Source organism: Carnobacterium mobile DSM 4848, from assembly GCF_000744825.1.
In the GTDB taxonomy this organism is placed as follows: domain Bacteria; phylum Bacillota; class Bacilli; order Lactobacillales; family Carnobacteriaceae; genus Carnobacterium_A; species Carnobacterium_A mobile.
The window spans coordinates 1597501-1655171 of record NZ_JQMR01000001.1; the positions used below are offsets into that span (position 1 = coordinate 1597501).

The 57671-nt window shown below is 37.9% G+C and carries 52 protein-coding genes and 1 other annotated feature (2 of these 53 only partly in view); of the genes, 10 read left to right on the forward strand and 42 right to left on the reverse strand.

The features are described 5' to 3' along the window. The 8 genes from lysS to BR87_RS07645 all read right to left on the reverse strand — a co-directional run. Window positions 1–102: the 5' portion of a lysine--tRNA ligase gene (gene lysS, locus BR87_RS07610; protein WP_035030567.1), read on the reverse strand. Its footprint begins 1410 nt before the window's first position; 102 of the gene's 1512 nt are visible here — the first part of the coding sequence; its start codon is at window positions 100–102; its stop codon lies beyond the left edge, outside the window. A gap of 344 nt (window positions 103–446) precedes the next feature. Further along, a complete protein-coding gene (gene cysK, locus BR87_RS07615) occupies window positions 447–1379 on the reverse strand; it encodes a cysteine synthase A (protein ID WP_035030570.1) in 933 nt (310 codons plus the stop codon). A 462-nt stretch (window positions 1380–1841) separates the two neighbouring features. Beyond that, window positions 1842–2723, reverse strand: a complete 882-nt coding sequence (hslO, locus tag BR87_RS07620) for an Hsp33 family molecular chaperone HslO (RefSeq protein WP_035030573.1) — start codon at window positions 2721–2723, stop codon at window positions 1842–1844. A 155-nt stretch (window positions 2724–2878) separates the two neighbouring features. Then, window positions 2879–4999, reverse strand: coding sequence for an ATP-dependent zinc metalloprotease FtsH (ftsH, locus tag BR87_RS07625; protein ID WP_035030575.1), 2121 nt, complete (start codon window positions 4997–4999; stop codon window positions 2879–2881). Between the two features lie 108 nt (window positions 5000–5107). Then, on the reverse strand, window positions 5108–5647 hold the full coding sequence (hpt, locus tag BR87_RS07630; RefSeq protein WP_192988399.1) for a hypoxanthine phosphoribosyltransferase: 540 nt from the start codon (window positions 5645–5647) through the stop codon (window positions 5108–5110). 15 nt (window positions 5648–5662) lie between these two features. After that, on the reverse strand, window positions 5663–7072 hold the full coding sequence (gene tilS / locus BR87_RS07635; RefSeq protein WP_035030581.1) for a tRNA lysidine(34) synthetase TilS: 1410 nt from the start codon (window positions 7070–7072) through the stop codon (window positions 5663–5665). Between the two features lie 197 nt (window positions 7073–7269). Further along, window positions 7270–7755 carry a S1 domain-containing RNA-binding protein gene (locus BR87_RS07640; protein WP_035030585.1) on the reverse strand — a complete coding sequence of 162 codons (486 nt, stop codon included), beginning with the start codon at window positions 7753–7755 and terminating at the stop codon, window positions 7270–7272. Window positions 7756–7903: 148 nt separating this feature from the next. Continuing rightward, a complete protein-coding gene (locus tag BR87_RS07645; protein ID WP_035030588.1) occupies window positions 7904–8335 on the reverse strand; it encodes an FtsB family cell division protein in 432 nt (143 codons plus the stop codon). A 499-nt stretch (window positions 8336–8834) separates the two neighbouring features. Between BR87_RS07645 and BR87_RS07650 the strand changes: the two genes are divergently transcribed. Continuing rightward, window positions 8835–10373, forward strand: a complete 1539-nt coding sequence (locus BR87_RS07650) for an ATP-binding cassette domain-containing protein (protein WP_035030591.1) — start codon at window positions 8835–8837, stop codon at window positions 10371–10373. Between the two features lie 391 nt (window positions 10374–10764). Here BR87_RS07650 and BR87_RS07655 read toward each other — a convergent pair. The 4 genes from BR87_RS07655 to BR87_RS07675 all read right to left on the reverse strand — a co-directional run bounded on the left by BR87_RS07655 (window position 10765) and on the right by BR87_RS07675 (window position 15257). Next, window positions 10765–11927, reverse strand: a protein-coding gene (locus BR87_RS07655) for an IS3 family transposase (protein WP_156959095.1) whose coding sequence is annotated in 2 segments (ribosomal slippage) — window positions 10765–11651 and window positions 11651–11927 — 1164 coding nt in all. Because the reading frame shifts where the segments join, the coding sequence is not laid out codon by codon here. A 161-nt stretch (window positions 11928–12088) separates the two neighbouring features. After that, window positions 12089–13777, reverse strand: a complete 1689-nt coding sequence (locus tag BR87_RS07665; RefSeq protein WP_035030600.1) for an FAD-dependent oxidoreductase — start codon at window positions 13775–13777, stop codon at window positions 12089–12091. A 33-nt stretch (window positions 13778–13810) separates the two neighbouring features. Then, complete coding sequence (gene arsB, locus BR87_RS07670; protein ID WP_244877045.1) at window positions 13811–14887, reverse strand: ACR3 family arsenite efflux transporter; 1077 nt, start codon at window positions 14885–14887, stop codon at window positions 13811–13813. Between the two features lie 25 nt (window positions 14888–14912). Then, on the reverse strand, window positions 14913–15257 hold the full coding sequence (locus BR87_RS07675; RefSeq protein WP_211249976.1) for an ArsR/SmtB family transcription factor: 345 nt from the start codon (window positions 15255–15257) through the stop codon (window positions 14913–14915). A gap of 986 nt (window positions 15258–16243) precedes the next feature. Here BR87_RS07675 and BR87_RS07680 point away from each other — a divergent pair. Beyond that, window positions 16244–16543 (forward strand): hypothetical protein, encoded by a 300-nt coding sequence (locus BR87_RS07680; protein ID WP_035030602.1) that lies wholly within the window; start codon window positions 16244–16246, stop codon window positions 16541–16543. Window positions 16544–16700: 157 nt separating this feature from the next. Here the strand turns inward: BR87_RS07680 and BR87_RS07685 are convergent, their stop codons facing one another. From BR87_RS07685 to BR87_RS07695, 3 genes are all read right to left on the reverse strand, one after another. Beyond that, on the reverse strand, window positions 16701–17102 hold the full coding sequence (locus BR87_RS07685) for a hypothetical protein (RefSeq protein WP_035030605.1): 402 nt from the start codon (window positions 17100–17102) through the stop codon (window positions 16701–16703). A gap of 120 nt (window positions 17103–17222) precedes the next feature. Next, window positions 17223–17480 (reverse strand): hypothetical protein, encoded by a 258-nt coding sequence (locus BR87_RS07690; protein WP_035030608.1) that lies wholly within the window; start codon window positions 17478–17480, stop codon window positions 17223–17225. Window positions 17481–18005: 525 nt separating this feature from the next. Next, window positions 18006–18197 (reverse strand): hypothetical protein, encoded by a 192-nt coding sequence (locus tag BR87_RS07695; RefSeq protein WP_035030611.1) that lies wholly within the window; start codon window positions 18195–18197, stop codon window positions 18006–18008. 1154 nt (window positions 18198–19351) lie between these two features. Between BR87_RS07695 and BR87_RS07710 the strand changes: the two genes are divergently transcribed. Next, a complete protein-coding gene (locus tag BR87_RS07710) occupies window positions 19352–19615 on the forward strand; it encodes a hypothetical protein (protein ID WP_035030618.1) in 264 nt (87 codons plus the stop codon). Window positions 19616–20117: 502 nt separating this feature from the next. Here the strand turns inward: BR87_RS07710 and BR87_RS07715 are convergent. The 5 genes from BR87_RS07715 to pth all read right to left on the reverse strand — a co-directional run bounded on the left by BR87_RS07715 (window position 20118) and on the right by pth (window position 27273). Beyond that, window positions 20118–20387, reverse strand: a complete 270-nt coding sequence (locus BR87_RS07715) for an RNA-binding S4 domain-containing protein (protein WP_035030621.1) — start codon at window positions 20385–20387, stop codon at window positions 20118–20120. Further along, window positions 20384–21439, reverse strand: a complete 1056-nt coding sequence (locus BR87_RS07720; protein ID WP_035030624.1) for a MazG nucleotide pyrophosphohydrolase domain-containing protein — start codon at window positions 21437–21439, stop codon at window positions 20384–20386. Before BR87_RS07720 ends, BR87_RS07715 begins: the two co-directional genes overlap by 4 nt. 10 nt (window positions 21440–21449) lie before the next feature. Further along, complete coding sequence (locus BR87_RS07725) at window positions 21450–23036, reverse strand: putative polysaccharide biosynthesis protein (RefSeq protein ID WP_035030627.1); 1587 nt, start codon at window positions 23034–23036, stop codon at window positions 21450–21452. Between the two features lie 55 nt (window positions 23037–23091). Further along, window positions 23092–26616, reverse strand: a complete 3525-nt coding sequence (gene mfd, locus BR87_RS07730) for a transcription-repair coupling factor (protein ID WP_035030629.1) — start codon at window positions 26614–26616, stop codon at window positions 23092–23094. Between the two features lie 90 nt (window positions 26617–26706). Next, on the reverse strand, window positions 26707–27273 hold the full coding sequence (gene pth, locus BR87_RS07735) for an aminoacyl-tRNA hydrolase (RefSeq protein ID WP_035030631.1): 567 nt from the start codon (window positions 27271–27273) through the stop codon (window positions 26707–26709). 416 nt (window positions 27274–27689) lie between these two features. Between pth and BR87_RS07740 the strand changes: the two genes are divergently transcribed. Then, the gene (locus BR87_RS07740) at window positions 27690–28664 is read left to right on the forward strand and encodes an L-lactate dehydrogenase (RefSeq protein WP_035030633.1); all 975 of its coding nucleotides are present in this window, start codon (window positions 27690–27692) and stop codon (window positions 28662–28664) included. Window positions 28665–28740: 76 nt separating this feature from the next. On the opposite strand, the gene BR87_RS07745 is transcribed toward BR87_RS07740, so the two are convergent. The 5 genes from BR87_RS07745 to glmU form a co-directional block, all read right to left on the reverse strand. Further along, entirely contained in the window at window positions 28741–30078 is a 1338-nt protein-coding gene (locus BR87_RS07745) for a M20 family metallopeptidase (RefSeq protein WP_035030635.1), read from the reverse strand. 32 nt (window positions 30079–30110) lie between these two features. Continuing rightward, window positions 30111–31754, reverse strand: coding sequence for a peptide ABC transporter substrate-binding protein (locus BR87_RS07750; RefSeq protein ID WP_035030637.1), 1644 nt, complete (start codon window positions 31752–31754; stop codon window positions 30111–30113). A 593-nt stretch (window positions 31755–32347) separates the two neighbouring features. Then, a complete protein-coding gene (locus tag BR87_RS07755; protein ID WP_035030640.1) occupies window positions 32348–32779 on the reverse strand; it encodes a NusG domain II-containing protein in 432 nt (143 codons plus the stop codon). Between the two features lie 178 nt (window positions 32780–32957). Then, window positions 32958–33938: a ribose-phosphate diphosphokinase gene (locus BR87_RS07760; protein ID WP_035030643.1), complete on the reverse strand. Its 981-nt coding sequence runs from the start codon at window positions 33936–33938 to the stop codon at window positions 32958–32960. A gap of 116 nt (window positions 33939–34054) precedes the next feature. Continuing rightward, on the reverse strand, window positions 34055–35422 hold the full coding sequence (gene glmU, locus BR87_RS07765) for a bifunctional UDP-N-acetylglucosamine diphosphorylase/glucosamine-1-phosphate N-acetyltransferase GlmU (RefSeq protein WP_035030646.1): 1368 nt from the start codon (window positions 35420–35422) through the stop codon (window positions 34055–34057). Window positions 35423–35717: 295 nt separating this feature from the next. Here glmU and BR87_RS07770 point away from each other — a divergent pair, with 295 nt between their 5' ends. Beyond that, window positions 35718–36221, forward strand: coding sequence for a cupin domain-containing protein (locus tag BR87_RS07770; protein ID WP_035030649.1), 504 nt, complete (start codon window positions 35718–35720; stop codon window positions 36219–36221). Between the two features lie 87 nt (window positions 36222–36308). Here BR87_RS07770 and purR read toward each other — a convergent pair whose 3' ends face one another. The 9 genes from purR to metG all read right to left on the reverse strand — a co-directional run bounded on the left by purR (window position 36309) and on the right by metG (window position 44873). Continuing rightward, window positions 36309–37136, reverse strand: coding sequence for a pur operon repressor (gene purR / locus BR87_RS07775; protein WP_035030652.1), 828 nt, complete (start codon window positions 37134–37136; stop codon window positions 36309–36311). 190 nt (window positions 37137–37326) lie between these two features. Continuing rightward, a complete protein-coding gene (locus BR87_RS07780; protein WP_035030655.1) occupies window positions 37327–38160 on the reverse strand; it encodes a metal ABC transporter permease in 834 nt (277 codons plus the stop codon). Then, window positions 38106–38813: a metal ABC transporter ATP-binding protein gene (locus BR87_RS07785; RefSeq protein ID WP_035030658.1), complete on the reverse strand. Its 708-nt coding sequence runs from the start codon at window positions 38811–38813 to the stop codon at window positions 38106–38108. Before BR87_RS07785 ends, BR87_RS07780 begins: the two co-directional genes overlap by 55 nt. Before the next feature lie 297 nt (window positions 38814–39110). Beyond that, complete coding sequence (gene ispE / locus BR87_RS07790) at window positions 39111–39968, reverse strand: 4-(cytidine 5'-diphospho)-2-C-methyl-D-erythritol kinase (RefSeq protein WP_035030662.1); 858 nt, start codon at window positions 39966–39968, stop codon at window positions 39111–39113. 177 nt (window positions 39969–40145) lie between these two features. Further along, window positions 40146–40403 (reverse strand): Veg family protein, encoded by a 258-nt coding sequence (locus tag BR87_RS07795; RefSeq protein WP_035030665.1) that lies wholly within the window; start codon window positions 40401–40403, stop codon window positions 40146–40148. 164 nt (window positions 40404–40567) lie between these two features. Further along, the gene (rsmA, locus tag BR87_RS07800; protein WP_035030667.1) at window positions 40568–41455 is read right to left on the reverse strand and encodes a 16S rRNA (adenine(1518)-N(6)/adenine(1519)-N(6))-dimethyltransferase RsmA; all 888 of its coding nucleotides are present in this window, start codon (window positions 41453–41455) and stop codon (window positions 40568–40570) included. Next, entirely contained in the window at window positions 41442–42008 is a 567-nt protein-coding gene (rnmV, locus tag BR87_RS07805; protein ID WP_035030670.1) for a ribonuclease M5, read from the reverse strand. The genes rsmA and rnmV overlap by 14 nt, the downstream gene beginning before the upstream one ends. Then, on the reverse strand, window positions 41996–42775 hold the full coding sequence (locus BR87_RS07810) for a TatD family hydrolase (RefSeq protein ID WP_035030673.1): 780 nt from the start codon (window positions 42773–42775) through the stop codon (window positions 41996–41998). The genes rnmV and BR87_RS07810 overlap by 13 nt, the downstream gene beginning before the upstream one ends. Window positions 42776–42854: 79 nt before the next feature. Continuing rightward, a complete protein-coding gene (gene metG / locus BR87_RS07815) occupies window positions 42855–44873 on the reverse strand; it encodes a methionine--tRNA ligase (protein ID WP_035032985.1) in 2019 nt (672 codons plus the stop codon). Between the two features lie 487 nt (window positions 44874–45360). Here metG and BR87_RS07820 point away from each other — a divergent pair, with 487 nt between their 5' ends. After that, window positions 45361–46209 carry a DUF72 domain-containing protein gene (locus BR87_RS07820; RefSeq protein WP_035030676.1) on the forward strand — a complete coding sequence of 283 codons (849 nt, stop codon included), beginning with the start codon at window positions 45361–45363 and terminating at the stop codon, window positions 46207–46209. A gap of 418 nt (window positions 46210–46627) precedes the next feature. On the opposite strand, the gene BR87_RS07825 is transcribed toward BR87_RS07820, so the two are convergent. Continuing rightward, a complete protein-coding gene (locus tag BR87_RS07825) occupies window positions 46628–47620 on the reverse strand; it encodes an LLM class flavin-dependent oxidoreductase (protein WP_035030679.1) in 993 nt (330 codons plus the stop codon). Between the two features lie 180 nt (window positions 47621–47800). On the opposite strand from BR87_RS07825, the gene BR87_RS07830 reads away from it, so the two are divergent. From BR87_RS07830 to BR87_RS07845, 4 genes are all read left to right on the forward strand, one after another. Next, complete coding sequence (locus BR87_RS07830; protein ID WP_035030682.1) at window positions 47801–48328, forward strand: VOC family protein; 528 nt, start codon at window positions 47801–47803, stop codon at window positions 48326–48328. A gap of 468 nt (window positions 48329–48796) precedes the next feature. Continuing rightward, window positions 48797–49015, forward strand: a binding site (T-box leader). Between the two features lie 72 nt (window positions 49016–49087). Continuing rightward, entirely contained in the window at window positions 49088–50353 is a 1266-nt protein-coding gene (gene tyrS, locus BR87_RS07835; RefSeq protein ID WP_035030685.1) for a tyrosine--tRNA ligase, read from the forward strand. A gap of 103 nt (window positions 50354–50456) precedes the next feature. After that, complete coding sequence (locus BR87_RS07840; protein WP_051929738.1) at window positions 50457–50990, forward strand: GNAT family N-acetyltransferase; 534 nt, start codon at window positions 50457–50459, stop codon at window positions 50988–50990. Between the two features lie 394 nt (window positions 50991–51384). Beyond that, entirely contained in the window at window positions 51385–52845 is a 1461-nt protein-coding gene (locus tag BR87_RS07845; RefSeq protein WP_035030687.1) for an amidase, read from the forward strand. Between the two features lie 69 nt (window positions 52846–52914). On the opposite strand, the gene BR87_RS07850 is transcribed toward BR87_RS07845, so the two are convergent. The 7 genes from BR87_RS07850 to BR87_RS07880 form a co-directional block, all read right to left on the reverse strand. Continuing rightward, window positions 52915–53250, reverse strand: a complete 336-nt coding sequence (locus BR87_RS07850; protein WP_035030689.1) for a DUF6054 family protein — start codon at window positions 53248–53250, stop codon at window positions 52915–52917. A 38-nt stretch (window positions 53251–53288) separates the two neighbouring features. Next, entirely contained in the window at window positions 53289–54473 is a 1185-nt protein-coding gene (locus tag BR87_RS07855; protein ID WP_035030691.1) for an amidohydrolase, read from the reverse strand. Window positions 54474–54750: 277 nt separating this feature from the next. Continuing rightward, window positions 54751–55296, reverse strand: coding sequence for a citrate lyase holo-[acyl-carrier protein] synthase (gene citX, locus BR87_RS07860; protein ID WP_035030693.1), 546 nt, complete (start codon window positions 55294–55296; stop codon window positions 54751–54753). 30 nt (window positions 55297–55326) lie between these two features. After that, on the reverse strand, window positions 55327–56457 hold the full coding sequence (locus tag BR87_RS07865; protein ID WP_035030695.1) for a sodium ion-translocating decarboxylase subunit beta: 1131 nt from the start codon (window positions 56455–56457) through the stop codon (window positions 55327–55329). Between the two features lie 22 nt (window positions 56458–56479). Then, complete coding sequence (locus tag BR87_RS07870) at window positions 56480–56848, reverse strand: biotin/lipoyl-containing protein (protein ID WP_035030697.1); 369 nt, start codon at window positions 56846–56848, stop codon at window positions 56480–56482. Window positions 56849–56862: 14 nt separating this feature from the next. Next, a complete protein-coding gene (locus BR87_RS07875) occupies window positions 56863–57153 on the reverse strand; it encodes an OadG family transporter subunit (protein ID WP_035030700.1) in 291 nt (96 codons plus the stop codon). Between the two features lie 11 nt (window positions 57154–57164). Next, window positions 57165–57671: the end of an oxaloacetate decarboxylase subunit alpha gene (locus BR87_RS07880; RefSeq protein ID WP_035030703.1), read on the reverse strand. 891 nt of this gene lie beyond the right edge of the window; the window shows 507 of its 1398 coding nt (coding positions 892–1398); its start codon lies off the right edge, out of view; the stop codon is at window positions 57165–57167.

The window sequence follows — 57671 nt, forward strand, 5'->3', positions numbered from 1 at the left end:
AATACCGCGTTCACGCAAATGCTCCATTTTTTCTCGGCGTACTTGTAACTGATCATTCATTTCTTCATGGTTTTCTACTTCATGTGTATCTTCGCGACTCATATCTTCCGCTCCATTCTTTACTAGTTTCGGTTGTACACCTGTCTTCTTTAATAATGCCAAGAGCACGCAAAAAAAGCAAGGAAATTAGAGAAGTTCTTAGTCTTTCGCCTTCTCTAACTTACTTTCTTGCTTTTTCAACAACTTAAGCTTCATGCACTTTAACTTTTTAGCTTCAGATTCTGCTGTCTCCACAACAAAACGATTCAGTAAATCAACGACAAATTTATACGATCCATTTTATCATAATTTATCATTCAGTAAAAGCATTTGATGAAAAAGCAAGTGGTTTTTTAGGAGACGCTAAAAAAACTGGACGCACAGGTCCAGCTTCTTAGTTTATTTAATTAGTCATCGCTTGGAAATAATGCAGTTGATAGGTAACGTTCTCCGTTATCAGGAGCAACCGTCACAACTTTTTTTCCGGCACCTAATTTAACGGCAACTTCAATTGCACCTTTAATCGCTGCTCCTGAAGAAATTCCTACTAACAAACCTTCTTTTGCAGCAACTTTCCGTGCCATTTCCATAGCGTCTTCACTAGATACTTGCAGCACTTCATCATATAGCAGTGTATCCAACACTTGCGGCACAAATCCTGTTCCAATTCCTTGAATTTTGTGCGGGCTAGGAACACCTCCGCTTAACACAGGGGATTCAGCAGGTTCCAGCGCATAAATTTTCGTTGTTGGGTCAGCTTCTTTTAACACTTGCCCTGCTCCGGTCAACGTTCCACCGGTTCCAACTGCTGAAACAAAAGCATCTGGCGCTACTCCGTTGAATGCATCCAGTATTTCTGGACCAGTGGTAGCTGCATGTACTGCTGGGTTAGCTAAATTTTCAAATTGCATAGGCATAAAATGGCCGGGTTGTGCGGCTATTTCTGTAGCCTTCTCAATCGACGCTTTGATACCGTCTGCTCCTGGCGTCAATACCAATTCCGCACCATATGCTTTTAATAACTTGCGCCGCTCTATGCTCATTGTATCCGGCATCACTAAAATAGCTTTGTAACCTTTAGCGGCAGCGATCATCGCCAATCCTACACCTGTATTTCCGCTTGTCGGTTCAACAATCACATCTCCTGCTTTTAGTTTACCTTCTTGTTCTGCTACTTCAATCATATTTAACGCTATCCGGTCTTTGACACTGCCACCGATATTAGCAGATTCTAGTTTCACATAAACATCTGCTGCACCAGCCGGCACTACTTTATTAGATAATTTGATCAGCGGTGTTTCTCCAATTAATTCTGTAATACTATTGACTACTTTACCCATATATAAACCCCCTAGAAGTTTTATCTGACAAGTTAATTCTAGTGTTTATCGCTTTCGATAGCAAGCGTTAACCTCTTCCTTTTTGTAATTAAGAAAGAACAAAGCTCACTGCTTTGTCCAAATCATTCAACCTATTTCTTTGGTTGCTAATTAGACTTAATGTTTATGGCATTTGTGGAACTAGCTGAAAAGCTAATTATCAGCATCATTTGTCCGCTAGACGACTTCTAGCTAACGGTTTCACCTCTTTTTTCTACCTTTTGTCTGTTAGGATTTCTGCCAAATTTGCAGATAGTCCAAGCATTGACCCAATTCCCACACTCAACAAGTTTCTACATATATAGGAAGATTCCTTTCTGTACAAGCAGGATCTGTTTGATATAAAAAAATACGTATCTTCATCTTATATAATGAAGATACGTATTTTCTAATTAATTTAAATTCTTAATTTATTGATCATATTTAGTTGGTAGCGTCTGCTTTTAATGCTTCTAAATCTGCTACGTCATAATGATAGTGATTTCCACAAAAATGACAACTTGCTTCTGCTCCTTGGTCTTCTATGATCATGTCGTCTATTTCTTTTGTCCCTAAAGCAATGATCGCCCGTGAAAAACGTTCTTTAGAGCAGTCACATTTGAACGTAATCGGTAATTGCTCTAAAACTTTCGCATTATCTTTACCCATTAAACGTTCTAAGATATCTTCAGGAGTAGCGCCTTCTTCCATTAATTGAGAAATCATCGGGATAGTAGCTAACCGATTTTCCAATGCTGTAATGGTTTCATCTGTTGCGCCCGGCATAACTTGAATCATAAATCCTCCTGCTGCTTTAATGGAATCGTCTGTATCAACTAAGACACTTAACCCGATTGCAGAAGGTGTTTGTTCAGAATTCGCCATATAGTATGTGAAATCTTCTCCCAGTTCTCCGCTGACTAAAGGAACTTGTCCAGAGAAAGCTTCTTTCATACCTAAATCTTTCGTAACCGTCAATGAGCCTTCTGTTCCTACAGCTCCACGAACATCTAGTTTTCCAAATTTGTTTAACGGCAAACTTATTTTCGGATTAGCAATATATCCTTTTACTTCCCCTTTTCCGTTACTGTCCACGATAATATGTCCAGCAGGTCCGTTTCCTTCAACTTTTACTGTCATTTTTTCCTCGCCTTTAAGCGTAGCTCCCAACAGTAAAGCTCCGATCATTGTTCGGCCTAGTGCTGCCGAAGCGGCACTCCATGTTTCATGTCTGCGTTGTGCTTCTGCAACCGTTTGGGTAGCGTCAACAACATAAACTCTCACTTGACCATCATAGCCCAAGCTTTTCAATAAATAATCTGACATTTTTTTATCTCCTTTAATAGTGGTTTTCATTACTGCAACTTTAAAGTAATTTAGCGTTAAAGTAAAGAACGCTCATTTATGCAGTAATTTTTCAGTACAAAAGAGGGACACACACAAGGTGTAATCCCTCTTTTACTTTTTTATTTGCTTAAGAATTAGCGATTTTCATCTTGATTTTCATCTTTTAATTCTTTTTTTACTTCTTCCACAAGTTTTTCTGCATCTTCTTGTGTTTCATGCTTTTTAGCTTCTTCTTGGGCTTTTTCTTTCTTTAAATGCTCAGCTTCTTTAGCTTCTCTTGCACGTTTAGCTTCTTCAAATGATGCACCTTCTGTTTCACGAGGGTAGTCAGTATTTGAAGCCTCTCCCGTTACAGGCATTTCACCCGTTTCGAATAAGCTCTTAATGGTTTTTTCATCTAGTGTTTCTAGTTCCAGTAATTTATCAGCAATCAATTTATGCTGTTCTCTGTGTTCTTCTAAAATATGACGTGCTTCATCGTGAGCTTCCACAATAATACGGCGTACTTCTTGGTCGATTTCAAAAGCAATTTGTTCAGAATAAGCTTTTGTTTGACCATAATCACGGCCAACAAATACTTGGCTATTGCCTTCGTATTGAACCGGACCTAATTTTTCACTCATTCCGTATTCAGTAACCATACTTCTAGCTAACGCTGTTGCTTGTTGGAAGTCATTGCTGGCTCCTGAAGATTGTGAGTCAAAAATCATTTCTTCTGCTACACGCCCTCCCAGCAGTCCTACAATTTGTTCAAACATTTCTTTTTTAGTCATTAAGAAGCGGTCTTCTTTTGGAAGCATAATAGCATAACCGCCCGCACGTCCACGAGGAACAATCGTAACTTTGTGAACTACTCGCGCATCGCTTAAGACCATTCCCACAATCGTGTGACCTGCCTCATGATAAGCGACCATTGCGCGTTCCACTTTGCTGATTACTCGATTTTTCTTAGCCGGACCTGCAATTACACGGTCTTGGGCTTCGTCTAAGTCAAGTGCATCGATGGTTTTCTTATTACGACGAGCTGCCACTAAAGCTGCTTCGTTTAATAAGTTTTCCAAATCAGCCCCAGAAAATCCTGGTGTTTGAGTTGCGACTACTTTTAAGTCAACATCTTTGCTGATTGGTTTGTTTTTAGCGTGTACTTTCAAGATGGCTTCACGGCCTTTGACGTCTGGACGACCTACAAGAATTTGACGGTCAAAACGTCCTGGACGAAGCAACGCTGGGTCTAATACGTCTGAACGGTTAGTTGCCGCAATGACAATGACGCCTTCATTTCCGGTAAAACCATCCAGTTCAACTAGTAATTGGTTTAAAGTTTGTTCACGTTCATCATGTCCGCCGCCCATGCCTGCGCCACGTTGACGACCAACAGCATCGATTTCATCAATAAAGATAATAGACGGAGCAGCTTTTTTCGCGTTTTCAAATAAATCACGTACTCGGCTTGCACCGACCCCAACGAACATTTCAACAAAGTCAGATCCTGAGATCGAGAAGAACGGAACTCCTGCTTCACCGGCTACAGCTTTAGCAAGTAACGTTTTACCTGTACCTGGAGGTCCTTCTAATAGAACACCTGCTGGGATGCGTGCACCTAATTCAGCAAAACGTCTTGGGTCCTTCAGGAATTCAACAACTTCTACCAGTTCTTCTTTTTCTTCATCTGCACCTGCAACGTCAGAAAAACGAACTTTGTTTGCTTTATTATCTGCTTCTTTGGCTTTTGATTTGCCAAAGTTCATTACGCCACGGCCGCCTTGTCCGCCTCCGCCTTGTCCACTTTGACCCATCATCATATAGATGAAAAAGACAAAAATAACTAACGGCAACACAGAAACTAAGAGCGTTACCCAAATTCCAGAAGATTCTTCTGGCAGTGGGGCCATTTCAATTTTATTTTCTTTAGCAAGAGCGTCAATTTCACTAACGGTCGAATCGTTTTGTAAAACTGCGGATGTAAATTTAGTACTGGTTGTTTCAGTTGAACCAAAAATATTAATACTTGAATCAGAACCTTTTTTCAAAGGTTGAGCTTTACGGTATTCTCCGGTAATTTTATAAACTCCCGCGTTGGGTTGGATCGTAAATTTTTTAACTTGATTGGCTTCTAATTGTGAGACGAATTCACTAGCTGGTATTTCAGTACTTTGTTCACCGGATGAGCCGCCTGTTGCCCAAGTCACTATTCCGATAATTCCTAGAAATACGATTGCATAGAAGAAACCGTTTTTTAAGAGTCCTTTTTTCATTGTCGCCCTCCTTCTACAAATAAACATTTATAGTTTTCCTGTTTTTTAGTTTAAACTCATTAAATCTATTTTATCATACCACATTTGACCATCATTGACCATTTATTTCTATTGATAAATTTCGGGTTTTAAGATACCAATATACGGTAAGTTACGGTACCGTTCATCGTAATCTAATCCATAACCGACGACGAATTCATTTGGAACCAAGAACCCGACATAATCAGCTTTCATATCAACAACCCGGCCTTCTGGTTTATCAAGCAAGGTGACAATCTTGACGGATTTCGCTTTACGATAACGGAACATATCCACTAAGTAAGATAAGGTCCGTCCACTGTCGATAATGTCTTCGACAATCAATAAATCTCGCCCCTCAACGTTAGTATCTAAATCTTTCAAGATTTTAACCTCTCCTGATGAAGTAATTCCGCCGCCATAGCTTGAAACATCCATAAAATCCATTTCAAGATAAATATCCATTTCTTTCACTAAATCAGATAAGAAAGGTGTGGCGCCTTTTAGTATGCCTACCACTAATGGATTCTTTTCTTTGTAATCAGCTGATAACTGCTGACCTAATTCGTGCGTTTTTTGAGCCAGTTCCTCTCTGGAAAAAAGCACCTGTTCAATATCATTTTGCATAATTGTATGTTCTCCCTCTCAATACGTTCTCTTTTCTTTTTGGTAGATGAGTATGTATTGTATTTTATCAGTTTCACGTTCAATAGACAATCTAGATTCCTTATATTCTACTAACCAAATGATTTCATTTGTAGAATCGGTTATTACATAGGCTTTATTTCGTTTTTCTATAGGAACTTTTTGATCAATTAAAATGGATTTGACCTTCTTGCTGCCCGTATTCATTCCTTTTAATGTCATTCGGTCTCCCGGTTTGCGGTGTCTGATCGTTAAAGGCAGCTTTACTTCTGCCGGATCCAGCCATATATAGTAATCTTCTGGAAGAACAGGCTGTTCAAAAGTTGCTGCTTCAAACAAACCGATTCGGTCTCCCTTCTCTAAGGCGACCCACTGTCCTGGAAAAAGGTTTTGTTCAAGAAGTGCTGGAGTTACTGAGGATAAAACAGCTTTTTCAAACCGTAACCGGTTATAGTTTCTTTTTGCTTTCCAACCGTCAGGCAAATCTAACTGTCCGTTTGGTTTAGAACCGGTCATTAAACTTATCAGTTCGTTTACTTGCTGTCTAAGGGATTCCATTGGATGGTTGTTATAGAGATCCAATAAGAGGTAGTTCAAAACTTGACGTTGTGTCTCAGCATCAAAAGAAAAAAATGGGGCTATCTCAAGTTCTAGAAAATCTGGTTCCTTTTTTACTACTAGTTGTTCACTTTTTTCTCGTACAACTTGATTGGCTAAAGACAGCACATCGGCTAAATCATTTGAAAATTCTTTGAAATGAGCCAAAACTTGTTCGTTTTCTTTTTTTAATAGTGGAATAACCGTTTGCCGGTAGCGATTGCGGGTATAAGACAAACTAGTATTGGTCTCATCTTCAAAGTAAGTCACTCCATGCGCTTGGCTATACTCATACAAATCGGATTTAGCATAATCTAATAGCGGCCTCACTAATAAACCAGGGCCAAATGAGCGAACATGTTGAATCCCTGTCATGCCTTCCAGTTGCCCTCCGCGGACTAGCCGCATCAGAATGGTTTCCATTTGATCATCTGCATGATGCGCTGTTACCAAGTGAGTGGCTCGATGAATTTCCATCATTTCTTGAAAAAAAGCATAACGAAATGTTCGCGCCGCTGCCTCTACTCCAACTTTTGGGTGCTTCGCTACTTCCCAATCCCGCTGAAAAAAAGGAATGCTTTTTTCTAAACAATAATCCCTTAAAAAAAGTTCTTCTTGTTCAGAAGCTTGACGTAATTTATGGTTGACGTGCACCACGCCAAACCAAGGTCTGACTGGATCGGGCAGCTGCTGAATTAAATCTACGAGCACCATGGAATCTACCCCGCCAGAAACTGCAAGCAACAGCCGGTCCGTCGGCTGCCAATGATGATGTTGCTGACAGCTCTTTAAAAAAGCAGAAAACAATTCCATTTGACTAACTCCTTTAGCAGCTTTTTTGATCACCAAGTTTATTTTTACTTACTTTTTCTATTATAAAGAAAGAAACTTCATTTGTCGGTCATCTTTCCTTAAACTCACACACTTTCTTAATCGCTTTCTTAAATTAACCACCAGAAAGCAGGAAAAACATAAAAAAGGATAAGTTTCCTTATCCTTGGACTTACTTTTTAATTACGTCGTCCACCACGGCCGCCGCGTTTTCCTTCAGTACTTCTTTTTAGCGTCGTTAAACGATCATCACTATCTTTCAAAAAGGATGACATTAATGAATCGAAATCATCTTTTTTAGGCTCTACATTTTTTGATCCACGATTACTTCGTTGATTTTGATAGCCGCCACTACGAGGAGCTCCGCCTTCGCGACGTCCTTGATAGCTGCTAGTTTTTTCTTGAGTATTTGAAGCAGTTTCAATTGGCTTATCTACTGCACGTCTAATAGAAAGACCGATTTTCCCGTCATCTCCAATAGACATCACTTTTACAGTGACAGTTTCCCCAACTTTTAACACATCTTTGATATCTTTGATAAAACTATCGGATACCTCACTAATATGAACTAATCCGGTTTTTCTATCTCCTAGGTCGATGAATGCACCGAAATTTGTAATACCTGATACTGTTCCTGAAACTTTATTTCCCACTTCAATTGACATATAAAATTGTTTCCTCCTTAAAACTTGTAACCTTATTATAGCATGGTATTCGGCTACTTCAAAGAAATTATCATTAATTATTTTTTTCTTTGACAAAAAACACTTTTTTAAGCTTTATAAGGAAATTTTTCTTATGGTTTCAGTATATTTAGTCATCTTTTTCAGTCGTTTCTGCTTTTTCTTTTGTTTTTTCAATCACCTTAGCTGCATTATCTTCTGGCAGACTAAAAATAATCTCATTGTCTTTAGATAAGTAATATTGGCTGCGGGCTAATTTAGCTACGTAATTTTCATCTTCTAAACGTTTGATTTGCATATTTAATTGTTCTTGATTGTTTTCAGTTTTTTTCAAAACCACTTCTGCTTGTTGTCTTTCCTTTTCCATTTTTGAAATGGATTGTGTGCTATTCCATATTCTCAGTGACAATACGATGATAAACAGACTGCCTATCAGCAAGATAACAGAAATTCTTCTGCGCACTTTCCGCTTTTGTTTGCGTTCCCGGTGTGCTTGAAGGGTTTTGGCTTGGGTATAGTCGTTTTTTAATTGTGCAACATTTGTCGGCTCTTTTTTCTTCATAAACGTCCCATCCTTTTGCTACTGCATTTCTAAACCAATTATAGCAAGAAAGCGGATGCGTTGTCTAATACTATTCGGATAAAAACTGGAATACACATATTTTTTTAAGCACTTATTCTTTATTATGTACTAAGTCAGGGGGATATTAATTATATCAACAGCATCTAAATTAATATCTTAATAGTTTGAGAGGACAAAACTTATACTTTGCGTGTGTCATCAATTATTGCTATACTATGCCTACTAAATCGAAAGGTTGTGCCTAAATGTACACTATCTAAAACAATCGTAATTGAAGAAGAAACGGTTTCTGCTTAATTAGCAGGTTTCTTTGCGACGGTTTTTTTAGATACATCATTTAAACAACTTTCGAAACTGAATTGGCATACTGTATAAAAATTGGAGTATGCCGCTCTTCTACCTGTTTATTTGAATTGATCTGACCGTCGCAGAAACTTGCTGGCGGTCAGTTTTATTTTATTAGATAGGAGGAATTTTTATGTTACAAGTGAGAAATTTAACCTTGCACCATTTGACGGATTTGAAAGAAATTATTAAGGGCTTGAGCTTTATAGTCAATCCTGGAGAAAAAGTAGCCATCATTGGCGAAGAAGGAAATGGAAAATCAACATTATTGAAATGGATTATGGGAGATAAAAGCATCGAATCTTACATTCAAGCAGAAGGAGAATTGATCAACCAATTCAGTCGGATGGTTTATTTGCCACAATCCTTACCGCAAAAATATATGGAATTTACAGTCGACCAGTATTTTTTCGGGCAAGAAGACGTTATGGACGTGGATTACCAAAAACTTTATCAATTAGTGGGACAACTTGGATTTGATGCTGATCGGTTAACCAGTTCACAATCATTAGGCAGTCTATCCGGTGGTGAAAAAGTTAAAATTCAGCTGCTAAAAGCCCTCTCGACAGAGCCTGATTTGTTATTGCTGGATGAGCCTTCCAACGACTTGGACCTCGATACAGTCAAATGGCTAGAGCATTTTATCAAGTCTACTCCGTTAACCGTTATGTTTATTTCGCATGACGAAACTTTACTTGCCGCTACAGCGACCAAAGTCATTCAACTTGAACTGTTACAGCACAAGATGATTCCAGTCGCAACTGTATCAAATTTATCTTACAAAGACTACATTGAACAAAAAGAAGCACGCTATGAACACCAATCTCAAGTCGCCAACAAACAGCGTGAAGAACACCAAAAACAAATGGAAAAATACCGGCAAGTTGAAAGCAGTGTACATCATGCTCAAGGAACCATTTCAAGGCAAGACCCAGCTGGTGGAAGATTACTCAAAAAGAAAATGCATGCAGTAAAATCCATGGGCAAACGATTTGAGCGTGAAAAGGAAAACTTTGAAGATATTCCACTAAAAGCAGATGCTATCTTAGTAAAATTCTCAAATACTAAACCACTTCCCTCAAATAAAACTATACTGAATTTAGAAAATAAAAATGTGAAGCTGGAAGATAAAGTTTTAGCCCACTCATTGAACTTGCTTATCAAATCCCCTCAAAAAATAGGCATTATCGGGCAAAATGGGATAGGTAAAAGTACACTCTTGAAACAATTGTGGACACACTTAAGTCAACGTACCGATATTGCAGCTGGATACATGCCGCAACATTATGCCGATTATTTACGGCTTGATGAAACGCCTGTTGAATTCCTTAGTGAAACAGGAGACAGCGAAGAACGCACACAGGTGATGACTTATTTAGGAAGCATGCGTTTTACAATGGATGAAATGCATCATCCCATCCGTTCACTATCAGGCGGGCAGCAAGCCAAATTATTGTTATTGAAAATCGATTTATCCGGACAAAATGTATTGTTGTTGGACGAACCTACACGTAATTTTTCGCCTCTTTCCCAACCGGAATTACGAAAACTGTTTAAAGGTTTCGAAGAATCGATCATAACTGTTTCACATGACAGAATGTTTTTAAAAGAAGTTTGTGACCAAGTGTATGAATTGAAGAAAGACGGCTTAGTCAAAGTAGAACTTGAGTAAAGCTTATAAAAAAATGGATCGCACTAAAAAAGACCCTATTCTCATAGGGTTCTGAATAGATAGTTTTATAGAAAATCGTATTTTTAGAACCTTGCTGCAAGGAACAAGCTTCTTTTCGATAATGTAAAAAAAAGCAGCAACCCTAATTTAAGTGGTTGCTGCTTTTGGTATCCATGTGCTTATCCTACTATTCTCTAATTCCAACATTTATACAACACTTGTGAGTAGTCATCATTGGTAATATTAACTATATGTATAGCATCTGGAATGGCAACAGTTTTTTTGACAAATTTTATAAGGTGCTGAACTTCTTTCCGTATGCTATTCCGATTGTCCTTGACAATGAGCCTCCTCGGATGTGACGATCTTTGGCAGGAGCTAACAGTTAAAGTTAGACTGCCTCGCTAGCGTTAGCACATCCGAGCTCATTATCAAGGATTCGCTGCGCCAATCTCTGGTTACGGTAACCAACCGGTGTCTCGTAGCCAAGTGTACCGTGCAACCGAAGGTGGTTCCACCAATTAACATAGTCAAATAACTCCAAATCCAATTGTTGTAAGGTTTCAAATGTATATTGATAGACAAATTCTACTTTCAACGACTTATAAGTTGATTCAGCTACGGCATTATCAAAAGGACAGCCTTTATGACTCAATGATCGATTGATGTCGAAAGTTGTTAATAATTCATCAATAGCTTGGTTATCAAACTCTTTTCCACGATCAGTATGAAAAATCTCAACCTCTGTCAGAGGTTGTTTGATACGGCTAAATGCTTTTTTTACTAGAACGGCATCTTTATGTTCTCCACAAGAATAGCCGAGAATTTCTCGATTGAACAGATCCAAAATGAAACAGACATAATGCCATTTTTTCCCGACTCGTACATAAGTCAAGTCTGTTACGATCGCTTCTAGTGGGTTGTCTCTTAAGAATTTACGATTCAATACGTTTGTCGTTTTTGCTTCATTGCAAGTAGAACGATGTACTTTAAAATAAGCAACAGTATAGCTCGATTTTAATCCTCTATTTTTCATGATTCGACTAATTTTTCGTCGGCTGATCTGAATGCCTCGTTTTGATAAGGCTTTTTTTATTTTTCTTGAGCCGTAGGCCTTTCGGCTGCGGATACATTCTTCAGCGACCGCTTCTTCAAGTTCTGATTCGTCTTTCTTTGGTTTTGATTGATAATAATCGGACTGACGTGATAGACCTAATATTCTGCACATCGCTGATATAGGGTAAAGATGCTTATTCGCATCGATTACTTGTCTCTTCGTCCGAATATCAGCGCTGCTTGCTTTAAAATATCATTTTCCATTTCTAATTGCTGGTTTCTTTTACGTAGTTCTAACAATTCTTTTTGTTCAGGCGTAAGATTATCTTTTTCTTTGAATGAACCACTCGTTTTAGATTGCTTTACCCATTTGTCAAATGCTGAAGCCGTTAGTTCATATTCTCGAATGATTTCTGCACGTGGCTTTCCAGCTAAGTAAAGATTGACGATTTGTTGCTTGAATTCTTGTGAAAAAGTTCTTCGTGTTCTCTTAGACATAAAAATTCCTCCTGGTATGTTTTCTTTTAGTCTACACACCTTAATTTTTCTGTCTAGTTAATTGTAGCCTATCCATACCTTGATAGACTTCAAAAAAAAACACAGACACAGCGAATCACTTATAAGATTTGCTGCCTCTATGATTTTTGTTTTCTATCACATTAATTGATTTGATTTTGTATATTGTTTAATTTTTGCTCTACCATCTTTAAATAACTTTCGTAATTTTTATTTCCACCAGATAAATTATAAACTGTTTTAAATCCATAATTCAGCAATAAATTTTGTGCCGCATTTCCAGTTACACCTTTATTGCAATAAGTAACTGTTGTTGACTCTTTATTTAACGCTATACTTTTTTCTCTCAAATCAGCTAAAGGGATATGAATTGCTCCTTTGATATGTCCCTTTTCAAAATCTTTTTTGGAGCGCGTATCAATGATTTGCAATGTTTCCCTATTATTTTGGCGTCTCACTAACTCGGCTGGTGTTAATAAGGGGTTGCGTTTTACAGCATTATTTAATGCCATTCCCGTGTAAAGGACAGGATCCTTAGTTGTTGCAAAGGGTGGAGCGTAAGCTAAATCCAGATGGAATAAGTCTTCAGCCGTAGCTTTAAAGGTGATAGCTGTAGCAATTACGTCGATTCGTTTATCTACTCCGCCTTGACCGATAGCTTGTGCGCCTAAAATGCGGCCTGTTTCTTTATCAGCTAACGCTTTAATAGTTAATTCTTTCCCACCGAGGTACTGCGCATGGTCTGGTTTGATATTATATAAAACTTCAACTTCATAGCCTTCAGTTTTAGCCTCTTTTTCCGTTAATCCAGTTTGACCAACTTGTAAATCAAAGATTCTAAAAATTCCTGTCCCTAATATTCCTCGATGCTCTAAGTTTCCACCCGTAATAACATCTCCAGCAATTCTACCCATTTTGTTTGCTGTTGAACCCAAGGGACGATAAATCGGTTTACCTGTGATAATTGAAAAGCTTTCGGCAACATCTCCTACTGCATAAACATTAGGAATATTGGTTTGCATTTTTTTGTTTACAGCAATGGCTCCAGTTTTTCCAATTTCAACTCCAATTTCCTTAGCTAATTCAGTATTTGGAGATACACCTGCAGAAAGTATAATAATATCTGGTTCAATCGTAACCCCATTAGTAGTTACCACTCTTTCTACCGAAGTTTCTCCTTTAATTGTTTTCACGGCATCATTTAAGATAAGGTCAACTCCTTTCTCACGCATCTGTTCTTCTACTCGAAAAGCCATGTCTGCGTCCATAGGTGTCATAACTTGATCTTCTAATTGGACAACCGTTACTTCTAATCCTTTATTGACTAATTGTTCCGTCATTTCTAAACCAATAAACCCAGCACCAATAATCAATGCTCTTTTAGGCTGCTTGACTGAATAAGCCTCAAAATCTCGTGCATCTTGAACAGTACGAACTTGAAACACATTATCGTACTGTTTTTGGTTAAAAGGTGGTGGAGCAACTGGTGTGGCCCCAGTTGCAAATACTAATACATCATAGTTGTCTATTTTCGTTTCTCCAGAAAAAAGTTCCATCACTCTTAATTGTTTGTTGGCATGATCAATTTGGGTCACTTTATGCTCTGTGAAAATTGAAACATTGTATCTTTTTTTAAACCATGCTGCATCTCTAGGAGTTAATTCACTCAATTCTTCAACTTCTCCACCAATTTGATAAGGAATCCCACAAACAGAGTAAGAAATATCTTTTCCTTGATCATAAACGACAATTTCAGCTTCCTCAGTGTTTCTTCTAGCTTTAGCTGCTACAGATGTTCCAGCAGCGACTGAACCAATAATGATTATTTTCATCTTTTTTCCTCTTTTTTTATATTCTATATTTTACTATTCATATCCATCAAACCAATGTTTTGTTTTATTTGAAAACTTGACTAAGAGTAACATGGTAGGAACCTCTATTAAAACACCTACAACAGTTGCCAAAGTTGCTCCAGAATTTAATCCAAATAATGCAATTGAAACGGCTACGGCAAGTTCAAAAAAGTTGCTTGTTCCAACCATGGCTGCTGGTGCTGCAATTGAAAATGGTAATTTACAAGCTTTAGCACCACCATAACCAAGGAAAAAGATGGCAATATTTTGAATAACTAATAGAATAGCAATTAATAATATATGAAATGGATTACTTAAAATTCGCTCCCCTTGAAATGAAAAAATAATAACAAGGGTTAATAATAATCCTATTCGAGTTGTACCATCGAATTTATTCACAAAATCTTTTTCAAAATAGTTAGACCCTTTTTGTTTAACTATATATTTTCTAACAAGAATTCCTAAAACTAGAGGAATGACAATAAATACAAAAATTGAGAGCAAAAGTGTATTGATAGGAACAGATACATTCCCTATTCCCAATAAAAGTGCAACAATTGGAGCGTATAAAAAGAGAACAATAATATCATTTATTGATACTTGTAACAAGGTATACGCTGGATCTCCTTTTGTTAGTTCACTCCACACAAAGACCATTGCAGTACAAGGGGCCGCCCCTAAAAGGATAGCACCAGCAATATACTCATTAGCTAGTTCAGGATTTAAAAACGGTCTGAATACAATTAAAAAGAAAAAAGCAGAAATCGCAAACATAGTAAAAGGTTTAATTAGCCAATTTATTGCTGTAGTTAAAACTAATCCTTTTGGGTTTTTTGTTGCATTAACAATACTGCTAAAATCGATTTTTAGCATCATAGGAAAAATCATTAACCAAATCAATATCGCTGTTGGTATGGATACATTATAATATTCAAATTGACTTAAAAAATCTGGAACCGCTGGTGAAAACTGCCCTAGCAATACACCTGCAATCATAGAAAGGGCAACCCAAAGACTTAAATAACGTTCCCAAAGGCCAATCCCACTTTTTTTCTTAAATACTTCTTCTTGCAATCCTGTTTCTTTCATAACTTTCCTCCATTAAAAATCTTTTTCACTCCAAAATAACAGAAGACGAACTATCCGTCTCATTTTTATTTACTTCTGTTTTGCAGACACATTCATCTGAGTGCGTTAGTAAATGAACTGTTCCTTGAATATATTGTTTTGCGACTTTTTCATTAATCGAATAGTATTGCCATGTTCCACTTTTTTTAGACGTAACCAGACCTGCTTCCGCTAGTACTTTGATATGGTGAGATAAGGTTGGTTGTGTAAAATCAAAATGTTCTAAAATATCACACGCACACATTTCTCCACACGATAACATATCCAATATTTTTACGCGTTTTGGTTCCGAAAGAGCTTTGGCAACCTTTGCATATTCTTCATAAGTCATTTTTATTCTCCTTTCTATTTATACAATGAGGCTGCCGCTTCTTCAAAGAGGAAGTTTAGCACTCAAAGATTCCTTCATTTGTTGGATCTCCGTTAATCTTACCGACTGTTTTATCATCTCATACTGTCACGGGCAAATAGCCAACTCCTTTTTCTTGAATTAATTGAGTACCAGATTGATTACGTACGGATGAACTAGGATCGAGACTCAAATTGTAGCACTCTATTTTTCCATCTGGTTTATGTATTTGCTATAAGACACTTGCAATGCAAATTAGACTTCATTACCAAAAGGCTGCAAACTACCGGTTCATTTATTATTAATTCTGTCCTCCTTATATCTACTTCTTAGAGATATCATTAATTTTCATGCAGATACATAGATAACTATCTATGTACAATATAGACTCCCATCTATGTACTGTCAATAAAAAAACAAATTTTTAATGAGGGTTAAATCTTATTTTCTTAAAATATCCGGTTTTATCCAATTTTATCTATTCTAATAATTGAGTGGCTTTTTTTAGTATTCTTCATACCACAAGTCTACTTTAGTATCATCATCGGGATTGGGGAAATTATACGATAAATAGTAATTTTTCCATCAATGACGATTTCACTTTTTCGATCTTCTTTATTTCGGGTTGTTTTGTACAGGTCAGTTCCATCCATCTAAGTATTTTCATCTATATAAATTTTTTTATCTTCTGGAACGACAGTGACAACTGTACCATCGTCTGCAATGACCTTACTATTTTCTTCTGAGTTGCTATTGCCACTTTCTACTGCAACAATACTTTTTTCGTAAAATCCCTCCATTTTCAGAAAGCGTTAACATTCCGTTGTATTTGTATTATACTAGAATAATACAGACCTGGTTATTTTATTTTAGCATAAATAGGGTCTGATCATTTAAATCAATAAGAAACAGCTTGCCCAATCCCAATCATTTATCATCTATTACAGCAATGGAGAGGAGAAAACACAATGAATCAACAAATTCCCAAAGCAGTCAAGGCGGAAATGTCTGCCAACATCTTAAAAGTTCAATTCGATAATGGAGCAGTTAAATACCTGAAAACACATTATAACGAGGACATGGTAGACTCTTTTTCACCTAAAAAGGGTAAAGGAAAGAGAATAAACTTACTTCTAGCTCCGCATAATGTATGGCTAGGTACCACGACTTCAATTGAAAGCAATGGTACCGTTGTTTTAAACGAAAAAGATAAATACACTCCTGAAGAGCTATGGAAAAAAGGAAAAGACCATATTTCTAATTTATAAATCCATTTTACTACAACTATTTCACTCCACCCTTTTTTAGGATATATGAGAACAAAAAATAGGTGCAGAGAACTTTATGAACTATTTTAAGGGCAAGCTAGTTCATGAAGAAAGAATAGACTTTGTCGTCAATTCCTACTTGCATTCCAGCTAGTAATTAAAGAAATTCACTTCTTGTATTATTATTTATAATTTTTAGGCGATAAGTGTTAACTAAAAAGAAACTGCTTAAAAATATGATGAAAATAGCAACGATACTAACTTTATCTTTGTAAGCTGCAGTTGAAATAACATTCATTAAAAAAGTATACATAACAGCCGCGCAATAGACTATATAACTCCATTTTGCTGTTGTGATTTCAACTATATCTCCGTCTTTAACGACTATTTCATTACTTTTAGATCCAAACTGTATCACCGTCAAATGTGCGCTATCTTGAATAGCGATATTTATCTCCTGAGTATGAGCAATTTTTACTACTTTTTCTCCATTCACTTTTACCGATATATTTGAAGCCATGCCTAACCAACCAGTCTTGCGTTTTATTGTAACGGTCATCCCATTCCCTCCTTTCTTAACCTATCCTTATTCATCAAATAAAACCTTACTATTTCATGAACAGTAAAAAAATCGTGCTAAAGCAAATAAGAAGAAACTGTAATTTTAAAAATTCTTACACTATTCAATTTCCGATTCAATAAGTGTTATTTCTCCGTTAGACGAAACCTTGCTTATCCCTTTAGATTTATCATTTTTATTTTCCCATTCAATATAATAATCGTCGTTTTTCTCCTCTGTAGAAAGGATAGTAGCTTCTCCTAGTTGGTTGCTATACTCTTCAACAATTATTTTTTTTGCTTTGTCTTCAGATATATTTGAACAGCCTCCTAATATAAAAAATAACATGGCATAAACCAATAAAATTTTTTTGTTCATAAAGCAACCTCCTTTTTTAAAGTTCATTACCAATTGCTCCCTTAAATTGTACCAAAATAAAAGTTTATTTTTTGTTGAGGAATATTTTGAACAAACATTAAGGTAAAAAAATTATAAAAAGGTGCTTAATCCTGCCTAATCACTACCATTGTAGTTTATCTGACATTAGCAATGTTTAATGTTGGATAGGATTTGTAACAAAAGAAAATAAAAAACATATCTTAGTATTGAAGTGTATAGCGACCCCAAAAAGTTAGGTTTTTCCAGAGTAGAGAAACCTACTCTGTTTTTTTATTTGTAGCTGCTGACGTAGAAAGCAGATATGAAATTGTTTAAAATAGTCTAGCTTGAATTTTGTCAAAAGGTAAAGATTTTTTTTTTTGCTTTTTTCCTCTAAGATCAATTGTTAGAAAAAATTTATTTATTAATAATACCAAGAATCTTTGCTACCACAGGTTAAAAAAATATTTTTTTATACGGGACGATCCTTTATTCAGAAGTGGTTAGCTTCATTATAAAATCCACCTATTTTTTTCTTCTCCTAATTCTTAGCATTTCAATCACTGCAAGCCCCAGCGCGCTATATAGTCCCGCCCCAATGAAGTCTTTATTTACTATGTATTCTATTGAAATACCAATAAAACTAGCAAATAAAGATATTACTATAATATGAGCATAAGGGTATTTTTTTAAAAATTCTTTATAATTATTAAACATAATCTCACTCCTATTTGTCTGCTACTTCCTTTGCCTTGATTTTTTGTATTAATTGTATTGATGAAATAAACCTACTATTCATTTTACATAAATATTGTTATATTGTTATTAAGGTTAAACTGACTAAATTCATTATAGTACTAAATAAGGCGCTTAATTAACCAATGGATATTAAAACTAAAAGTTAGCTCGTTATTGCTCATCAGGAAGGAGAACTTAATTGTCTAAATTACAGACTGTCATTATCTATAGTATTAGCATTTTTTTGGGTTCAATTCTTTTTGATGCTATTCTAAATCCATTAATTTCAAATAAAGTACTAAGTTTTATATCTCAAGCTCTCTTTTTTGCTCTTATTATTTTTATCGTACAGAACATTGTAGAAAAAATTTGGAAGAGAAAAACATAACTACACTGTACCATTATATGCAATAGAAATAAGAAATTTTTAGCAGTAACGGAAATTAAAGCAATAGTATAGAACTGGGCTTCTACCGACTAAATGGGGTAGAAGAAACAACTCATTGTTCCATGATCCCTTTTATATTAAAAATGTATAGTATTTGCATTTATGGAGAAAGCTTAATAAGCAGACTTCCAAACTATAAAGCTGACAATTGGCTTAAAGTCTATAATCCGAAGAAAGAAGCACGTCTTCTACTTTGTAGACTATTTAGGATCCACTTTTAATCTACGCCGGAGAAACAAAGCCTAGTAGTGACATAAAGGCTGTAGTTAAGAAGACAATATAAGGTGATGACTTTAGTGTTTCGATGATTGGTATATACTAATTAGGAGAATAAAAGATGAAATTTAAAGTGTTAGAAAGAATTACAATCTTTACTTTGTTGGCAATTGTATTTTACTGGGCCAATTACACAAAAATTCCAAAAGGATCATTTGTCTATTTAATAAAAACGTTACCTTTGATACTTTTAGGTATCTATTTAATCGAGCTTGTATTTAGGAAGCTAAACAAAAGAAATAAGTAATTTTATAGATGATACTATAAGCCAATGAGGGACCAACTTACTTATATCAAACGATAGACAAACAGCGGCAGTTTGTATGATAAATTTTTTTTGACATTCCATGTATTCATTACGATAATCATAAAAGAAAAAATTATCTATTCAAAAAGGGGCTGTAGAAGCATGCAAAAATTGAAATTAACCCGTTTTAAAGAAGGTTTTTTATACTCCTTAATTTTTATGACCTTTAATATCATAAAAAATCTAATTTTTAAATTCCAAGAAATAAACAGTCTTTTACATGAAATCAGTCAAAACAAAGAGGTGGCGCTTCCAATTATTTTTGGTACTATTGTAGTCACCTGGTTAGTCTTAAGTTTACTGATCGGCATAGGCTTAATTCTTTTTGATCTTTTAAAAAAATGGAAGTCAAACAATCGTTATTAACTGGACTTACTTAGATGATTGATTGAGCAATAAAAAAGGGTTCTATTATTTTTGGTGTTGGTAAGAAGAATGTATCTATTCTACAATCTTGAAATTTTTGGAGGAATAGCGGCTGATTGCAGCCATGTAAAGGATTCTTAAAAAGACGAAGCACTGTGGGCATGCGCCCAAGTGTATCATGTCTGTAAAACTGCTGAAGCAGCAACAGCCATGACAAGGCTTGAAAGGCTGGAGACAGATAAGGCTCCAGTCGTTCCCATGGCTTCTTGCAAGCAGACGCATAAATTCCGGAGGAAATTTTATTATTTAAGCATTACCAACACAATTGGATAAAGAACCTAAAAAAGCAACTAACACCATTTGGTGTCAGTTGCTTTTTCTGGCTTCTATTATTTTTGATATCGAAAAGTGAAATACCTTTATTTCCCTCTCTAGAGATACCAACACGATAAAGAGCCTTTGAAAAATGCTCTTTTGGGTTTAATCGAAAATTTAGTAATGTTTAAAAAGCGCCGTTTGTTTTGGTTTCTTCTTTAATGATGCTGTACATTTCTTTGGTTTCTTCTTTTTTCGTTGATTCAACAATTTTTTCAATTTTTACGATTAAAGTTTTATTGCCAAAATTGATGGTCAATTCATCGCCGACTTTTACATCGGAAGAAGATTTAGCCGTGATGCCGTTGATTTGGATCCGGCCTTTATCTGCTACTTCTTTAGCGATCGTTCTCCGTTTGATAATTCTGGATATCTTCAAAAATTTATCTAATCTCATTCCAATTCCCTCTTTTCTTCTAATTTGATTTTTTGCCATAAAGCATCGACTTCTTCAGCTGTTGTGGCTTCAATACCGTCAAATACATGCGGGTGACGTCTCCGTAATTTTTTGTTGAGCGTTTCGACGACTTCTTCTAAAGAAAAATAACCGGAACGTTCTCCCAGATTCGTATGGTAAAGGACTTGCATCAAAATATCGCCTAACTCCTCTACCATATTTTCGCTATCTTCTTTTTCTACCGCTTCGATAAATTCATCCGTTTCTTCTTTTAGATACGGCAGCAAACTTTCATGTGTTTGTGCTTTGATCCAAACATCACCATCTTCGCCCGTAATCGTATCGATATAGTATTGAAGCGTTTGGAATGATTTTGTCCGGTCATCCTGTGCTAAAGGCGGTACATATAAAGAAGTCAAATTGTGAACGCCTTGCATCCGATCTATTTCGAACAGTGGTAGCCATTCGACTTTTTCGGCTTGGCTTCCGGCTGCATGAACGAGTGCAACCAAGTGTTCATCAGGGTACTTTTCCATTAATGTCAATTTCACTTCGCTGGCAATGTATTCATTAAAGACTTGCATGATAATCACGTGCTGACCTAATTCTATTTCATCTTGTTTCAAGTCTAGGGCATCTAATAATTGAAACCCTTCTACCGGATCGATTCGGACAGCTTGGAACAAATCATCTAAAAAGCTTTTTCCGCCTTTGATCTCCACTTCGATTCCCTGCTTGTCTTCCAACAATAGCTGAACCGTTTTTTCAGCTACCATGGGATGCCCAGGAACGGCATAAATGATGTCTTGCTTTTCAGCAGCAGCGATTAGTTGTGCTACAATTTTATCATAAACTCCTTCAAACTGCTCATTTGCTTCATACACCGCATCAAAAGAATCGAATTCAAGACCTTCTTTTTCTAAAGTTTCCACTACTGGATGCAATTTGGTTCGCAAGAAAATGGGCTGCCCATCTTTTAATAAATGATAGACTCCCATCGGCAGCTGTGCCATATCTCCAGGTCCTAATCCAACTACACTAATTTTTCCCATTTTATTTCACCTACTTTCGTAAAATTCTTTTGCCAAATGGAAGTGTTAACCATTCACGCACCGTTAATACTTTCCATTTTAATAAGCTATACACAAAAACAATCACGCCGATCAGTATTCCGATCAAGGCTATTCCAAATGAAGCTAATCGATTTCCACTATTCAAGACCAGCATTTCTGCCAACCAAGTCACGACCCAGACACTGATTGCCATAAGACCGCTGCTGAAAATCAGTTTTAATCCAAAGCTCTTTTTTCTAACACTTTGTTGAAGCTCAGCAGGCAACCCTAACCAGATAATGAATAAAATAACCATTAAAGCAAGGACTGTTGCGATACTGGCTCCCATTGTTCCCATTCGTTCGACCAGCAAATGATTGGCCAGCCACTTAGTCAGCATCCCGCTAAGCAATGCACCTAGGGTCAGGTAGTGCTGATTGCGACTTTGCAAAATAGCGTTATAGGCTCCAATTAAAGAAGCTAAGAGAACGGCTGCGGTATAAACATTTAAGACACCTGTTCCAGAGCGATCTCCAAATAATACCTGATTAAGGTACGGCATTAAAACAATCAATCCCGCTGTAGCAGCTAATGCAAAAGTCAATGTAATGCGGATCAATGAATCCGCAGCCCGCAGAAATTCTATTTCTTTTTTTCGAGAAAACGAGCGACTCAATACGGGCACTAAAGAAGTTGAAAAAGCTGTTGCCACTACCATCCCCAATTGAACTAACGGCTGCCCGCGGTCATAAATCCCTTTAACATTTTTGGCCATTTCTGGTAAAAATCCAGCTTGAATCAACCCTTTATATAAAGTGAAAGAATCCATTAATTGCAATAAAATCAGCATCGCACTCAATACACAAATCGCGAGCCCTTCTGTCATCAACCGTTTCGTTAATGTGCTGAACTGAATAGGAACTTGTTGAACATCATTCGTATTTAACGGCAGATCTGATTGGGATGTCTTTTTGAAAAAAGCGATTCCTAAGACCAGTGTAGCTGCTAAACCAGCGATCCAGGAACTGCTCATCGCTGCTGCTCCCATTTGGTAATCTGTCCATTGCGAAGTAGTGTAGATATAAGCAGCTGTTAAAATAATCGCTACGCGGACGACTTGCTCAACGACTTGTGAAACAGCAGTAGGCAGCATTCGAAATGTTCCTTGAAAATAACCGCGTCCTGTTGCTAATATAGGGACCAACAAAAACAACCAAGAAACGGACTGAATAATGGGGACCAACTGCTTATCGCCCATTCTGTCAGCCAGGAATGGTGCCCCGAAATAACACAATGAGAACAACCCAATCGAAAAAAGACTGAGCAGGAAAAAAGTTTTTTTGACCAAGTCTCTTTGCTGTTTTTTATTTTTTGTTTCTGCCACTAATTTAGATAAAAAGACTGGAAAACCACTTAACGCAATGGTCATGCCGATTCCATAAATCGGATAAACTTGTTGATAAACGTAAAAGCCGGTATTGCCTACCATATTTTGAAAAGGTACCCGGTAAACAGCGCTCAAAATCTTCGCAATCAACGCTGCTAGAGAAAGAAGCACGGCTCCATTCATCGTTTTTTTCATTTGTTGATTGCTCACATAACAGTCCTCGCCTTCCAAAGAATAAAGTGTCTGATCCCTCTATTCATTAAACTTAGTTGGTTGCTTTCTCTTTACGATAAGTTGCAATCACTTTAGCAAACTTCTGCAAATAGTCCAGCCACTGGTAAGTAGGTGCTGTACCGATTTGTATTGTCACAACAAATCGCTCCTTTTTAACCGTCATATTTGCTTTCAACGGCACTTCACTGAGCGCTCTAAAAATCTCTTCTGCTGGCAGTGAACGAGAACCTGATTCAGAAAAAGTCAACTCTACTTCTTGATCTGTACGCTTGATGGTTTCGATCAACGCTTGTTCACTATATAATTTAATCAAGCCAATCAATAATAAATCAGCTACTTCATCATCGTATTCGCCAAACCGGTCGATCATTTCATCTTGAAGCTGAACATACGCTTCTTCATCTCGTAATTCACGAATGCGTTTATAGATTTCGATTTTTTGCCGTTCATCTTCGATATAGGTGCCGGGCAAATAAGCATTGATAGCTAAATCGATTTCGACTTGTGTTTTTTCTTCTTTTGTTTCCAGTCCGCGTTTACGTGCGACGGCTTCACTCAGCATTTCCGAATACAAGTCGAATCCGACTGAATCAATAAACCCATGTTGTTGTGCGCCCAATAAATTACCTGCTCCGCGGATCGATAAATCGCGCATGGCAATTTTAAAGCCCGAACCTAATTCGGTAAAGTCTTTGATGGCTTGAAGCCGTTTTTCACTGACTTCATTCAGCACTTTATCGGCTTGGTACAAGAAATAAGCATAAGCTACACGGTTGCTCCGTCCCACACGTCCTCGTAATTGATACAATTGAGATAATCCCATATGGTCAGCATTTTCAACAAATAAGGTATTTACATTTGGGATGTCCACTCCTGTTTCAATAATCGTAGTGGTCACTAAAAGATCGAATTCGCCTTCGACAAATTGAAAAAGTACGTTCTCTAATTGGCTTTCAGACATTTGTCCATGAGCATAACCGATCCGGGCTTCTGGTATCAACTGCTGTAGTTCATCTACTTTTTTCTCAATCGTCGCTACACGGTTATATAAATAAAAAGCTTGTCCGCCGCGAGCGATTTCTCTTTCGACAGCTTCTCGGATTGCTCCCGGATTTTGTTCCATGACATAGGTTTGCACTGGGTAACGGTTAGCCGGTGGAGTTTCAATCACTGATAAATCGCGTACTCCTAGCATAGACATATGCAGTGTTCTCGGAATAGGCGTGGCTGTTAAGGTCAATACATCTACTTGAGCTTTTAATTGTTTTAATTTTTCTTTGTGTTTCACTCCAAAACGTTGTTCTTCATCTACGATCAGCAGCCCCAAGTCTTGGAATTCAATATCTTTGGATAAAATCCGGTGCGTGCCGATCACAATATCAACTTGTCCTTTTTTGATGCCGTCAATCGTTTCAGTTTGTTGTTTTTTTGTTCTAAAGCGACTCAATAACCCGATTTCCACTGGAAAATCAGCAAACCGCTGTTTGAGTGTTTCATAGTGCTGTTGTGCCAAAATCGTAGTCGGCACTAAAAAGGCTGCTTGTTTTCCTTCTTGAACCGCTTTGAATATAGCTCGCATGGCTACCTCTGTTTTCCCGTAACCGACGTCTCCAACTAATAGACGGTCCATCGGCTTTTTGCCTTCCATATCGTGTTTGATTTCTGCTGCACTTCTTAGCTGATCATCAGTTTCCGTATAAGGAAAGGCGTTTTCAAATTCTTCTTGGTATTCATTATCCGGTGAATAAGAATAGCCTACTTCTTGTTCACGTGCTGCATACAATTCAATTAAGTCATCCGCAATGTCTTCAATTTTGCTGGCTACTTTTTTCTTGGTTTTAGCCCACTCTGTACCGCCTAATTTATTTATTTTAGGGGTTTTGGCTTCTGAGGAAACATATTTTTGCAGCAAGTTTAATTGTGTCACCGGGATAAACAGCTTGGCATCGTCTTTGTAGATGATCGACATGTAATCTTGGTGAATGCCATTGATCGTCAGGGTTTCCATCCCCGTGTATTTCCCAATTCCGTGATTCACATGAACAACAAAGTCTCCTGGATTCAACTCACTGTAACTTTTCAGCCGCTCTGCGTTGGTAAGTGTTTGACGTCTAGCCGTTTTTTTAGTGACCTTATTGAATAGTTCATGTTCCGTCAATAAAACCAGTTTATCGGTAGGCAGTTCAAACCCATTTTGAATAGATCCTTTCAAAATTTGCACTTTTTCTAATTCAATGCGATCCGGCTTAACGACTTTGCTGGAAATCTCAAAATCTTTAAATATTTGGTGAACTTTATCGGCCCGTTCTTCATTCGGCACCATCACAATTACCGTATTTTGACGTTTGACCCAACGATCCATTTCTGTTTTCAATAATGGCATTTGGCCAAAGAACTGCTGCATATTGCGGTACTGGAAGGGATGAATGTGTGAGAAACGCAAATTCCCCATCCCTTTTTGAAATAAAGAAAAGTATAAAATATCTTGACTTACGCTTTTCATTTTACTGCGGAAATCATTTGAAAAAGCTTGTTTTTGTAAAATACGCCGTTCTGCTAACTTTTCAGTTACCCATTCAGCTTCTTCTTCCGATAAGCGTCGTTCCGTTTCCATGATTCGAGGATATTCATCTAAGATAACCACACTTTTTTTGCTGATGTAGTCTAGTAAACTTGTTTTTTCGGGATAAATAAAATCCGTAAACATTGCTAGTTCATCTATCGGCTCGCCTTTATCAAAAGCATCCATGATAGGTGTTATATAACGTGTAAAGGTTTGTCTTTCGCCAGCGTCCAACAGCAAATCGGCATTGCGTTCTACTGCTTTTGTAAATTGAGGAGCAGCCTTCTGCAACAAATCATGCGGATACAGTGTATCGATCGCCGGCAAAATAGTTACGGATGTTATATTTTCAATCGAACGCTGATTATCTGCATCAAAATAACGCAAAGAATCTATTTCTGTATCGAATAAGTCAATACGGATAGGGTGTTCTTCCGTTAACGGATAAATATCAATAATCCCGCCACGAATACTAAATTCTCCCGGGCTGCCTACCAATTGTTGTCGAATATAACCCATATCTACTAATTTATGTGCAACATGAGTCGGATCCAACTCTCCGCCTTGCTTCATTTCAAACCGGGCATCTTCCCAAATGGCTTTTGGCGGCAATAATTTTCGGACACCAGCTAAGGGAACGATCACTACTCCTGGTTCTCCAGAAAGCAGGAAATCCAAAGCGGCTACCCGATCTGTCCGTGCTTCAGGCGAAGCGATCGCCATTTCTGCATACAGCATTTCTTCGACCGGAAATAAATGCAGCTTTTCTTCAGCAATAAAATCAGAAAAATCTTCCATCAGTTGTTGAGCATGGAATAAATTATGCGTCACCAAAAGAATTGGCCGCTTTTTCTTTTCTAAAATCGTACTGATGATCAATGTTCTAGCTGAACCCGCAAGGCCTGTTATCAATTGTGTCCGCTGTTCACCAATCGTATCTAATAATGCTTTCACATCAGGTGAATTAGCTAATATTTTTTTAATATCTGCCACTTTCTGGTCTCCTTTATCCTTTTTAGGTTATTCTTTTTTAAAACGGTAAAGAAGCTCAGTGATTCTTACTGGGCTTCCTTTTCAATTATTTTATTTTTTATTGTATTGGTTCATCGTATCTAAAAATGTATGTCCAGCGATCCAATAATCCAACGCAGCTGCACTATCTTTGACCGCAAACAACATATCTTCATGCTGTTCTTTTGGGAAACTGCTTAACACATGGTTAACCACTGTCTGGTTAGGATACGGCCGATCGATGCCAATCCGAATCCGGTTGAAATTCGATGTGCCGATATGCTGGATCAAACTTTTGATTCCATTATGTCCGCCGGCACTTCCTTTTTGTCGCAGCCTGATTTTTCCAGTCGGTAAATCTAAATCATCGTAAACAACGACCAGATCTTCTATCGCCACATTAAAGTAATCCATTAACGGCCTGACTGCACGACCAGAATCATTCATAAATGTTTGCGGTTTAACCAGTAACACTTTTTCAGTTCCAATAAAAGCTTCTGTGTACACAGCTTCAAACTTTGTTTTATTAAACGCTAGGTTTTTTTGAACGGCATATTCATCTAAGACAATAAAGCCGATATTGTGTTTTGTATTTGCATATTTTGCTCCGGGATTACCCAAGCCTACTATCATTTTCATTTTTTTATTCTCCATTTATCAATCATCTTTTATTATTTTTTGAATTTCTTTTTAATTCGCGTCGCTATTTTTTTGAATTTTCACGCAAAAAAGCGCTGCACGAAGTTTTTCGTCCAGTAACATTTTTTTATAGTATACCATATTTCCACTAGAAATAGGAAGAAACTCTCTCAAGCAAAACTTTGAATATCAGGAAAGGATGCAACGAAAGCCTTTTATGTACCACAAAGAGCTTAACTTTTTATCCTTAACGTACCCATGCCTATTTATGAACGCTAAAAGCTAGTTTCTTTCAGAAAATCAGATAAATCGATACGTTCTACTATGCCATTGAGCACCTTTTTTATTTCCTCTTTCATTTTTTAAATGGTATACTTTAATTGTATGATAACGTTTATTAAGGGGGACAATCGATTATGGTCAACAATGAAATAAAAGATCATCAAAAAGTCATTGTAGTTGGAGATGGAGCAGTTGGTTCCAGTTATGCTTTTGCTTTAGTGACACAAAATATTGCTCAAGAACTTGGTATTATCGACATCGATACAGCAAAAACAGAAGGCGATGCTATGGATCTGTCACATGCACTAGCTTTTACTTCTCCTAAGAAGATTTATGCTGCTACCTATAGTGACTGTCACGACGCTGATATTGTCGTCATTACGGCTGGAGCTGCCCAAAAACCCGGAGAAACACGTTTAGATTTAGTACAAAAAAACTTAAAAATATTCAAAAGCATTATAGAACAAATTATGGCCAGCGGATTTGACGGAATTTTTCTAGTAGCAACAAATCCAGTAGATATCTTAACATATGCTACTTGGAAGTTCTCAGGATTGCCGCAACACCGTATTATTGGTTCAGGTACTTCATTAGACAGTGCACGTTTTCGTCAAGCCATCGCTAAATTATTAGAAGTAGATGCTCGAAATGTCCATGGCTACATCTTAGGCGAACACGGCGATACAGAATTTCCTGTCTGGTCTCATGCTAATGTAGCTGGTCTGCAAATTTACGAATGGATCAAAGATAACCCTGGTGTAGATGAAGAAGCTTTGGTACAAATGTTCTTCAAAGTACGGGATGCGGCTTATGATATTATCGAACGTAAAGGTGCTACTTTTTATGGTATTGCCGTTTCATTAACCCGGATCACAAAAGCGATTTTAAATGATGAAAATTCAATTCTGCCGCTTTCTGTTTATTTAGACGGTGAATACGGACAATCTGATATCTTTATTGGAGCACCTGCAGTCATCAATCGTCAAGGAATCAGCAGCGTTATTGAAATCCCATTAAATGATTCAGAAAAAGAAAAAATGAATTTTTCTGCCGATACGCTTCGAAAAGTTACACAAGAGGCAATGGATGCGCTAGATAAAGAAGAATAAGAAGAACACTAAACTAAAAACTTCGGTTCAGTAAGGATGGTACTTATCCTTTACTGAACCGAAGTTTTTTAATTTCTTAATTGCAACACAATTGGAAAATAGCTTCTGCATAAATATCCATTGCTTGAACCATTTCTGTTATACTGATCCCTTCATTCGCCTGATGAGCCAAACTTTTTGTATCAGGGAAATGAGCTCCAAAAGCGACCATATTTTTCATCGTTCGCGCGTAAGTAGCTCCGCCTGAAGTAATCGGTTGGGTCTGATCTCCAGTTTTATTTTGATAAATTGTTGTCAGCGTTTGGACTAAGTCGCTTTCTTTAGGGACATATAAAGCCGGCACATGATCAAACTCTTCATATGTTAATCCATAAGCTGCTGCGGCTTTTTCAAGAAGCGGCACCAAATCTGCTGCTGGATAACTAACCGGAATCCGCAAATCCAATTCTATTTCTGACTTCGTTTCAGTTACGTTGATTGTCGCCACATTAAAAGTCAGCTCGCCCGTCATTTCATCTTTCACTTCTCCGAAAATACTGAATCCATTCGTTTCTGTTCCAACTTTTTCAGCTAAAAATTGCAGCATTGGATGCGAGTGAACTTGGACCAATCCCGTTGCCAATTGATTGACCGCATTCACTCCTTGTCCAGCAGCACTCGAGTGAACGGCTTTGCCATTTACTGTAACCGTTTGGTCCGTAAGTGTCTGGCTGATTCCCAGTTCAGCTAATTTTTGGCTCACAAGTTGAGCATCTTGCCCTTGGTACTGAGCATTGCCCGGCACGACGTTAAAAGCATCGCCGCAAGCGAGTGCAAAAGCAGTACTTCCAGGACCGATTAATTTGGCCTGCAGCAGTCCTTTTTCAGCATATGTTACCGGGAAAGCACTATCCGGCACAAATCCTTTTGTCGGCTGTTCTTCTTTTAAATTGTAGTGAGCCATGCACCGCCATAACGTTTCTTCATCTGTTCCAAAAACAAATCGAATGCGTTTATTAAAAGCAACTCCGCTATCAACGACTGCTTTAAAAGCATACAAAGCTGCAATCGTCGGGCCTTTATCATCTTGGCTGCCGCGACCATACATAACGCCCTCTTTCACAACTGCTTGAAAAGGATCCGTTTCCCACAAAGCTAAATCACCTGCCGGAACAACGTCCAAATGGCACAAAACAGCGATCAGCTCTTCTCCTTGTCCATAGTCAGCATAGCCATAAAATCCCGCTGGATCATGATAAGTGGTCATTCCCAATTCTTCGCAAATCGTTAAGGCTTCTGTCAAACACTCTTCAATTGCTTTTCCAAATGGAGGAAAGCTGGTCCCATCTGCTGTATTAACAGATGGAATATCGATCAACCGTTTTAATGCAGCTAAACTTTCTTTTTGATGTTTTTCTGTTATCCAATTTTTCATATACTTACGCAGCCGCCTTTTTATTTTATTTTCTATTCTTCAATGGATACATACTTTAGATTTACGCTGTTGATTTGACTCATGTGGTAATTTTTAACCGAACTTCTTAACAACATCGCTTGTGCCTGCTGGTAAAGCGGAATAATTCCTGCATCTTCCAGCAAAATATTTTCAGCAGCTAAATCATTGGTCCATTTTTTCTCAGCATTGCCGCTGTCTTCTCCCATAGAAGCATCAACTAAAGCATCGTATTTTTCATTAGTATATTTCCCGCCATTAAAAACAGAATCCGACAGAAATAAACTCAAAAAATTATTGGTATCGTTTGTGTCTGCGCCCCAACCAGACAACAACAAATCAAAATCGCCATTATCGCCCAATTCAATTCGGTTCTTGAAAGGCACACTTTTGATCGTAATCTTTACACCTGGCAAATTTTTCTCAATTGTATTTTGTAAATATTGGCTAACTTTTTTTGTCACTTCATCATCATCCGCTACCAACTGTAAATCAACTGTTGAAATTCCCAACTCTTTTTGCGCTGTTTTCCATAATTGAGTAGCTTTTTCAGGCTGGTAATCTAAATAAGAACCTGAAGCTGTTCTAAAGTCTTCTCCAGTTGTCGGATCTTCGACTAACCCACTGGTAACCAGACCTCCAATTGGCTTAGACCCATTGGCAATGATACTTTCAGTTAACTCTTCACGTGATACAGCTACGGCCAATGCAGTTCTTAAATTTTTATTTTTTAAGGCTGGATTATTGACATGGTCCAATTCCAAATAAATTGATTTTGCCGTTAACGGTGCCATAAATTCAGGATCTTGATTGTATTGTTGAGCAAATTCGCCTGTTAAAGTAATCGAATCAATTTCTCCATTGTTATATAAATTTAAGCCTGTCGATGTTTCTTTGATCACTTGATTGGTAACCGTTGTCAAAGCAACATTTTCCTGATCCCAGTAGTCATCATTTTTTTCATAAGTCCAGGATAAACCTGTTCCATCCCAATCTTTCAAGATAAAAGGCCCATTGTAAAGAGCCGCATCGCTATTAGTCCCAAATTCAGAACCCTCAGCAGTAACAAACGATTCTTTTTGAGGAGAGAAAGTCGGTTTTGTAATGAGTTTCAAAAAGTTTTCTACTGGTTTTTCTAACGTAATTTCTAGTTCTAAATCATTGAGCGCTTCAATTCCTAGCTCATCAACTTCTGCTTCCCCCGCTAAAATAGCGTCAGCATTTTTAATATCCGTCATGACAAACGAATAATTAGCAGCTGTTTTGGGATCTACAATCCGTTTCCAGCCATATTCAAAATCAGCAGCTGTTAAGGCTTCTCCATTTGACCATTTTAAATCTGGCTTTAAGGTGAAATGATACGTCAAACGGTCTTCACTGATTTCCGGCTCACCCTCAGCCAAAGCTGGTATTGGATTTTCTTCTGTATCCAAACGGTACAAGCCTTCCATCACTTGGTTCAAAGCTGTAAAACTAATGGTATCTTGTGATAAAGCCGGATCGATCGTCGGCAATTCTGAAGCTACACTTAAATGTAAGGTCTGTTCTGCTCCCTCTTGAGCATTAGATATCGAACTTTCATTTGTTGCTTGTCCACTTGACTGTGCACAGCCACTCAAAAAGGCCATGCTGACGGCTAAATAAGCTAATTTTTTCATCTGCTTTCTCTCCCTTTTTTCAATTCATTTCTCAGTCGTATCCCCATACTCCTTAAGATAGATAAATCTTTCTACCATCATACAAGAATCGACATAAATATACAATATAAAACCTTATTTTTAATAAATTAAAGGATTTTATGCAACTATACTGTATATATTCGTTTTGAACCTCTATTTTATTCATAGACGTTCTCTTTTCAAAAACTCATTACTGATTTATCGGGAAAGCAAGAAAAAAACAACGATTCTTTATCGTGTTGGTAATGCTTAATAATGAAATTTCCTCCGGAATTTACACGTCTGCTTGCAAAAGCCATGGGAACGACTGGAGCCTTTCATGTCTCCAGCCTTTCAAGCCTCAAACGAAGCCTGACCGCTTCGTAATTCGCATTGAATCCTTTACATGGCTGCAAGCAGCCGCTATTCCTCCGAAAATTTCAAGTTGTTGAATAGATCCATTCTTCTTGCCAACACTAAAAATAATAAAACCAAAACAACCTTATAGCAAAAATGCCATAAGGTTGCTTATACTATCCAAATAACTAAACTAATTTTAAATATAAAAAAGCTAAATGAACACATCCAGCTTTTTAGAGAGGAATAATCACATCGTTTTCAGAATCTTTTGTAGGGGAAACAGCTTTTATTTCAATAATCAATTTATGGGGCAGGCAAATACTGGTTTCTCCCGGTTTACTGATCCAGCCGGTTTTCACGGCGATTTGATCAGGGCTGTTATCTTCTTTATTGCGAATTTTTTTTCCTTTCACTTCGATGATATTGTATTGCTTACCTGCAGGGTGGAGAGTAAATTCTTCATGCGGGGTATCTTCAGATAACGTTACGCGTTTAACTTCACTTCCATTAATTGAAATAACTGCAACTACTTCGCTTGTTTCATCCATGGCTATTTGTTGCTTGCTAAAAATATAATAAGGAACAAATGAACCGATTAACAGGAACACAACAATAACGATATCTAAGGGGCGAACTAACTTTGTATATTCTTTCAATTTATTCATTGAGACTAGCTCCATTCATCCTTCATACTCTTTTTTTGCACTGTATATCAATTGCTCCTATTGTAACAACCTTTTTACCGCTCAACAAGATTATTCTCTTTGGGGGTTTATCAAATCACGCGAAAAAAAGCGATAAGAAGGAACTACCTTCTTATCACTTTTTAAGTTGGCTATGTTTTTAGTGATTCTCTTTAAATTTTCTTTCAAAAAGTGGACTGACAGATTTATTTTCATGAATCCGTTTAATGGCATCTGCCATTAAAGCACTAACACTAATTTCAACGATTTTATCGATTTTTTTCTCTTCAGGAAGGAAGATAGAATCCGTTACTATCAATTGTTTGATGGCTGAATTTTGAATACGATCAATAGCTGGACCAGATAAAACAGGATGCGTGCAGCAAGCATAGACTTCCGTAGCTCCCGCTTCTTCCAATGCTTTAGCAGCTAACGTAATGGTTCCGGCAGTATCGATCATGTCATCAATTAAAATGCATTTTTTGCCTTCAACTGAACCAATGATATTCATCACTTCTGCAACATTTGCTTTTGGCCGGCGTTTATCAATAATAGCAATCGGTGCTTTTAAGAATTCAGCTAGCTTACGGGCACGTGTTACTCCGCCATGATCTGGTGAAACAACGACAACATCTTCTTTTTCAAGGCCGCAATTTAAGAAATAATTTGCTAAAAGAGATGCTCCCAACAAATGATCTACTGGCATATCAAAGAATCCTTGTATTTGTGAAGCATGTAAATCTAATGTCAGAATGCGGTCTGCACCTGCAGCTGTTATCATATTCGCTACTAACTTAGCAGTAATCGGTTCTCTTGAACGGGCTTTTCGGTCTTGTCTAGCGTAGCCATAATAAGGAATGACTAAGTTCACTGTTTTAGCACTTGCTCGTTTTAAAGCATCGATCATAATCAACATTTCCATCAAATTGTCATTTACTGGACTAGAAGTTGACTGAATAATATAAACATGGTCCCCCCGAATACTTTCTTCAATATTAATCCGAATTTCTCCATCGCTGAACTGATCCACTGAGAGTTTTCCTAATTCTACTCCTACTTCTTTAGCAATTTTTTCTGCTAAGGGTCTGTTTGAGTTTAACGCAAAAATCTTTAACTTTGGATCAAAATAATGTTCTGACATAGTGACCTCCACTTTCTTTATTTTCAAAAAAATACCTTTATTCCTCACTTTAATACTATGCATTTTTCACAAAGAAATCAAGTAAATTCTCATTTTGTTTCAAGTTTTTACTTGTTTTAATGCGGTAATTTATTGAAGTAATCCAATTTATTTTCTTGACGTACTCTGCCAATCGCCATAGACTCGGTAGGCACGTCTTTAGTAATGGTTGATCCAGCAGCGATGTAAGCATTCTTTTCAACCATAAGCGGAGCAATTAAATTGGCATTGCACCCAATAAATACGTTATCGCCAACCGTTGTGCGGTGTTTATTTTTACCGTCGTAATTTACAAAAATTGTGCCGCAGCCAATATTGATGTTTTTGCCTAAATCTGCATCTCCGACATAAGTTAAATGGCCTACTTTAGTTGTTGCTCCAATAGTGGCATTTTTGATTTCAACAAAATTACCGATATGAACAGCTTCACCGACACGGCTATTTGGACGCAGATGACTGTAGGGTCCTATATTGCTCGCTTTTTCCATGATAGAATCTTTGATAGTTGAACTGGTCACGCGGACACCATCGCCAAGAGTACTATTTAAGACTTCTGAATTTGCTCCGATAAAACAATCTTCTCCAATAACGGTTTGTCCTTTTAAAGAAACATTTGGTTCAATAACAGTATCTGCACCGACCGTTACTTCGCTATCGATATAAGTTGTCGTTGGGTCAATCAAGGTTACCCCGTTTTGCATATGCATTCTGTTGATGCGCTGACGCATAAGCAAAGTCGCTTCAGCTAAAGCTACCCGATCATTAACCCCCATGCCTTCTGCTTCATTCGGCATTTTATAAGCATCGACGGTTTCATTTTGGTTCTTTAAGATTTCAATAACATCTGGCAAATAATATTCTCCTTGAGCATTGTCATTGCCGACTTGCGAAAGTGCCTCAAACAATAAACGATTATCAAAACAATACGTTCCCGTATTGATTTCTTGAACTAATCTTTCTGATGGATTTGCGTCTTTTTGTTCTACGATTTTTTCTACTGATCCATTTTCATTTCGTATCACACGGCCATAACCTGTTGGGTCATCTGCATGTGCTGTTAAAATCGTAGCTTTTGCGTTTTGTGCTTGATGATAAGTAAATAAGTTATTTAATGTTTCTGCTGTCAATAAAGGTGTATCTCCACAGATAACTAATGTGATTCCCTCTTTATCTTTTAAATGCATTTCAGCTTGCACAACAGCATGCCCTGTTCCTAATTGTTCTTCTTGTAAAGCATATTCTGTCCGTTCTCCTAAATAATCTTTTACTTTTTCAGCGCCATACCCAACGATCGTAACGATTTTTTCTGTACCGGCAGCTTCGACTTGATCAATTACATGCCCTACCATCGGTTTACCTGCAACTGGATGCAATACTTTATATAGTTTTGATTTCATACGTGAACCTTGTCCTGCTGCTAATACGATTGCATATCTCTGTGTCATTTTAGCGACTCCCATCCTTTGTTTCTTCATTTGATGACTTAATGGCTTCATTTATTCTCTTACTTTTGATTTCTTTACAAATGACTTTAGTTTTAGCTCTTCAATAATAGCTTAAAAGGGCCTTATTTTCAAGGTCTACTCCCTTGTGCCTCACGCAACTCAGCGTTTCTAAAAAGCAAGAAAAGCAATTTTTTTGCTTTTGGTTTAAGCAACTTTATATTTGTTTAAGCTGTTGTCTTCCTTCCGCATCTTGTATACTGAGTTTAGGATAAAAGCTCAAAAGGAGGAAAAAAGCATGCAAAAATCTAAAAACTACTGGATTGAACAATTAAACTTGCTTCCGCACCCTGAAGGCGGTTATTATAAAACCGTTCCTCAGCCTGCTGAACAGATAACTACTGAAGATCAACGGGAGCGGCCATTGTATACCAGTATTTATTTTTTATTGAGTCAAGAAAGTCCTTCCCATTTCCATCGTTTAAAGTCTGATGAAATCTGGTACTTTCACGCCGGCGATCCCTTAACGATTCACTTGTTGTATCCAGACGGCCATTATGAGCAAGTTAAACTAGGGTCTTCCATTGAAAACAAGGAAGTTTTGCAGTACACCGTTCCAAAAGGGGTGATTTTCGGCTCCAGTATTGAAGAAAACGGCGACTATGCGTTGGTCAGTTGTATGGTTGCTCCTGGTTTCGATTACCAAGATTTCGAATTGTTTACCCAAGCTCAATTGCTTGAAGTCTATCCACACCAAAGGGAAGTGATTCGAAAACTGGCTTTTGAATCCTTACCTGACTAAAAAAATTAAAGGTATAGTTATTTGCTTACCAACACCAAAAAAGTTTGAAACAATTCTGATAAAAGGAATTATTTCAAACTTTTTTAATTAGTTTCGTTTGGCTTTAAAATAATTTCCTGGTGCAACATGAATGGTTTTATCTCGAATATCTACCTCATCAACACATAAAAGAGAAGTATAATCATCGATCATCCGACTGCCGCTAAAAGTAGATTCGGCAAAAACAGTAACTCCTACTAATTCTGCTTCAAATTCTTCAATCAGGCTCTTCATTCCATTAACAGTTCCGCCGCCTTTCATGAAGTCGTCCACGATCAGTACTCGCGAACCGCGTTTTAAACTGCGCTTCGATAATTCCATCTTTTCTACTCTTTCAGATGAACCTGAAACGTAATTGATGCTAACAGTCGAACCTTCTGTGATTTTTGAATCACGTCGAACCATAACAAACGGTACATTTAAATAACTAGAGACAGCTTGAGCTATCGGCACACCCTTTGTTGCTACCGTCATCACTGCATCGATTGAATCATGCAAATATTGCGAAGCAATGATTTTTCCAATTTGACGTAAGGTCTGCGGTTCTCCCAATAGATCGGATAAATACACATACCCTCCTGGTAACAAACGGTTCGCTTCTGATAAACGTTCGCACATTTCTTCAATGAATTCTTTTGCTTCATCTTCCATAATTTCAGGAATGTATCGTACTCCGCCGGCTGCTCCCGGGACAGTTTCCAAAGTGCCTGTACCGCGTTCTTTGAATGTCTTTTTAATGATTGTCAAATCTTCACTAATAGAAGACTTAGCTGAATCGTAACGGTTCGCAAAATATGTTAAAGATACTAGTGTGTGGGGTTTCTCTAATAAGTAACGAGTCATATCGATTAATCGTTCGCTTCTTTTTACTTTCAAATCTTTCACCTCTTTATAATTAGCTGTTATAGCTTCGTTCTTTTAAAACGGTTGTACTTATTATAATCGTATTTAGCTAAAAAAGGTAGCTATTTTTGCTTTTAAAAAAATAATTGTTCGTTTTTATTATTAATTTCTCATAAAAAAAAAAGCGAACTTTCGGATTCGCTTTTTTTACTCAGCCAGCATTTTAAGAATGCCGGCTTTTTTTATATTTTATTTGATTGGCTATTTTTTTTATAACAGTTGTTAAAATAAAAATAAATATAAATATTAAAGTGATCGTAGCTCCTGGTGGTGTACCGTATTGATAGGAAGTAGTCAATCCTGTGACCATTCCAATAATGCCGATCACAATGCCTACAACGATCACTAAGTTAAAACTTTTGCTTAGTCTCATCGCAATCGCTGCAGGTAAAATGATAATAGCTGAAACCAATAAAGCTCCAACAATCGGCATAATTACAGCGATGGTCACTCCTGTAATGACATTAAAAATAATCGACATCCATTTCACCGGTAATCCGGCTGTAAAGGCGGTGTCTTCATCAAAGGTCAATACGTACATCGGTTTGCGAAAAACCAAATACAAGCCGACTACCATCACAAATAGGGCCATCAACAAGTGAACTTGTTCCTGGCTGATTGTTACAATTGAACCAAATAAGTATTGTTGGACACTTGTACTTGAGCCGCCGTCATTTAAACTCATTAAAACTAAGGCTACCGCCATACCTGCTGACATCATAATCGCGATGGAAATCTCAGAATAAGACTTGTATAGCATGCGCAAGTAGTCGATAGCTACTGCAGCTATCACGACGATCAGCAATGTCATAATCGTTGGATTGATATTCAATAACAAGCCTAGTGCAATTCCAGCTAAGGAAATATGGGACAACGTATCAGCCATTAAAGACTGTCTTCTGAGAATCAAGAACAGGCCTAGAATTGGAGCAATGATGGCAATCAAGAATGAAGCTTGGAAGGCTCGCTGCATGAATCCATAGAAAAACATCTCCACGGGGAATCCTCCTTTCGAATCAATTGAATGTGACGATCAGCATACTGTTTAATATCTTCATGGTCATGTGTAACCATCAAAATCCCTTTCCCATGTACTTTGCTATTGTGTTTGAGCAACTCATAAAATTCACGACGAGAATCAACGTCCATTCCTGTTGTTGGTTCATCCAGCACAAACAAATCAGGATCGGTAGCAAAAATACGTGCTAATGATATGCGTTGTTTTTGTCCACCTGACAATTCTCCAATTTTTTTATGGCGCATTTTCCACATTCCAACTGATTTTAATGAGCGTTCAACGTGTTCTTCGTCTTCAGCATCTAATCGCTTAAACCATTTGCCGCGTTGGTAACGCCCTGAACGAACCAATTCCAAGACTGTGCTAGGAAAACCGACATTAAAAGAAGCGACTTGTTGAGGGATATACCCAATTGCTAATTTTTCATTTCTCGTATTAACGGGAGAAATAACCGCAGTACCTTTATTGGGTGTTAATAAGCCCAATACGTTTCGCAGCAAAGTCGATTTAGCTGCTCCATTTTCGCCCGTCAGCATGACAAATTCTCCTGCATCCACAGTAAAAGAGATATTTTCCAATACAGGCTCTTCATCATAGTAAAAAGATAAATCTTTCACTTCAATATAATGCATCTTGATTCCTTCTTTCTCAACTAACTTTTACATAAGAAAAGCCGAGCAAGCCTGCTCTTGCTTGATTTGCTAAACATCACGCGTATAAAACACAAAGTGATAGCATAAAAAGCGCATGAGACCCTTCTTCAGTCTTCATGCTTTTCTTATTTATCCATTATTTCATTTTGTTGTCTGTTCCACTCAAGACAAATCGTAATGATTACTTTTTGCGGATTTCTTTAGTAGCTTATCACTCTTGTTATTATTCGTCAAGAAAAAAGTGAAACAAGACTGAGCCTCATTTCACTTTCTGATTTATTTTAATGTACGAACTAGATAAACTTCATTACAAAAACCTTTTAGGCCATTATAGACACGCTGCGCTCGAGAGTATTTATGGCAAAGAGCAAAAATAGTTGGGCCGCTTCCGCTCATTAATGCCGTATCTGCACCAAATAACAACATTTTTTGCTTGATTTTTTCAATAGCCGGTTGGCGAATAATGGATGTTTCTTCTAACGCATTGCCGGTCAATTGTGTCATTTTAAGATAGTCTTGATTTTCAATGGCCGACACCATAGAACGTGTAGCTGGATGTTGAAGGGATTCATAAGATAAAGCACTAAATACGGTGCCGGTTGAAATGCCTTTTTTAGGTTTGACTAATACAACCCAGCATTGGGGAATGTCACTTAACCGCTCAATTTTTTCTCCGCGTCCTGTTGCAAATGCTGTACCGCCATAAACGCAATAAGGCACATCAGAACCTACTTGAGCACCTAAAACAGCGAGTTCATCCAAAGATAAACCTAACTTCCACAATTGGTTCAACCCTCTAAGAGTAGCTGCGGCATCACTGCTTCCTCCTGCTAGTCCCGCTGCAATCGGGATCTTCTTTTTAATCAGCATCTCTACACCCAGTTGAATCCCAAAAGTTTCTTTGACTAACAGGGCTGCTTTGTATGCGTGATTTCTTTGATCTAAGGGGAGAAAACCATTATTCGACTGAATGACGATTTTATCTTCAGGCAGGGATTTCAAAGTCAAATGGTCTGCTAGATCAATAGACGTCATCACCATTTCAAGTTCATGAAAGCCGTCTTCTCGTTTGTGCAGCACATCTAAACTTAAATTAATTTTAGCCGGTGCTTTTTCTATTACTTCCTTACTCATGCTTATCCTCCTTTCATTTTCAAAAGTTTTTTGTCTGTAGAACATACTAGCCTAAAAAAAACGATTTGCAAAGGATGAATAGCAGAATTTAACGGAACTATTAGAAAAACAATGGAATACTTTTTTAATTTTTCAGTAAAAAAAAAACGAGCTTGTTTTCAGCTCGTGGTCTTACGATTAAGCATATTGAAGACTTTCTTCATCTAGAAAATGAATTTCTACTGATTGAGTCAAAACATCTGTATAACTATAAGAAACACGTTCAAAAGCATTTTCTTCTTGGTCTAACTCAACAACAAAAACAGAAGGATACGTTTCAGTTAAAGTACCTTTGCGTTCTGTCTTTTTCTTACGACCAACTTGTGCGGTCAACATAATCTTCTTACCTAACTTAAGATCTAGTTTTTCTTTGATACTGGCTAATGTAATTGGCATCAATTTCACCTCACTCATCTATTGTCAAGTATAACATACTGAGAAAAAATAAACAAGTATATCACATGGAAACCTAGTAAGCAACTAATAATTCTCTAATAAAGAAAGCCAGCAAATCTCTTATCACTAAAGGACTTGTTGGCTTGATTTAATTTTTCTTAACGTTATTTTAATAATTTCAGACAAATTCCATCCGCTAATTTCCCAAATTCAGCCAGGCTTAATGTTTCTCCCCGACGTTTTGGATCGATTCCAGCGTACTCTAATGCTTCAATCAATTTTTCTTTTGTCGCTTCTTCTTTGCCGTATTTTCCTAACAAGTTGTTCCATAATGTTTTTCGCCGTTGAACAAATGCAGCACGCGTAACTTCAAAGAATACCGCTTCGTTGATTACCTCAATGCTAGGTGCTTCTCTGCGGGTCAATTTGATAATAGCGGAATCAATATTCGGTTGTGGAACAAAAACGGTTTTCGGTACAATAAAAGCAATTTCAGCATCCATATAGTATTGAACCGCAATAGACAATGAACCATAAGCTTTGCTGCCAGGAGCTGCCGTGATCCGCTCAGCTACTTCTTTTTGCATCATCACCACTAATGCATCAATTCGAAGAGCAGATTCCAAAAAGTACATAATAATAGGTGTGGTAATATAATAGGGCAGGTTAGCTACCACCATCAAAGGTTCTTCAGTATCTAGTTTCTCTCCTACGACCTCTTGTAAATTCACTTGCAACACATCGTTGTGAAGAATCGTTACATTGTCATAAGGACTCAGCGTGTCTGCTAAAACCGGCAATAGACGGTCATCGATCTCAAATGCGATGACTTCTTTGCTGGCTCTTGCCAAATGTTCTGTCAATGCTCCAATTCCAGGTCCTACTTCGATAACGTTCGTTTGTTTATCCAACCCAGCTGTTTCAACGATTTTTGTTAAAATATTCGAATCAATAATGAAGTTTTGACCCAAACTCTTCTTTAATGAAAAGCCGTGTTTCTTTAAAATTTCTTTCGTTCTGATAGGTGATGCGATATCTTTATGATTTGTCATTTTCTTCCTCCAAAATCCGTTGCATAGCTTGAATGACTTCATCCGGCGAGATTTGAAACATCTGCAATCTCTTTTGAAGTTGCTTGCCGTTCGTATACCCGATGTTTAGCCGTTCACCTAGTTTTTCGCGTCTTTTCCGTGCAAAATCCCCAACAATCAAACCCGCATCTAACAGTAACTGACGGGTAATCACTGTTTCTTGTTCCAAAACTTCTGTATAGCTTTTGGCTAAAGCTTTGCGAATGGCTTCAGGGGAAGCATGTTCAATACCTAGACTGCCCTGCCCTTTTGGCTTGGCTTCAGTGGTAGTCAAAAAAGCATGTTTCACTCCTGGAACGGCCCGTGAGATCGTTTTTCGGATCTTTTCTCCAGGAAAATCCGGATCGGTAAAGACGATTACGCCTCTGGTCTCTTGGGCTTTTGCAATCAGCTGCAGCGTTTCTGCATTAATAGCAGAACCATTTGTTTCGATCGTATCGGCTTCAACTGATTCATGGATCCGGCGTGTATCGTCACGCCCCTCAACAACAATGATTTCTTTTATTTTTTCCATTCATCTAACCCAAATAAACGATTGGCATTTTTCATTGTTTGCTCCGCTACTTCTGCGTAAGTATAGCCGCGTAGTTTTGCAATTTCTTCAGCGACGTATTTCACATAAGCCGGCTCATTGCGTTTGCCTCTGAATGGTACAGGCGCTAAATAAGGAGCATCTGTCTCAATCAATAGTTTATCGAAAGGAACAGCTTTGGCTACTTCTTTAGGTTCTTGTGCATTTTTAAACGTAACGACCCCACTTAACGAAATGTGCATTCCTAAATCTAAAAAGCGTTCCATCCACAATGTGTCGCCGCTGAAACTGTGCATAATTCCGCCGATGTCTTCCACGTGTTCTTCTTTTAAAAGAGCATACGTATCTTCGATCGCATCACGCATATGGATACTGACTGGCAACTTTAATTCTTTCGCTATTTGCAGTTGTCTTCTAAAAACATCTTTTTGAGTCGATTTAGGCGAAGTGTCCCAATGGTAATCGAGTCCCATTTCTCCCATTGCCACTACCTTAGGCAATTGCAGTTGATGATACAATTGCTCCTCAATGCTTTCTGTATACAAATAACTTTCAGTCGGATGCCAGCCAATAATGCTGTAGATATCTTCGTACTCTTTGCTCAACGCCAATGTTTTTTCAATCGTCGCTGTATCGAATCCCACCACGGCCATTCGTGCAACATCGTTTTCTCTTGCTCTTTGAACCGTTTCAGGAACTTCTGCATCAAATTCTTCTGCATTTAAATGAGTATGCGTATCAAATAACACGGTTCTCATCCTTTCTTTAGTTGTTAGTTGAACACCCTGCTAAACATTCTTCAGCAGGGTGTTCATTTTATTTAGCTCCTTACGCAACTTCAGATCCATTTGGTGCGTCTTTTGGCGCTTCAATGATTTGGAGTTTTCCGTCTTTTTCAGCTGACAAAATCATGCCTTGGCTAATTTCTCCACGCATTTTACGTGGTTTTAAGTTAGCAACGATCACAACTTTTTTGCCAATCAAAGCTGCAGGATCGGGATACCATTCTGCAATTCCGGAAAGAATTTGACGGTGTCCTTCATCTCCGGCATCCAGACGGAACTTCAATAATTTATCTGCCCCTTCAACTTTTCCGCAATCCAGCACTTCTGCTACTTTTAACTCAACTTTATCGAAGTCTTCATATTTAATTTGTTTTTCTTTAACTGATGCCAATTTTGTTTCAGTTGGATCCCATTCAGCTGGAATTTCTTCCTCTTCTTCATTGGCCCCGCTGTCCATTTGATCTTTAATATAAGCGACTTCTTCTTCCATATCCAAACGTGGGAAAATTGGAGTACCTTTTGGAACAACTTGTGCCTGTTCCGGGAAGCTGCCGAATTGTACAGTTGCCCAATCTCTTGCTGCTTCACCCTCTACGCCTAATTGTGTGAAGATAGCTTTTGGCGCATGCGTTAAGAAAGGTTGAAGTAAAATTGCAGAAACGCGCAGGCTTTCTGCTAAATGAACCATAACACTGGCCAATTCAACTTTTTTCTCTTCATCTTTAGCCAATTTCCACGGTTCTGTTTCATCAATATACTTGTTCGCTCTAGAAATCAATGTCCAAACTGCGCTTAAAGCACTGCTGAATTGCATATTTTCCATTTCAACTTGGTAATCCGCAATCGCTTCTTCAGCTGTCTTTTTCAGAACCTCGTCAAAAGCTGTGACATTGCCTGTGTAAGCTGGAACCGTTCCTTTGAAGTACTTATTGATCATGGCAATGGTCCGATTTAATAAATTACCTAAATCATTCGCTAAATCATAATTCACCCGAGAGACAAAATCTTCTGGAGTAAACACACCGTCGCTGCCAAATGAAACTTCCCGCATCAAGTAATAACGCAAAGAATCTAGACCGTAACGTTCCACTAACATTTCTGGGTAAACAACATTTCCTTTTGATTTAGACATTTTGCCGTCTTTCATCAATAACCAGCCATGGCCGAATATTTTCTTTGGTAATGGCAGATCTAACGCCATCAACATAATTGGCCAGTAAATCGTATGGAAACGCACGATTTCTTTCCCTACCATATGCACGTCTGCCGGCCAAAATTTATCAAATAACGCCGTATCTTCTGTGCCATAGCCTAATGCTGTAATGTAATTAGCCAAAGCGTCGATCCAAACGTAAATCACATGTTTTGGATTGCTTGGTACTTTGATTCCCCAAGAAAAAGTTGTCCGTGAAACGGCTAAGTCTTCTAAACCGGGTTTAATAAAGTTATTGATCATCTCGTTTTTGCGTGATTCTGGCTGAATAAAATCGGGATGTTCTTCATAATAAGCTAATAAACGATCTGCATATTTGCTCATCTTGAAAAAGTAAGATTCTTCTTTGACCAGTTCTACAGGATGCCCGCTATCAGGAGATTTACCACCAGTAACGTTGCCATCTGCATCACGTTCTACATCCTCTAATTGAGTCTCTGTATAGAATGTTTCGTCTGGAACCGAATACCAGCCTTCATATTCATCTAAATAAATATCTCCTTGAGCTAAGAAACGTTCAAAAATATCAGCCACTACTTTTTCATGGGCCGGATCAGTCGTCCGGATAAATTTGTCATTGCTGATTTCCAACAGCTTCCATAATTCTTGCATATCATGCGCCATTTGGTCTACATATTCTTGAGGAGTGATATTTAATTCTGCTGCTTTATTTTCAATCTTCTGACCATGTTCATCGCTGCCAGTAAGGTAAAAAACATCAAAATCAAGCATTCTTTTGTAACGAGCCATTACATCGCAAGCTATCGTAGAGTAAGCATTTCCAATGTGTAATCTTCCACTTGGATAGTAAATGGGGGTTGTAATATAAAAAGTATTTCTTTCAGTCACCATAAGTGCCTCCTAAATTCATTCTCAACTTTATCAGTGATTAGTTGTCTTATTTTAGTTTGTTTTTCTTGCTGCTTATCTTTTGTCTTTGAACTAATTGTTTAGAACAATCCTAAATTAGTATACCATAGAAATAGAGCAGAATAAGGTGTTTCCTGTAGATTTCTCTACTGTTATCGTCCTTTTATTGCATAATCAGCTTAAAAATAAAAGGTTGTTTTTTTAGATGCATTATCTTTTTCTCTTTTTCTGCTCAACAACCCTTTTCCTCTACTGATTTCACAAAAACATTTTTAAAATTAGCTTGAGCAACAGCCAATCTTGTTGGCTTATAAGGAACATTCTACTTTTTTACCCACCAAATGTAAATGTTTCCCGTGAAACATTTGCTTCGTTTTTCTAACTAAATGAGCTCTTTTTTTCTTTCTTTGCTTCAAATACGGTACAATAAAAGCAGGAACTTTTTTAAGAAAGGAGTTTTCCATAAATGATTACCATTGGCTTAACCGGTTGGAGTGATCACGAACTATTAGTCACTCATAAATCACGCAAATTAGAAAATTACGCTACTCATTTTCCTTTTGTTGAGCTGGACACGAGTTTTTACGCTATTCCGCCAGCAAAAAATATTTTAAGTTGGATAGAAAAAACTCCTGATGCCTTTCAATTTATCCCTAAAGCTTTTCAAGCAATGACAAAACACAAAGAGTGGCTCGATTTCTTTCCTACAGAAGAAGCCATGTTCCAACATTATCTTGCTGCATTTGAACCGATGATCAGCTCATATAGGGTAAAGGCTTTTTTATTCCAATTTCCGCCATTTTTCCATTATTCAGAAGAAAACTTAACGTATTTAAGAAAAATACGGCAATGGATGGGTGATTTACCGGTAGCCGTTGAATTTCGTCATTCCAGCTGGTTTAATGAAGAAAACCAACCGCTGACATTAACATTTTTAGAACAACACCAGTTTATTCACGCCGTCATTGATCAACCGCAAACACCGGGAAACAGCATCCCGATGATTGCAACAGCTACGAATAAAGACTTAACCTTATTTCGTTTACATGGACGCAATTACGAAGGCTGGCTGCATGCGAATGGAGCCGATTGGCGCGAAAAACGGACTTTTTATGACTACAGTCAAGCTGAGCTGGCTAGTTTTGTACCCATTATACATGCGTTGGAAAAAGACTCTAAAGAAGTAGCCGTCATTTTCAACAACAACTCCGGCGGACATGCAGCTGCTAATGCTAAATATTTACAAAAGATGCTCGATCTTACTTTCGATCAATTAGGACCTCAACAACTAGATTTAAATTTATTTGATGACTAGAACCTGAAAAGCTCATTATCCCTTTGATAAGAGCTTTTGTTCGCTAGACCATCTCTATCGAACACTTCTTGAATGATCCCTGCTCCGTTTGTCTGCTAGACCGTCTCTACCGAACACTTCTTGAATGATTCCTGATCCGTTTGTCTGCTAGAACGTCTCTACCGAACACTTCTTGAGTGATTCCTGCTCCGTTTGTCTGCTAGGCCGTCTCTACCGGACACTTCTTGAGTATTTTCTACTCCGTTTGTTCGCTAGGCCGTCTCTACTGGACGCTTTCTCCTTTACCAACTACGAAACAAAATGACATGCTAGAAAAAGGTTGAATTATTCTTATTTTTTATACTCCCTATGCTACACTACAACAAAAAAAGAAGAGGGAATGAGATACTCGATTCCCTCTTCTTTTCTTTTTCACTTTTTAAAGAAGTTCTTTTGCTAGTAACCGGTAAACATCTAACCGTTTTTCTTGTGAATGCGGAATACTGCAGATCATCGCTTCATCGAAACCGTAATGAGCTTGTTCCTCATTTAAACGTGCAGCTATTTCTTTTGGTTCTCCTACTAAATGCAGTTTCCGATTTTCTTTGATGGTCATTCGATCAATTTCAGTCAAAGGATAATTTTGAGCTTCTTCAGGTGTCATCAACTGACCCATTCGCCCTTGCGACAACCATAAACGAGCAATATCTTGCGGACCTGCTTCAAATTCTGCTTCTTCTTTTGTTTCTGCTGTTGTCACTAAATAAGCAACATTAATTTCAGGCTTATCCATAAAGGCAGAAGGCTGAAAGTTCTTTTTATATTCATCGAAAATTTCTTTCGTCATACCGCCCATAAAGAACTGAGCAAAAGAATAGCCGACACCCATCCGGGCAGCTTTTAATGCACTGCTTCCACTCGAACCTAGCAACCAAGCTTCAGGTAAAGCAATATGTGCCGGTGTCGCAATCGTTTTACGGTATAAGCGGTCTTCTGGAACTTCATCATTGATCAACTTCAAAGCCGTATCAAATTTTTCATACATATTATCCAACATCGGTTGCCGTCCTTCAGATAAAGCATACATGGCGTTGGTATCTCCTCCTGGCGCCCTTCCTACGCCAAAATCAATGCGGCCAGGTGATAATGCACTTAACGTTTTAAACACCTCTGCCAACTTCAATGGCGAATAATGCATCATCATGACGCCGCCTGTTCCAATACGGATATTCTTTGTTTTTGCTGCTAAATGAGCAGCGGTAACTTCAGGTGCTGAACTGGCATACCCATTTGTTCCATGGTGTTCAGCCATCCACATCCGACTATAACCCAACTCATCTGTTAGCACAGCTAACTCTTCTGCTTTTTTTAAAGCTTCCGCAGCTGTATTCCCGCTAGTAATCGGTGCTTGATCTAGTACACTCAATTTCATAAAGTTTAACCATCCTTTTCATTTCGTTTTTGTTTTCTTTCTTACTTTTAGTATATCAGTTTATTAGAAAAATAGCCGATATTTGGCTTAAAGCTTCGTAAGACAGCAAGCAAATGATTCTACTTTTAAAAATGAGCGGCTTATACTGATAACAGGAAATGAATTAAGAGGAGAAATTACATGGAAAAATCAACTCGTGGAATAGACCACATTGGCGTAACTGTTCCAGACATTGAACAAGCCACTCTTTTTTTTCAAAAAGCTTTCGCTGCTGAAGTTATTTATGATAATCTGGCAGCAGCTGATGAACCAAAATCAGGTCAACAAGTAGAACAAAGTCTCGGACTCAAACCTGGCACAACAGAAATGCGCATTCGAATGCTGGCTGTCGGAAATAGTGCAAACATTGAATTGTTTCAATTTGGTAATGTCTCGCAACGACAACCGGTAATTGCTTCCGATTACGGCTTACAACATGTGGCTTTTTATGTAGACGATATCCAAAAAGCTGTTGAACAGTTCACTCAGTCAGGTGGAAAGCTTCTGTCTAAGTCAAATAAACTTTCTTCTGCTGCCGAGAGCGGTTTTGGAAACCAATTTGTGTATGGTCGAGCTCCTTGGGGCATGCTGGTTGAAATGATCAGTTATCCAGCAGGTATAAATTATCCAGCTGACAGCCAACCTAAACGGTGGACGCCAGCTCAATGATGTACAGTATAAAACGTCCGTATGGATTGGATAAAAATGATTGAAGACCATATGATGAATCAAATAGCAACGATATGGTACGTAAAAGCATATTATGGACCTTATCACTTTGATAAAATTAACAATATGGTACACAAATACCTTTTAAGGACCGAAATGATGAAACTTCTTGTGCTTTATGGTACTTAAATCAATTTATCGAGAGAATTTTAAAAATTTGTGCTTTTCGGCAGTTATCGAAAATGTTCGATATAGACTAAAGAATTTTTAGTTTTTGTGAAAATCTAAATTGAGTTGCTTTACTGCATCGCTGATACAAAGCTCTATATAATTGTTTAATCCATAGAAAAACTTCAATGTATATAAATAATACCCTTGCTATTTTCTAGATTTTTCTCAGCAAATTAAGCAAATCTGTCAATTGACAATTCTCTGCTGGTTGACTATACTAAAAACAAACTTATAGCACTATTTACGATGAATGAGCATAGTAGCAAAAAGGATGTTGTCACTAGAAAGCTAGTGGGTGATGGAAACTAGCACAACCCTTTTTCGCGAATTACACTCTGGAGTAACTTGATTAACCTCAAGCGTCCTACTGGCGATAACAGTAAATGAGCGGTCAGCAACTTTGCAGTAAAATTTGTTGGCAAATTGGGTGGTAACACGAAATTTTTCGTCCCGATGAAAAGATGATTTTGTCTTTTCATCGGGACTTTTTTATTTGTTTTTAACAATACAGAAAAAGGAGCTTAAAAAATGAATATTCTTGATGAATTAGAATGGCGCGATGCCATTAACCAACAAACAGACGAAACAGGTTTAAGAAAATTAATTGAACAGAAACAAATAGCTTTGTACTGCGGGGTTGATCCAACGGGCGACAGTATGCATATTGGTCATTTGATCCCTTTTATGATTTTGAAACGATTCCAGTTAGCTGGTCACCGTCCCGTCATTGTTATCGGCGGAGCAACAGGTTCCATCGGCGACCCTAGTGGAAAATCAGAAGAACGTACGTTGCAAACAAGAGAACAAGTTCAAAACAATGCCGATAAATTAACCCGTCAAATGGAAAAATTATTTGATGCAGGGAAAAATGAAAAATCGATTCGTATGGTCAACAATTTGGATTGGACGAAAGATATCAGTTTACTAGATTTCTTACGCAATATCGGAAAAAGTTTTAACATCAACACCATGCTGGCTAAAGACATTGTTGCCAGTCGTTTAGAAACGGGTATTTCATTTACTGAATTTACGTACCAAATTTTACAATCTATCGATTTCTTACATTTGTACCAACATGAAAATGTTCAATTGCAAATCGGCGGCGCAGATCAATGGGGAAACATTACAGCTGGTTTAGAATATATTCGCAAACAAGAAGGCCCTGAAGCTGAAGTTTATGGCTTAACCATTCCATTAATGTTAAAAGCTGACGGAACGAAATTCGGAAAAACTGCTGGCGGTGCTGTTTGGTTAGACCCAGAAAAAACTACTCCTTACGAATTTTACCAATTCTGGTTAAATCAAGATGACCGTGATGTCGTCAAATACTTGAAGTACTTTACCTTCTTAACTAAAGATGAAATCGAAGCGTTAGCTGAAAAAATAACAACTGAGCCGCATAAACGGGAAGCACAAAAAACGTTGGCCCGTGAAATGACATTATTTGTCCATGGTGAACAAGCATTGAACGATGCTGAAAAAATCACTGCAGCTTTGTTTTCTGGTGATGTAAAAAGTTTGACAGCTGATCAGATTGAAGAAGGCTTCAAAAACATGCCGACTTTCGAAGCACCTAAAGAAGAACGCAACATTGTGGAATGGCTAGTAGATGTTGTCGGTATTGAGCCTTCTAGACGTCAAGCCCGCGAAGATATTACTAATGGCGCACTTTCCATGAATGGCGAAAAAGTAACCAACGTTGATGCCATCGTAACTCCTCAAAATTCTTTTGATGAACGGTTTATTTTGATCCGTCGAGGGAAGAAAAAATATTTCTTAGTAAAACTAGTTTAATTCTATAAAAACAATAAAAGCAGGACAAGCTTGGTCTGCGAGACACCAAAGAGGGCCGGAAGAACGTTTTCCGCCCTTTTTTACTATTTAGGAGGAATCACGTATGATCCAACTCAAAAAAGTCACGACGCAAAAAGAAGCACAGACTGTTGCACAATTAGCCAAAGAAATTTGGGAGGAACACTACACTGCTATCTTAGGTGAGCAGCAAGTAGCTTATATGCTTGCTAACCTGCAGTCAGAAACGGCTATTTTCAATGAATTAACTCAAGGAAAAGAGTATTTTTTAGTTCAATCCAATCATACAATTGTCGGCTATATCAGTTACCAACTATTGCCAGATCAGCTGTTCCTTAGCAAACTGTATTTAAAACAAACTGAGCGTGGTCAAGGTACAGGGCGCTTATTGATTGAACAGCTAAAAGACATTGCTGCAAAAAATAAAAAAGAACAACTTGTTTTGACAGTCAATAAATACAACACAAACACTATTGCCGCTTATAAGAAGTTTGGGTTTGAATTAGTAAAAGAACAAGTTGCTGATATCGGCGGCGGTTATGTAATGGATGATTATGTTTTACAGTATCGCTTAATTAAGAAAAGCGGGACAAGCCGTCCTGACTCGAAAGAAATTTAGGAAAGCAGCACTGTGAGCAAAGCTCAAGTGTACCCCATGTCTCTAAGCCATTAAAATGGCAAGAGCCATGGCAAAAGAGCATCGTAGAGCGCAATTGCTAGGAGACTTCCAGCTTTAGCTGGTTACGTCGACTAGTATAAAGCTCGCATAGCGAGACTTTAGGCCCTTTATTTATCTAATTTCCAAGAGGCAGGCTTGTTTCGCTAGACATTGAATGCAGAAAACTTATCATGCCCTACCTTTTAAAAAAACAAAGTTGTACTAAACCAGACTTCTCTTTGTATAATCTTATTGAAAAATTTGGCTTTTTCATTTTCTTCTTTGCTAACGCCCACTTTTTAGAAATCTAATGCTACACTAAAAGCAATGATTAGTTAGAAATGAGGTTTTTAATATGAAAATCGATCGACAAAAAGACGGCTTAGCTGCCGCTAAAGATCTCCACCAGAAAAAGGTAACTCCTTTTGAATTAGTAACAGCTGCTTTTCAAAAAATTGAATCTGAAAACCCGCAATGGAATGCGGTCATTCATACTCGGAAAGAAAAAGCTTTGCAAGAAGCTCGAGAAAGAGACTTTTCCGACACCCTATTTGGCGGCTTACCAATTTTAATTAAAGGATTGGGACAAGATATGGCAGGCGAACCCAGTACATCTGGATCGCGCTTGTTAAAAAACAACTACGCCAAACAAACCAGTTACTTTGTGGAAGCACTGGAAAAAGCTGGTTTTATCGTCATCGGCCAAACAAATACACCTGAATTTGCGTTTAAAAACATTACCGATCCAGTCCTTTATGGACCAGCTCGCAATCCATGGCATTCAGCTTATTCTCCGGGCGGCTCAAGCGGCGGTGCTGCCGCCAGTGTGGTTTCCGAAATGGTTCAAATTGCTGGAGCCAGCGATGGCGGCGGTTCAATCCGCATCCCTGCTTCTTTCACTGGGCTAGTCGGCTTGAAACCCACACGCGGTAGAACTCCCATTGGTCCAGGATTCGGGCGCGGCTGGCAAGGGGCTTCGGTTAGCTTTGTCTTAACAAAAACCATGCGTGATACGGCCGCCATGATGGATGCTTTACAAACCGTACAACAAATGGCTGCTTTTCAAACACCGCTTTTTGGAACAGGTTATTTGAACGCTTTACACCAACCTGCACCAAAAAAATTCCGTGTAGCTTATTCTGTTGTTTCACCAGTTCACGGTCCGGTCAGTGAAGAAGCTAAAAAGGCCGTGTACAATACTGTAGAATGGCTGCGCCAACAAGGACATGATGTAGTTGAACAGACTCCTGAAATTGACGGAGTCGATTTGATGCGCAGTTATTATACGATGAATGCAGGAGAAACCGCGGCTATGATGGCTAATTTGGAAAAAGCCATGCAAAGACCGTTGACGATGGCCGATATGGAATTAATAACTTGGACTTTATACAATGCCGGTAAATCAATTTCAGCTGCTGACTATTCTAACAGCTTAGCCAAATGGGATACCGCTGCCGAAGTTATGGCCTATTTCCATGAGTCTTATGACTTGTATTTAACTCCAACTACTGCAGATGTGGCTCCGCGTATTGATGCCAAATTGCAATCCGACGAACAGATCGAGCGGATGAAACGTGTAACCGAATTAAACGCAGCCGATCAACAAAAAATTGTTTGGGATATGTTTGCAGATAGCTTGGACATCACTCCTTTTACACAGCAAGCTAACTTGACCGGTCAGCCGGCTATCAGTTTGCCGGTTCATTTAACTGAAGCTGGACTCCCTTTAGGCGTGCAGTTTACTGCTCCTAAAGGCAAAGAAGATTGGCTATTGTCTATCGGACAAGATATGGAAAAAGCCGGATTATTTATTTAAACAGTTAAAACCGCTGCCTAGTTGAAACAGGCAGCGGTTTATTTTTTATTTCCTACATTCTGCAACTGGTTAAAACCCTTGATCTATCAGTGCTTTTTCTAATCTAGTGACAAAGTTTTTTTCAGCTCCCCAACTAATATTGAGCAAGCCCTCACCTCCCGCTGCACCGATAGCTGAAATAATGACCTCTTCTTGATTCCCAATTACAGTTAAGCTGATAGAAGCATAACTGCTGCTGCGGAGAAATAATTTTTCATACACTCTTGTTGTTACTTCAACCTTTTCCACTGTCACCGCATTTTCTGCTACTAATTTAACGCTTACACCAAAATTTCGAATAGTGGTGTCCAACATGTTCAGTATCTCATTGTAATCTGCTGTTATGGTTTTGGTAAAGTGTGCCATTTGAAGCAGCCTCTTTTCTTTTTTAGTTCGTTAAGATATCAGTCTAAAGCAAAATAACCGCAGACTACATCCCCTACCGCTTTAGCCGCGATTAAAATCGCTTCTTCGCTGATATCGAATTTAGGGTGATGGTTATTGTACGGTTTTTCTACGCCATTTGGCCAACTGCCGACAAAGAAAAAACAACCGGGTATTTGTTGAGAATAATAAGCAAAGTCTTCATTGCCTGTTTGCATGGGAGCTTCAACTACTTCCATCAAATAATCGCCAACACCGTTCTTTAAGTAATCTACCACACTACTGGTCAATTCAGGTTCATTGTAGACTGGCGGACACCCTTCTTCGACTGTCAATGTCGTCTCTACAGCAAACATTTCTTGCAACCCAGCTGCTAAACGAGCTACTTCACGGTTCAGCACTTCAAAAGTAGCTTCTTCCATATACCGCATATCCCCTTCAATAGTAACGGTATCTTTAATGACGTTAAATGCGCCTTTGCCATCAAACGAACCGACCGTTACAGTTCCCACTTGAAAAGGGTCTAACCGTCGACTGATTACAGTTTGAAGTGCAGTCACAAAGTAAGAACCTGCTACAATCGCATCATTCGACTTATGTGGTGTTGAAGCATGCCCTCCTGTACCTTGAATAACCAATTTAAATTGAGAGCCGCCTGCCATTGCTGCGCCGCTGCGATAAGCAACTTCTCCAACCGGACGATCTGGAAAAACGTGAATGCCGATAATATGATCGACCTCTTTTAAAGCCCCGGTTTCCATAATAAATTTAGCCCCGCCTGGTGGCGCTTCTTCAGCATGTTGGTGAATGATTTTTATGGTTCCGGGAATTTCTGATTTTAATTCAATCAAACAATCTGCCAGTATCATCAAATAAGCCGTATGTGCGTCATGTCCGCATGCATGCATCACACCTTTATTTTTCGATTGAAAAGGCAAACCCGTTTCTTCTTCGATGGGCAAGGCGTCAAAATCTGCTCTTAAAGCTAATGTCTCTCCAGGTTTATCGCCTTTGATCGTGACAATGATGCCATTTCCACCTACATGAGTTGTCAAATCCACTTCTTTATCTTGATAAAATGCTGCTATGTAAGCTGCTGTTTCGTCTTCTTGGTAAGACAACTCTGGGTGTGCATGTAAATATCTGCGAATTTCAATCATTTCTTCTTTGCGTGCATCCAGCATTTCCATCAATTTTTCTCTCATCTAAACCCCTCCACTTGGAAAATAGCTTTATCATCTTTCAGCTTTTCATTTACTATAGCACAGTTTCGTAAAAAAACGTTTTCTAAATCATCTTTTAAAAAAGAAATAAACCCACTTCAACTTTTTTGATGAAGTGGGTTTACCAGCTAACTTTACTTTAAAAGAATGTAAATAGAGAATCTTTACTATTTCTTCGTATCTTTCTAACTTTTAAACTTAAATACCGGCAGTTTTTTACATTGCATTAGTGCTGAGTGTATAAGATTAACACTAAAAATCAACTTATCATTTCTTCCTGTTCCAAAATGTTATTGATAGCTCTAAACATTTCTTCTAAAGAATGTTTGCGGTCGCGTCCACAGATTTTAGCGTCCTCATTACAAACAAAGCACTTTCTTACTTGTAAGCCTAGATTCTGACGACTGATAGAACTCAAACTACCTGTTTCTTCTTTAAAAAGAACATCCATATCAAACAATCTTCCTAAAGAAGTTTCTTCAATTTGGACACATATTTGTTTTAATTTCTTTGGTGTTGCATCAGTGACTAAAAACAATTCTGGTCCAGTTATGCTATTCCATTCCTCTGAAGTTAAAATGGCAAATTTTTTTTCTTTTAATTTAGTGACAAGACTTACTTTACCAGTATCAAAAAGTTTTTTTATCGCTGCATTATTCTTGATTGGTCCCGGTATATTGCAATTGAAGGAAACTAAGGAACCTGAATATTGTTCAAGTATTTTTTTTTGAAAATCCACTCTTTTTTCTCGACCTTCTAAAACTTCTTCTAAAGTGACTTGTCTTCCTGAACTAAAAAGATCCATTTCATTACTCCTATTTCATACTCGTTTTTATCAACTAAAGAATTGCAATAAAACACCTGCTGCTACTGCTGAGCCAATCACGCCTGCTACATTCGGTCCCATAGCATGCATCAATAAAAAGTTTGAAGGATTTGCTTTTACTCCTTCTTTTTGAACAACCCGTGCTGACATTGGCACGGCTGACACACCTGCTGCACCAATCATCGGATTAACTTTACCATTTGTCAACTTACACATCAACTTGCCCATTAAAACGCCTCCCGCAGTTCCGACTGCAAAAGCAACTAATCCCAAGATAATGATTTTAGCTGTCTGAATTGATAGAAAGACGTCTGCTTCAGCTTTTGCTCCAACAGTGATTCCTAAGAAGATGGTAATGATATACATCAAAGAATTTTGCAGAGTATCTGTGATTTTAGGTACTTGTCCGCTTTCTTTAATGAGATTTCCAAGCATTAACATACCGATCAAAGGCGCAGCTGTCGGTAATAATAAGATAACAAAAATAGTTACGATGATAGGGAAAAGAATTTTTTCTTTTTGCGATACTGGTCTTAATTGTTCCATTTTGATTTCTCGTTCTTCTTTAGTTGTTAGCAACTTCATAATCGGCGGTTGAATGATGGGCACAAGAGCCATATAAGAATAAGCTGCCAGAGCAATACTAGAAAGTAAATGAGGGGCCAATTGACTAGTCAAGAAAATAGCGGTTGGTCCGTCTGCTCCTCCGATAATGCCGACAGAAGCTGCCTCAGGACCTGTCATTCCTAGCGCTAATGCTCCAAAGAAAGCGATAAAAATCCCAATTTGCGCAGCTCCTCCAAGCAACAAGGTTTTTGGATTAGCAATTAATGGCCCAAAATCAGTACTTGCGCCTAAACAAAGAAAAATTAAAGGTGGATAAATGCCTAAATTTGTTCCTTGGTATAAATAGTACAATAATCCCCCGTTGCTCCCATCAATAGGCGGAGTCATCAAGCCTGCTACCGGCAGATTAACTAATAACATGCCAAAAGCAATTGGAATCAATAAATACGGCTCATATCCTTTTTTTATAGCTAAATATAAGAAAGTGCAAGCAATAACGATCATAATAACGTGTTTATAAGACAAGCCAGCAAATCCTGAATTTATCAATGTATCTTTTATAGCTTCAATCATTGTATTAACTCCTTGTATTACATTATAGTATGATTAAACTGTCTCCCGCTTCAACGGATGCCCCTTTTGAAACAGTCACTTCGCTGACGGTTCCATCTTCAGGAGCTACGATTTCATTTTCCATTTTCATTGCTTCTAATACGCACAATACTTGTCCGGCTTTTACCGCTTCGCCTGCTTGAACATTTACACTGATAATGTTTCCAGGCATAGGCGCTGTAACCATTGTACCGCTGGAAGCTGTTGGAGCGGCAGGCTTTTGCTGACTAGCTGACTTGTCCTGAGCAGCTGCAGGAGATTGTTGTTGGTTGGATTTAAAGCTGGCTGCATCTATTTCTTCTACTGAGACTTGATAAACTTTGTCATTTACGGTGATTTCATAAGCTTTCATTCTATTAGACTCCTTTATTTTACACGTTTTATCGAGGTTACTTGATAGTGTTTATCTTGCTGGTCTTCATTGGCTAAAATCAAAGCGGTCAAAGCTGCAACCGTTTTTGTTTCTTCATCTTCTTCTAAAGGATCTTTTTGCATTTGAACTGGTGCATTCTCTATTTTTATCGGCTTTTCTGTTTTTTCTTTAAAAATGTATTTAAATGAAGTTAAAATCAGCAGCAGTCCTAGAAGTACAAGAAAGACCATTACAATAGATGTAATTGAAATAGTTATTCCCTTTAATAAACTAATATCTGTCATCCTGCTCCTCCTTATATGATAGCGTTGATTCGAATCGTTTCTTGGGTTGGTGCTGATTTAGGATGGTATTTTTTTTCTAAAAATTGTTCGCCTAATTGTGGAAACATTGCATAAATTAAAACATCTTCATCCGTCTTAGCTACCTTGCTTACCTCATCTTTTTGTTTTTCAAATTCTGGTTCCAGTAAATCCGCCGGTCTGCCTGTTAGAACCTCTTCGTCCCCAATAATTTTTTGCTTGATCGTTTCACTGATCGGTGATGGGGGCGTTCCGTATGATCCACGCACATAATCCTTGATTTCATTTGGAATCATTTTATATCTTTCCCCAGATAAAACATTAAACACAGCTTGTGTGCCGACCATTTGGCTCATAGGGGTAACTAGCGGCGGAAATCCTAAATCTTCCCGCACTTTTGGCACTTCTCTCAGTACTTCTTCATATCGTTCTTCAGCTTTAGCTTGCTTCAACTGTGAATACAGATTAGACAGCATACCTCCTGGCACCTGATAAATCAA

Coding starts and splice junctions, on each gene's coding strand:
- cysK (WP_035030570.1), bottom strand. CDS start 1,379: ATGGGTAAAGTAGTCAATAGTATTACAGAATTAATTGGAGAAACACCG.
- hslO (WP_035030573.1), bottom strand. CDS start 2,723: ATGTCAGATTATTTATTGAAAAGCTTGGGCTATGATGGTCAAGTGAGA.
- ftsH (WP_035030575.1), bottom strand. CDS start 4,999: ATGAAAAAAGGACTCTTAAAAAACGGTTTCTTCTATGCAATCGTATTT.
- tilS (WP_035030581.1), bottom strand. CDS start 7,072: ATGGAATTGTTTTCTGCTTTTTTAAAGAGCTGTCAGCAACATCATCAT.
- BR87_RS07640 (WP_035030585.1), bottom strand. CDS start 7,755: ATGTCAATTGAAGTGGGAAATAAAGTTTCAGGAACAGTATCAGGTATT.
- BR87_RS07645 (WP_035030588.1), bottom strand. CDS start 8,335: ATGAAGAAAAAAGAGCCGACAAATGTTGCACAATTAAAAAACGACTAT.
- BR87_RS07650 (WP_035030591.1), top strand. CDS start 8,835: ATGTTACAAGTGAGAAATTTAACCTTGCACCATTTGACGGATTTGAAA.
- BR87_RS07665 (WP_035030600.1), bottom strand. CDS start 13,777: ATGAAAATAATCATTATTGGTTCAGTCGCTGCTGGAACATCTGTAGCA.
- arsB (WP_244877045.1), bottom strand. CDS start 14,887: ATGAAAGAAACAGGATTGCAAGAAGAAGTATTTAAGAAAAAAAGTGGG.
- BR87_RS07675 (WP_211249976.1), bottom strand. CDS start 15,257: ATGACTTATGAAGAATATGCAAAGGTTGCCAAAGCTCTTTCGGAACCA.
- BR87_RS07680 (WP_035030602.1), top strand. CDS start 16,244: ATGAATCAACAAATTCCCAAAGCAGTCAAGGCGGAAATGTCTGCCAAC.
- BR87_RS07685 (WP_035030605.1), bottom strand. CDS start 17,102: ATGACCGTTACAATAAAACGCAAGACTGGTTGGTTAGGCATGGCTTCA.
- BR87_RS07690 (WP_035030608.1), bottom strand. CDS start 17,480: ATGAACAAAAAAATTTTATTGGTTTATGCCATGTTATTTTTTATATTA.
- BR87_RS07695 (WP_035030611.1), bottom strand. CDS start 18,197: ATGTTTAATAATTATAAAGAATTTTTAAAAAAATACCCTTATGCTCAT.
- BR87_RS07710 (WP_035030618.1), top strand. CDS start 19,352: ATGCAAAAATTGAAATTAACCCGTTTTAAAGAAGGTTTTTTATACTCC.
- BR87_RS07715 (WP_035030621.1), bottom strand. CDS start 20,387: ATGAGATTAGATAAATTTTTGAAGATATCCAGAATTATCAAACGGAGA.
- BR87_RS07720 (WP_035030624.1), bottom strand. CDS start 21,439: ATGGGAAAAATTAGTGTAGTTGGATTAGGACCTGGAGATATGGCACAG.
- pth (WP_035030631.1), bottom strand. CDS start 27,273: ATGAAAATGATAGTAGGCTTGGGTAATCCCGGAGCAAAATATGCAAAT.
- BR87_RS07740 (WP_035030633.1), top strand. CDS start 27,690: ATGGTCAACAATGAAATAAAAGATCATCAAAAAGTCATTGTAGTTGGA.
- BR87_RS07745 (WP_035030635.1), bottom strand. CDS start 30,078: ATGAAAAATTGGATAACAGAAAAACATCAAAAAGAAAGTTTAGCTGCA.
- BR87_RS07750 (WP_035030637.1), bottom strand. CDS start 31,754: ATGAAAAAATTAGCTTATTTAGCCGTCAGCATGGCCTTTTTGAGTGGC.
- BR87_RS07755 (WP_035030640.1), bottom strand. CDS start 32,779: ATGAATAAATTGAAAGAATATACAAAGTTAGTTCGCCCCTTAGATATC.
- BR87_RS07760 (WP_035030643.1), bottom strand. CDS start 33,938: ATGTCAGAACATTATTTTGATCCAAAGTTAAAGATTTTTGCGTTAAAC.
- glmU (WP_035030646.1), bottom strand. CDS start 35,422: ATGACACAGAGATATGCAATCGTATTAGCAGCAGGACAAGGTTCACGT.
- BR87_RS07770 (WP_035030649.1), top strand. CDS start 35,718: ATGCAAAAATCTAAAAACTACTGGATTGAACAATTAAACTTGCTTCCG.
- BR87_RS07785 (WP_035030658.1), bottom strand. CDS start 38,813: ATGCATTATATTGAAGTGAAAGATTTATCTTTTTACTATGATGAAGAG.
- ispE (WP_035030662.1), bottom strand. CDS start 39,968: ATGAGTAAGGAAGTAATAGAAAAAGCACCGGCTAAAATTAATTTAAGT.
- BR87_RS07795 (WP_035030665.1), bottom strand. CDS start 40,403: ATGCCAATTACATTAGCCAGTATCAAAGAAAAACTAGATCTTAAGTTA.
- rsmA (WP_035030667.1), bottom strand. CDS start 41,455: ATGACAAATCATAAAGATATCGCATCACCTATCAGAACGAAAGAAATT.
- rnmV (WP_035030670.1), bottom strand. CDS start 42,008: ATGGAAAAAATAAAAGAAATCATTGTTGTTGAGGGGCGTGACGATACA.
- BR87_RS07820 (WP_035030676.1), top strand. CDS start 45,361: ATGATTACCATTGGCTTAACCGGTTGGAGTGATCACGAACTATTAGTC.
- BR87_RS07825 (WP_035030679.1), bottom strand. CDS start 47,620: ATGAAATTGAGTGTACTAGATCAAGCACCGATTACTAGCGGGAATACA.
- BR87_RS07830 (WP_035030682.1), top strand. CDS start 47,801: ATGGAAAAATCAACTCGTGGAATAGACCACATTGGCGTAACTGTTCCA.
- tyrS (WP_035030685.1), top strand. CDS start 49,088: ATGAATATTCTTGATGAATTAGAATGGCGCGATGCCATTAACCAACAA.
- BR87_RS07840 (WP_051929738.1), top strand. CDS start 50,457: ATGATCCAACTCAAAAAAGTCACGACGCAAAAAGAAGCACAGACTGTT.
- BR87_RS07845 (WP_035030687.1), top strand. CDS start 51,385: ATGAAAATCGATCGACAAAAAGACGGCTTAGCTGCCGCTAAAGATCTC.
- BR87_RS07850 (WP_035030689.1), bottom strand. CDS start 53,250: ATGGCACACTTTACCAAAACCATAACAGCAGATTACAATGAGATACTG.
- BR87_RS07855 (WP_035030691.1), bottom strand. CDS start 54,473: ATGAGAGAAAAATTGATGGAAATGCTGGATGCACGCAAAGAAGAAATG.
- citX (WP_035030693.1), bottom strand. CDS start 55,296: ATGGATCTTTTTAGTTCAGGAAGACAAGTCACTTTAGAAGAAGTTTTA.
- BR87_RS07865 (WP_035030695.1), bottom strand. CDS start 56,457: ATGATTGAAGCTATAAAAGATACATTGATAAATTCAGGATTTGCTGGC.
- BR87_RS07870 (WP_035030697.1), bottom strand. CDS start 56,848: ATGAAAGCTTATGAAATCACCGTAAATGACAAAGTTTATCAAGTCTCA.
- BR87_RS07875 (WP_035030700.1), bottom strand. CDS start 57,153: ATGACAGATATTAGTTTATTAAAGGGAATAACTATTTCAATTACATCT.